This window comes from Mycobacterium sp. SM3041 (genome assembly GCF_039668335.1).
Taxonomy (GTDB): domain Bacteria; phylum Actinomycetota; class Actinomycetes; order Mycobacteriales; family Mycobacteriaceae; genus Mycobacterium.
In genome coordinates this window covers 1-57,671 of the sequence record NZ_JAYXBQ010000068.1, presented here as the reverse complement: position 1 = coordinate 57,671, position 57,671 = coordinate 1, and the positions used below count along the sequence as shown (strand labels likewise).

At 67.7% G+C, this 57,671-nt stretch carries 50 protein-coding genes and 1 pseudogene (1 of these 51 running past the window's edge); 17 read left to right on the top strand and 34 right to left on the bottom strand.

Going from position 1 to position 57,671, the window contains the following annotated elements:
- Window positions 1-963: the 5' portion of a helix-turn-helix domain-containing protein gene (locus tag VXD91_RS21695; protein WP_346416371.1), read on the bottom strand. Its footprint begins 306 nt before the window's first position; the window shows 963 of its 1,269 coding nt (coding positions 1-963); its start codon is at window positions 961-963; the stop codon falls past the left edge of the window.
- 166 nt (window positions 964-1,129) lie between these two features.
- Between VXD91_RS21695 and VXD91_RS21690 the strand changes: the two genes are divergently transcribed.
- From VXD91_RS21690 to VXD91_RS21675, 4 genes are read left to right on the top strand one after another with little or no spacing between them, the layout of a single operon-like run.
- Complete coding sequence (locus VXD91_RS21690) at window positions 1,130-2,407, top strand: cytochrome P450 (protein WP_346416370.1); 1,278 nt, start codon at window positions 1,130-1,132, stop codon at window positions 2,405-2,407.
- Window positions 2,404-3,378, top strand: coding sequence for a PDR/VanB family oxidoreductase (locus tag VXD91_RS21685; RefSeq protein WP_346416369.1), 975 nt, complete (start codon window positions 2,404-2,406; stop codon window positions 3,376-3,378). Before VXD91_RS21690 ends, VXD91_RS21685 begins: the two co-directional genes overlap by 4 nt.
- Entirely contained in the window at window positions 3,375-4,400 is a 1,026-nt protein-coding gene (locus VXD91_RS21680; protein ID WP_346416368.1) for a Rieske 2Fe-2S domain-containing protein, read from the top strand. The genes VXD91_RS21685 and VXD91_RS21680 overlap by 4 nt, the downstream gene beginning before the upstream one ends.
- Before the next feature lie 10 nt (window positions 4,401-4,410).
- Window positions 4,411-6,126, top strand: a complete 1,716-nt coding sequence (locus VXD91_RS21675; RefSeq protein WP_346416367.1) for a GMC family oxidoreductase — start codon at window positions 4,411-4,413, stop codon at window positions 6,124-6,126.
- Window positions 6,127-6,129: 3 nt separating this feature from the next.
- Here VXD91_RS21675 and VXD91_RS21670 read toward each other — a convergent pair whose 3' ends face one another.
- From VXD91_RS21670 to VXD91_RS21630, 9 genes are all read right to left on the bottom strand, one after another.
- Window positions 6,130-6,564, bottom strand: a complete 435-nt coding sequence (locus VXD91_RS21670; RefSeq protein WP_346416366.1) for a nuclear transport factor 2 family protein — start codon at window positions 6,562-6,564, stop codon at window positions 6,130-6,132.
- Entirely contained in the window at window positions 6,561-7,586 is a 1,026-nt protein-coding gene (gene tsaD, locus VXD91_RS21665; RefSeq protein ID WP_346416365.1) for a tRNA (adenosine(37)-N6)-threonylcarbamoyltransferase complex transferase subunit TsaD, read from the bottom strand. Before tsaD ends, VXD91_RS21670 begins: the two co-directional genes overlap by 4 nt.
- A complete protein-coding gene (gene rimI / locus VXD91_RS21660) occupies window positions 7,583-8,083 on the bottom strand; it encodes a ribosomal protein S18-alanine N-acetyltransferase (RefSeq protein WP_212806845.1) in 501 nt (166 codons plus the stop codon). The genes tsaD and rimI overlap by 4 nt, the downstream gene beginning before the upstream one ends.
- Window positions 8,080-8,703, bottom strand: coding sequence for a tRNA (adenosine(37)-N6)-threonylcarbamoyltransferase complex dimerization subunit type 1 TsaB (tsaB, locus tag VXD91_RS21655; RefSeq protein ID WP_346416364.1), 624 nt, complete (start codon window positions 8,701-8,703; stop codon window positions 8,080-8,082). The genes rimI and tsaB overlap by 4 nt, the downstream gene beginning before the upstream one ends.
- The gene (tsaE, locus tag VXD91_RS21650) at window positions 8,700-9,161 is read right to left on the bottom strand and encodes a tRNA (adenosine(37)-N6)-threonylcarbamoyltransferase complex ATPase subunit type 1 TsaE (protein ID WP_020102514.1); all 462 of its coding nucleotides are present in this window, start codon (window positions 9,159-9,161) and stop codon (window positions 8,700-8,702) included. Before tsaE ends, tsaB begins: the two co-directional genes overlap by 4 nt.
- On the bottom strand, window positions 9,154-10,245 hold the full coding sequence (locus VXD91_RS21645; RefSeq protein ID WP_064859886.1) for an alpha/beta hydrolase: 1,092 nt from the start codon (window positions 10,243-10,245) through the stop codon (window positions 9,154-9,156). Before VXD91_RS21645 ends, tsaE begins: the two co-directional genes overlap by 8 nt.
- Before the next feature lie 5 nt (window positions 10,246-10,250).
- The gene (gene alr / locus VXD91_RS21640; protein WP_346416363.1) at window positions 10,251-11,396 is read right to left on the bottom strand and encodes an alanine racemase; all 1,146 of its coding nucleotides are present in this window, start codon (window positions 11,394-11,396) and stop codon (window positions 10,251-10,253) included.
- A gap of 99 nt (window positions 11,397-11,495) precedes the next feature.
- Window positions 11,496-12,875 (bottom strand): glutamate decarboxylase, encoded by a 1,380-nt coding sequence (locus VXD91_RS21635; RefSeq protein WP_212806849.1) that lies wholly within the window; start codon window positions 12,873-12,875, stop codon window positions 11,496-11,498.
- Window positions 12,876-12,891: 16 nt separating this feature from the next.
- A complete protein-coding gene (locus tag VXD91_RS21630) occupies window positions 12,892-14,304 on the bottom strand; it encodes an NAD(P)H-hydrate dehydratase (protein ID WP_346416362.1) in 1,413 nt (470 codons plus the stop codon).
- Between the two features lie 136 nt (window positions 14,305-14,440).
- Here VXD91_RS21630 and VXD91_RS21625 point away from each other — a divergent pair, with 136 nt between their 5' ends.
- Window positions 14,441-14,806 carry a hypothetical protein gene (locus VXD91_RS21625; RefSeq protein ID WP_346416361.1) on the top strand — a complete coding sequence of 122 codons (366 nt, stop codon included), beginning with the start codon at window positions 14,441-14,443 and terminating at the stop codon, window positions 14,804-14,806.
- A gap of 3 nt (window positions 14,807-14,809) precedes the next feature.
- On the opposite strand, the gene VXD91_RS21620 is transcribed toward VXD91_RS21625, so the two are convergent.
- A complete protein-coding gene (locus tag VXD91_RS21620) occupies window positions 14,810-15,883 on the bottom strand; it encodes a zinc-dependent dehydrogenase (RefSeq protein ID WP_346416360.1) in 1,074 nt (357 codons plus the stop codon).
- 213 nt (window positions 15,884-16,096) lie between these two features.
- Between VXD91_RS21620 and VXD91_RS21615 the strand changes: the two genes are divergently transcribed.
- From VXD91_RS21615 to VXD91_RS21605, 3 genes are all read left to right on the top strand, one after another.
- Window positions 16,097-18,070 (top strand): PTS mannitol transporter subunit IICBA, encoded by a 1,974-nt coding sequence (locus tag VXD91_RS21615; RefSeq protein WP_346416359.1) that lies wholly within the window; start codon window positions 16,097-16,099, stop codon window positions 18,068-18,070.
- A 24-nt stretch (window positions 18,071-18,094) separates the two neighbouring features.
- Window positions 18,095-18,853 carry a DeoR/GlpR family DNA-binding transcription regulator gene (locus tag VXD91_RS21610; RefSeq protein WP_346416358.1) on the top strand — a complete coding sequence of 253 codons (759 nt, stop codon included), beginning with the start codon at window positions 18,095-18,097 and terminating at the stop codon, window positions 18,851-18,853.
- A 283-nt stretch (window positions 18,854-19,136) separates the two neighbouring features.
- On the top strand, window positions 19,137-20,375 hold the full coding sequence (locus VXD91_RS21605; RefSeq protein WP_346416357.1) for a DUF222 domain-containing protein: 1,239 nt from the start codon (window positions 19,137-19,139) through the stop codon (window positions 20,373-20,375).
- Window positions 20,376-20,491: 116 nt separating this feature from the next.
- On the opposite strand, the gene VXD91_RS21600 is transcribed toward VXD91_RS21605, so the two are convergent.
- Together VXD91_RS21600 and glmS are read right to left on the bottom strand one after the other, a co-directional pair.
- Window positions 20,492-21,637 (bottom strand): GGDEF domain-containing protein, encoded by a 1,146-nt coding sequence (locus VXD91_RS21600; RefSeq protein ID WP_346416356.1) that lies wholly within the window; start codon window positions 21,635-21,637, stop codon window positions 20,492-20,494.
- A gap of 162 nt (window positions 21,638-21,799) precedes the next feature.
- Window positions 21,800-23,668: a glutamine--fructose-6-phosphate transaminase (isomerizing) gene (glmS, locus tag VXD91_RS21595; RefSeq protein ID WP_212806857.1), complete on the bottom strand. Its 1,869-nt coding sequence runs from the start codon at window positions 23,666-23,668 to the stop codon at window positions 21,800-21,802.
- An 85-nt stretch (window positions 23,669-23,753) separates the two neighbouring features.
- Here glmS and VXD91_RS21590 point away from each other — a divergent pair, with 85 nt between their 5' ends.
- Window positions 23,754-24,605, top strand: a complete 852-nt coding sequence (locus tag VXD91_RS21590) for a hypothetical protein (RefSeq protein WP_346416355.1) — start codon at window positions 23,754-23,756, stop codon at window positions 24,603-24,605.
- Here VXD91_RS21590 and VXD91_RS21585 read toward each other — a convergent pair.
- The 3 genes from VXD91_RS21585 to VXD91_RS21575 all read right to left on the bottom strand — a co-directional run bounded on the left by VXD91_RS21585 (window position 24,602) and on the right by VXD91_RS21575 (window position 26,660).
- Window positions 24,602-24,859, bottom strand: a complete 258-nt coding sequence (locus VXD91_RS21585; protein ID WP_346416354.1) for a Rho termination factor N-terminal domain-containing protein — start codon at window positions 24,857-24,859, stop codon at window positions 24,602-24,604. The genes VXD91_RS21590 and VXD91_RS21585 overlap by 4 nt on opposite strands.
- 74 nt (window positions 24,860-24,933) lie before the next feature.
- On the bottom strand, window positions 24,934-26,355 hold the full coding sequence (locus VXD91_RS21580; RefSeq protein ID WP_346416353.1) for a hypothetical protein: 1,422 nt from the start codon (window positions 26,353-26,355) through the stop codon (window positions 24,934-24,936).
- Between the two features lie 2 nt (window positions 26,356-26,357).
- A complete protein-coding gene (locus tag VXD91_RS21575; protein WP_346416352.1) occupies window positions 26,358-26,660 on the bottom strand; it encodes a type VII secretion target in 303 nt (100 codons plus the stop codon).
- Window positions 26,661-26,771: 111 nt separating this feature from the next.
- Between VXD91_RS21575 and VXD91_RS21570 the strand changes: the two genes are divergently transcribed.
- Window positions 26,772-27,347, top strand: coding sequence for a hypothetical protein (locus tag VXD91_RS21570; RefSeq protein ID WP_346416351.1), 576 nt, complete (start codon window positions 26,772-26,774; stop codon window positions 27,345-27,347).
- Between the two features lie 11 nt (window positions 27,348-27,358).
- Here the strand turns inward: VXD91_RS21570 and VXD91_RS21565 are convergent, their stop codons facing one another.
- The 13 genes from VXD91_RS21565 to VXD91_RS21505 form a co-directional block, all read right to left on the bottom strand.
- Window positions 27,359-29,188, bottom strand: a complete 1,830-nt coding sequence (locus VXD91_RS21565; RefSeq protein WP_346416350.1) for a DUF294 nucleotidyltransferase-like domain-containing protein — start codon at window positions 29,186-29,188, stop codon at window positions 27,359-27,361.
- Between the two features lie 19 nt (window positions 29,189-29,207).
- A complete protein-coding gene (locus VXD91_RS21560; RefSeq protein ID WP_346416349.1) occupies window positions 29,208-30,794 on the bottom strand; it encodes a GMC oxidoreductase in 1,587 nt (528 codons plus the stop codon).
- 51 nt (window positions 30,795-30,845) lie between these two features.
- Window positions 30,846-32,366 (bottom strand): amino acid permease, encoded by a 1,521-nt coding sequence (locus VXD91_RS21555; RefSeq protein WP_346416348.1) that lies wholly within the window; start codon window positions 32,364-32,366, stop codon window positions 30,846-30,848.
- Window positions 32,367-32,378: 12 nt separating this feature from the next.
- A complete protein-coding gene (locus VXD91_RS21550; protein WP_346416347.1) occupies window positions 32,379-33,881 on the bottom strand; it encodes an aldehyde dehydrogenase family protein in 1,503 nt (500 codons plus the stop codon).
- 300 nt (window positions 33,882-34,181) lie between these two features.
- Window positions 34,182-36,089, bottom strand: a complete 1,908-nt coding sequence (locus VXD91_RS21545; protein WP_318986463.1) for a putative nucleotidyltransferase substrate binding domain-containing protein — start codon at window positions 36,087-36,089, stop codon at window positions 34,182-34,184.
- A 23-nt stretch (window positions 36,090-36,112) separates the two neighbouring features.
- Complete coding sequence (locus tag VXD91_RS21540) at window positions 36,113-36,907, bottom strand: metallophosphoesterase (protein WP_318986462.1); 795 nt, start codon at window positions 36,905-36,907, stop codon at window positions 36,113-36,115.
- An 83-nt stretch (window positions 36,908-36,990) separates the two neighbouring features.
- Window positions 36,991-38,355, bottom strand: a complete 1,365-nt coding sequence (locus VXD91_RS21535; RefSeq protein WP_318986461.1) for an MFS transporter — start codon at window positions 38,353-38,355, stop codon at window positions 36,991-36,993.
- A gap of 231 nt (window positions 38,356-38,586) precedes the next feature.
- Window positions 38,587-39,714, bottom strand: coding sequence for an aromatic ring-hydroxylating dioxygenase subunit alpha (locus VXD91_RS21530; protein WP_318986460.1), 1,128 nt, complete (start codon window positions 39,712-39,714; stop codon window positions 38,587-38,589).
- A 55-nt stretch (window positions 39,715-39,769) separates the two neighbouring features.
- Window positions 39,770-40,969: an FAD-dependent oxidoreductase gene (locus VXD91_RS21525; RefSeq protein ID WP_318986459.1), complete on the bottom strand. Its 1,200-nt coding sequence runs from the start codon at window positions 40,967-40,969 to the stop codon at window positions 39,770-39,772.
- Window positions 40,969-41,325, bottom strand: coding sequence for a bifunctional 3-phenylpropionate/cinnamic acid dioxygenase ferredoxin subunit (locus VXD91_RS21520; RefSeq protein WP_318986458.1), 357 nt, complete (start codon window positions 41,323-41,325; stop codon window positions 40,969-40,971). Before VXD91_RS21520 ends, VXD91_RS21525 begins: the two co-directional genes overlap by 1 nt.
- A gap of 356 nt (window positions 41,326-41,681) precedes the next feature.
- Window positions 41,682-42,464 carry an IclR family transcriptional regulator gene (locus VXD91_RS21515; RefSeq protein WP_318986457.1) on the bottom strand — a complete coding sequence of 261 codons (783 nt, stop codon included), beginning with the start codon at window positions 42,462-42,464 and terminating at the stop codon, window positions 41,682-41,684.
- Between the two features lie 51 nt (window positions 42,465-42,515).
- Window positions 42,516-43,145, bottom strand: coding sequence for a GntR family transcriptional regulator (locus VXD91_RS21510; protein ID WP_318986519.1), 630 nt, complete (start codon window positions 43,143-43,145; stop codon window positions 42,516-42,518).
- 184 nt (window positions 43,146-43,329) lie between these two features.
- Window positions 43,330-44,025: a GntR family transcriptional regulator gene (locus tag VXD91_RS21505; protein WP_318986456.1), complete on the bottom strand. Its 696-nt coding sequence runs from the start codon at window positions 44,023-44,025 to the stop codon at window positions 43,330-43,332.
- Window positions 44,026-44,142: 117 nt separating this feature from the next.
- On the opposite strand from VXD91_RS21505, the gene glyA reads away from it, so the two are divergent.
- Genes glyA through VXD91_RS21480 form a run of 5 tightly spaced genes read left to right on the top strand, consistent with a single transcriptional unit; the run spans window position 44,143 to window position 50,411 of the window.
- Complete coding sequence (gene glyA, locus VXD91_RS21500) at window positions 44,143-45,459, top strand: serine hydroxymethyltransferase (RefSeq protein ID WP_318986455.1); 1,317 nt, start codon at window positions 44,143-44,145, stop codon at window positions 45,457-45,459.
- On the top strand, window positions 45,456-46,694 hold the full coding sequence (locus VXD91_RS21495) for a sarcosine oxidase subunit beta family protein (RefSeq protein ID WP_020101505.1): 1,239 nt from the start codon (window positions 45,456-45,458) through the stop codon (window positions 46,692-46,694). The genes glyA and VXD91_RS21495 overlap by 4 nt, the downstream gene beginning before the upstream one ends.
- 15 nt (window positions 46,695-46,709) lie before the next feature.
- A complete protein-coding gene (locus tag VXD91_RS21490; RefSeq protein WP_212806877.1) occupies window positions 46,710-46,985 on the top strand; it encodes a sarcosine oxidase subunit delta in 276 nt (91 codons plus the stop codon).
- Window positions 46,985-49,834 carry a 2Fe-2S iron-sulfur cluster-binding protein gene (locus tag VXD91_RS21485; RefSeq protein ID WP_318986454.1) on the top strand — a complete coding sequence of 950 codons (2,850 nt, stop codon included), beginning with the start codon at window positions 46,985-46,987 and terminating at the stop codon, window positions 49,832-49,834. Before VXD91_RS21490 ends, VXD91_RS21485 begins: the two co-directional genes overlap by 1 nt.
- Entirely contained in the window at window positions 49,827-50,411 is a 585-nt protein-coding gene (locus VXD91_RS21480; protein ID WP_318986453.1) for a sarcosine oxidase subunit gamma family protein, read from the top strand. Before VXD91_RS21485 ends, VXD91_RS21480 begins: the two co-directional genes overlap by 8 nt.
- A 79-nt stretch (window positions 50,412-50,490) precedes the next feature.
- On the opposite strand, the gene VXD91_RS21475 is transcribed toward VXD91_RS21480, so the two are convergent.
- Genes VXD91_RS21475 through VXD91_RS21465 form a run of 3 tightly spaced genes read right to left on the bottom strand, consistent with a single transcriptional unit; the run spans window position 50,491 to window position 54,300 of the window.
- Complete coding sequence (locus tag VXD91_RS21475; RefSeq protein WP_318986452.1) at window positions 50,491-51,123, bottom strand: MBL fold metallo-hydrolase; 633 nt, start codon at window positions 51,121-51,123, stop codon at window positions 50,491-50,493.
- Entirely contained in the window at window positions 51,120-52,205 is a 1,086-nt protein-coding gene (locus tag VXD91_RS21470; protein WP_346416346.1) for an S-(hydroxymethyl)mycothiol dehydrogenase, read from the bottom strand. Before VXD91_RS21470 ends, VXD91_RS21475 begins: the two co-directional genes overlap by 4 nt.
- Before the next feature lie 46 nt (window positions 52,206-52,251).
- Window positions 52,252-54,300, bottom strand: a complete 2,049-nt coding sequence (locus tag VXD91_RS21465) for an NADH:flavin oxidoreductase (protein WP_346416345.1) — start codon at window positions 54,298-54,300, stop codon at window positions 52,252-52,254.
- Between the two features lie 164 nt (window positions 54,301-54,464).
- On the opposite strand from VXD91_RS21465, the gene VXD91_RS21460 reads away from it, so the two are divergent.
- On the top strand, window positions 54,465-55,862 hold the full coding sequence (locus tag VXD91_RS21460) for an L-serine ammonia-lyase (RefSeq protein ID WP_226519430.1): 1,398 nt from the start codon (window positions 54,465-54,467) through the stop codon (window positions 55,860-55,862).
- A 27-nt stretch (window positions 55,863-55,889) separates the two neighbouring features.
- Window positions 55,890-56,129 (top strand): hypothetical protein, encoded by a 240-nt coding sequence (locus VXD91_RS21455; protein WP_226519431.1) that lies wholly within the window; start codon window positions 55,890-55,892, stop codon window positions 56,127-56,129.
- Between the two features lie 3 nt (window positions 56,130-56,132).
- Here VXD91_RS21455 and VXD91_RS21450 read toward each other — a convergent pair.
- Window positions 56,133-56,318 (bottom strand): annotated as a pseudogene (locus VXD91_RS21450) (integrase core domain-containing protein); the annotation flags it as partial.
- Window positions 56,319-56,331: 13 nt separating this feature from the next.
- Window positions 56,332-57,441: an IS110 family transposase gene (locus VXD91_RS21445; RefSeq protein ID WP_095795396.1), complete on the bottom strand. Its 1,110-nt coding sequence runs from the start codon at window positions 57,439-57,441 to the stop codon at window positions 56,332-56,334.
- Between the last annotated feature and the right edge of the window lie 230 nt (window positions 57,442-57,671).

Sequence of the window (57,671 nt, the reverse complement as noted above, 5' to 3'; positions counted from 1 at the left end):
CCCTGGGTCGCTCGCCGCGGTGATACGCCGTTCGACCGAACCGGACACGACCGCCACCGCGCGGGCGGCCACCGCCTGTTCATGCGAACGCCGGAACCCTTCGATGCCGGGCAACGGATTACCGAGCGCGATCCACGGCGAATCTTGTTGTGTCGCGGCGAATTCCCGGATCCGATCCGACGCACCCTCGGCGCTGTGCGCGGACAGCGGCAGCCAGACCCACGCGGTGAGATGGTCGACCGACAAGAACAGCGGCGGCTCGTGGGTGCCCAGCGACGAGGCGAGATGGTTGGCGAAACGCTCCATGCGGACGAGCTCGTCGCCGCCGTTGTCATCGGGGTACCACAGCGCCAGCGCGAGGTGCACGCGCTGCAGCGGGTAGCGGATTTCCTCGGTGAGCTCGTCGACGTCACCGCCGGCCGTGGTCAGAATGGCGCGAACCCGCTGCGCCCGCATACTGTTTCGGTTCTCCACCCAGCGGTCGTACTCCTGCTGGTAGGTGGTGAGGACCTGCTGCGAAATCCAGTCGATGTAGCCGAACGCGACGGTCTGGAAGTACTTGAAAACTTCGAGGCCCCACCGCGGATCCATGTCCGAGTCCGCGATCTCGTCGAGCACGAAGTTCATCACTTCCTGGTGGCCCAGCCGGTAGGCGCGTACCACCGCATTTGCGGGAACGCCGCGCTGCGCCATCCGCCTGGCGTGTTCGAGCGACTCCGTCGGCGGGACGACGTCCTCGATCGGGATCCGGTGGCGGATCGAGGCGAAGACGGTCTCGACGTTGGCCGCGACCGTGTGCGCCTGCAGTTCCATCAGTTGCGCATCCTCGCTGAGCTCGGCGATCTCGGTGAGGAGGATCTTCTGGATCGACTGCGTGATGTCACCCAACTTGCCGTCGAGCCCGCCGATCACCTCGGCTGCGCGCGCGACGACGGCACTCTCGTCGACGCGTCGTTCCGGCATGAAACGACCGTAGATCACGCGGCGCCGAAGTTGCTGCAAATCGGGCTTTGTCGCCACACGACAACGACGCTCCGTAAACGCTCCGAGAGTTGGTCGTCCCGAGACGTCGATCGCGGCGGCCGCGGTGAATAGCTTTCGTAAACATCAGACCAACCAGGAGGGCACCGTGACCACTGCCGCCGCAACCGAAGTGGACCTCGCCGCCGTCGACCTTGCCGACCCCGCGGTGTGGGACGACGGTCCGCCGTACGAACTGTTCGCCCGAATGCAACGCGAGGACCCGGTGCACTACAGCCCGCAGCGCAACGTCCCCGGCGAAGGTGGCTTCTGGTCCATCACCCGCTTCGACGACGTGCGCACCGTCAGCCGCGACCACCGCACGTTCTCGTCCGAGAAGCGCGGCATCTTCAACGTCGACGACATCGGTGTGCAGCTGGATGTCCAGCGGCTGCAGCTGATTTCGATGGACCCGCCCCGGCACGACCGGCTCAAGGCCCTCGTCATCAAGGCGTTCACGCCCGAACGCGTCGCGGCCCACGAAGAGGCCATCAAGCAGATCATCAACGACGTCCTCGACAGCGTGGCCGACCGCGAGAGCTTCGACCTGGTCCGCGACGTCGCGCGGCCGGTGCCGGCCCGCGTGATCGGCTCGATGCTCGGCACGCCCGCGGAGGACGACGAGCGCCTCGTCTACTGGACCAACGTGTTCAGCGCGTTCGAGGATCCGGAGATCCGTACGCAGTGGGACGACGCCGGCGCCATCGTCGGCGAGATCATCACGTATCTGGGCGAGCAGATGGCCCAGCGCCGGGACAACCCGCGCGACGACCTGATCACCGCGGTGATGAACGCCGAAATCGACGGCGAGAAGCTCACCGAACTCGAGATGGCCACGTTCTTCACTCTGCTCATGACGGCCGGCAACGACTCGACGCGCGCCACCTACAGCGCGACGATGCTGGCCCTGATGCAGAACCCGGATCAGCTGATCCTGCTGCAGGAGAACCCGGAGCTGCTCGAACCCACCGTCGAGGAGGGCCTGCGCTACGCGCCCGCCTTCGCCTTCATGGGCCGGGCCGCGACCACCGACTTCGAACTGCACGGCAAGCAGATCAAGGAAGGCGACCGGCTGCTCCTGTGGTACCTGGCGTCCAACCGGGACGAGACCGTCTTCGAGAACCCGCACGAGTTCGACATCACCCGCGAGGGGCTGGCGGACACGCACCAGGCCTTCGGCGGCCGCGGCAAGCACTTCTGCCTCGGCGCCAACCTGGCGCGCCTCGAACTGAAGCTGTGGATTCAGGAGACCGTCCGCCGGTTCCCCGACCTCACGCTGGACGGTGACCCGACCCGCGTACGGGCGCTGTTCCTCAACCAGTACAAGTCGATCCCCGTCCGTCGCACGGCGATGAGCCGCTCGGGCGAAGAACAGAGGGCACTGTGAGTAACGCTGCATACCGGGAAGTCGAGGTCGACCTCGAGGTCCGCCGGCGCGAACAATCAGCGGACGGTGTCGTCACGCTGACCCTCGCCGACCCCTCCGGCGCGGACCTGCCCGAGTGGGCCCCCGGCGCTCACATCGACCTGGTCATGTCGCCGTCGCTGACGCGGCAGTACTCCTTGTGCGGCAGCACCGCCAGCCGCACCGAGTGGCAGGTGGGCATCCTGCTCGATCCGAACAGCCGTGGTGGCTCGCAGTACGTCCACGACAAGCTCCACGAGGGCACCACGGTCCGGGTGCGCGGGCCGCGCAACCACTTCGCGCTCGTGAACTCGCCGCGCTACCAGTTCGTCGCCGGCGGTATCGGCATCACGCCGATGCTCCCGATGATCGAGGCCGCCGAGGCCACCGGCGCCGACTGGCAGCTGATCTACGGTGGCAGCGCCCGCTCGTCGATGGCGTACCTGGACGCGCTGGAACGCTTCGGCGACCGCGTGACCATCTGCGCGCGCGACGAGCACGGCGACGCGTTCCGGACCAAGCTGGCGGCGGTGCTGGCGGCGCCGCAAGACAAGACGTTGGTCTACTGCTGTGGGCCCGAGGGCCTGCTCGACGCGGTCGAGAAGGGCTGCCAGGCCTGGCCCGACGGCAGCCTGCACCTCGAGCGCTTCTCGGCGAAGACCATCGAGGAACCGGCCGACGCCCTCGACACGTTCGAGATCGAATGCCAGCGTTCCGGCATCACCCTGACCGTGCCGTCGGACAAGACGATCTACGACGTCGCCGAAGAAGCGGGCCTGGACGTACTGGGGTCGTGCATGGAAGGCGTGTGCGGCACCTGTGAATGCGAAATCATCGCCGGCATCGGCGATCACCGCGACTCCGTGCTCAACGACTCGGAGAAGGCGGAGAACAAAAGCATCATGATCTGCGTCTCGCGCTCCCGGTCCGAAAGGCTGGTGCTCGACCTATGAGAACCAACTACCCGTTGAACTGCTGGTACGTGGCAGCGCTCAGCGCTGAGGTCGGCGCGGGACTGCTGGCCCGGCGTCTGCTGGACAAGCACGTGGTCCTGTACCGCCGCGCGTCCGGTGAAGTGGTCGCCCTGGAGGACCGCTGCGTGCACCGCGCCTATCCCCTGTCGGAGGGCCGGCGGGACGGCGACCGTGTGGTCTGCGGCTATCACGGCTTCAGCTACGAGCCCGACGGCTGTCTGGCCGACGTGCCGTCGCAGGAGAACGTGCCGCCCGGTGCCCGGGTGGCGGCGTACCCGGTCGTCGAGACCGCGCCGTTCGTCTGGATCTGGCTCGGCGAACCGCGCGCCGCCGCCCTGCGCCCACCGCCACGCGTGCCGTGGTACCTGGACGGTACCGGCTGGACCAGCACCACCGAGGTGCTGCGCGTCGAGGCGAATTACCTTCTGCTGCATGAGCATTACCTCGACCTGACCGATGTGTTCGTCACGCATCCCGAGGTCGTGCCGCCGGATATTCAGCAGCTGCCGCCGCTCAACGAGGTCGAGATCTCCGAACGCTCGGTGGCCTACACCCGGTCCACTCCCCCGAGTCGGCTGGCGCCGTGGGAGTCGGCGATCACCGGGTTGCCCGAAGAGTCGGTGGCCACCCGGCGCGAAGAGGGGACCTTCGTGTCCCCCGCGCTGCACACGCAGCACTACGCCATCGAAATCGACGACGGCGAATCCTATGGGCTGTTGCGGATTCACGGGTTCACGCCCGAATCGCCGGGCTCGACGCACGTCTTCCTGCAGATGGCACGCAACTACGCCGGCGCCGAGGACACCGTCACCGAGTACCTGCGGATCATGTTCCACGAGTGGGCCGTTCGCGATGCGGCCATCCTGGAGACGATCCAGCGGCGGCTCGACGAACCCGGTGGCCGCCGGCGCGACATCAACGTCAAGGCCGACCGGGCCGCGATCCGGGCCCGGCGCATCGCCATGGACATGGTCGACGACGAAACCAGCTTTTTCAACTGAGGAGAGCCACATGTCCAACACCGACTATGACGTGATCGTCGTCGGGTCCGGATTCGGCGGCAGCGTCACCGCGCTGCGACTGACCGAGAAGGGCTACCGCGTCGGCGTTCTGGAGGCCGGCCGCCGGTTCACCGACGACCAGTTCCCCAAAACCAGTTGGGACGTCCGGAAATTCGTCTGGGCTCCCAAGCTGGGCTGCTATGGCATTCAGCGCATCCACATGCTGCGCGACGTCGTCATCCTGGCCGGGGCGGGCGTCGGTGGCGGGTCGCTCAACTACGCCAACACGCTCTACAAGCCACCCGCGACGTTCTTCAACGACCCGCAGTGGGCCCACATCACCGACTGGTCCGACGAGCTCTCGCCGTTCTACGACCAGGCCAGGCGCATGCTGGGCGTGGTGATCAACCCGAGCATGACCCCGGCCGACGAGATCATGAAAGCGGTCGCCGAGGACATGGGTGTGGGCGACACGTTCGTCCAGACGCCGGTCGGGGTGTTCTTCGGTGAACCCGGCAAGACCGTGCCCGACCCGTTCTTCGGCGGCGTCGGACCGGACCGCACCGGGTGCATCGAATGCGGCAGCTGCATGACGGGCTGCCGCTACGGCGCCAAGAACACGCTGCTGAAGAACTACCTCGGTCTGGCCGAGAATGCCGGCGCCACAGTGCATCCGCTGACCACGGTCGATTCGGTGCGACAGAGCCCGAGCGGCATCTGGGAGATCGACACCGTGCGCACCGGCCGGACCCTGCGCAAGAACCGTCGGACCTTCACGGCACGGCACGTCGTCCTGGCGGCCGGTACCTGGGGCACGCAGAACCTGCTGCACAAGATGAAGGACAGCGGCACCCTGCCCCAGCTGTCGGACCGCCTCGGCGTGCTCACCCGCACCAACTCCGAATCCATCGTCGGCGCAATGAAATACAAGGTCGATCCGGCGCTGGACCTGACCCGCGGCGTCGCCATCACGTCGTCGTTCCATCCGACCAGCGACACCCACATCGAATCGGTGCGCTACGGCAAGGGCTCCAACGCGATGGGTCTGCTGCAGACGCTGATGACCGACGGCGGCGGCCGGTGGCCGCGCTGGCTGAAGGCGCTCGGCCTGGCCGTAAAGCATCCGCGCGCGCTGCTGCGGGTCCTGACGGTGGGCAATTGGAGTGAGCGCACGGTGATTTCGCTGGTGATGCAGAACCTGGACAACTCGATCACCACGTTCACCAAGCGAGGTCTGCGCGGCCGGCACCTGTCGAGCAAGCAGGGCCACGGCCAGCCCAACCCGACGTGGATCCCGGCCGGCAATGACGCGACCCGCCGGGTTGCACAGAAGATCGACGGTGTGACGGCCGGTACTTGGGGCGAGCTGTTCAACATTCCGATGACCGCGCATTTCCTCGGCGGTTGCGCCATCGGCTCGGATGCCTCGAACGCTGTCATCGATCCGTACCACCGCGTCTACGGCTACCCGACGCTGAGTGTCGTTGACGGGTCGGCGGTTTCGGCGAACCTCGGGGTGAACCCGTCGCTGACCATCACGGCCCAGGCCGAACGTGCGGCGGCGATGTGGCCCAACAAGGGCGAGGAGGACCTGCGTCCCCAGCAGGGCCAGCCCTATCGCCGCGTGGACGCAGTCGCGCCGATCAAACCCGTTGTGCCGGAAGGCGCTCCGGGGGCGCTGCGACTGCCCCTCATCCCGCTCTCCCCGGCCGCGAACGACGCGTAACGGCTACAGCGCGATGTTCAGGTGGTCGGATACGTTGCCGACCATCTGAACATCCGCGACACGTTCGGTGAAGTACCAACCGGCGTCGTCGCGCGCGAACGTATCGGCGTACCGGCCCACCACGATGGGTTGCAGCGGCACCGTTTCGGTCTGCTGCACCACGCAGAACGTCGACCGCGCATGAGCGGTATCGCCGTCGAGTTCGACGATCGGGTTGAGCACCAGATGCCGGGTGCGCGGGGTGTTCCCGTGCTCGGGGAAACGGCGGGTGGTCTCGGCGAACAGCGCCGCGATGGCCTCGGCGCCGGCGACGCCCATGAAGTTGCCGTGCCCCAACAGTTTTCCGACGCCGTCGAAGTCACCGGCGTCGATCAGTTCGGCGTACCGGTACAGCAGCTCGGTGATCTCCAGTTTGTCCGCGGATTCCTGGAGGCTCACGCGATCTGGCCTTTCACCACCGGCAGCCCCGGGTCGCTCGGCACGTCGAGACGCGACGGCTTGGCTCCCGCCGCGATCAGGTGCGCGGCGAACGAGGCGATCATGGCCCCATTGTCGGTGCACAGTCGCGGCCGCGGCACCCGCAGCGTCAAACCGGCCTCGGCGCAACGCTCTTCGGCCAGCTCGCGCAGCCGTGAATTGGCGGCCACACCCCCGGCGATCAGCAGGGTGGACACGCCCAGGTCGGTGGCCGCGCGAACCGCCTTGCGGGTCAACACGTCCGCGACGGCCTCCTGAAAACCGGCGGCGACGTCGGCGTGCGACGCGTCCGGGTGCTTCTCCATGTGGCGGGCGACGGCGGTCTTGAGGCCGGAGAAGCTGAAGGCGTACGGGTCATCTCGCGGGCCGGTCATGCCACGCGGGAACACGATGGCATTCCGGTCGCCCTGGCGGGCCAGCTCGTCGAGCACGCGGCCACCGGGGTAGCCGAGCCCGAGCAGCCGGGCCACCTTGTCGTACGCCTCGCCGGCCGCGTCGTCGACGGTGCTGCCGAGTTCCTCGATCGGCACACCCAGGGATCGCACATGCAGCAGGTGCGTATGACCACCCGACACCAGGAGCCCGACGCTCTCGGGCAGCGGGCCGTGGTCGTAGACGTCGGCGGCCAGATGCCCGCCCAGGTGGTTGACGCCGTAGAACGGCACACCCCACGCGGCCGAATATGCTTTGGCCGCAGCCACACCCACCAACAGTGCACCGGCCAGGCCGGGCCCGATGGTCGCGGCGACAACGTCGGGCCGCTCGATGCCGGCGGCCGCCAGGGCGCGATTCATGGTGGGCCCCAGCGATTCCAGGTGCGCACGCGAGGCGATCTCGGGGACCACGCCGCCGTACCGCGTGTGTTCGTCGACGCTGGAGGCGACCTCGTCGGCCAAGAGCGTCACGGTGCCGTCGTCCCCCAATTCGCAGATGCCGACACCTGTTTCGTCACAAGAACTTTCGATTGCCAAGATGATTGTCATGAGCCTGACTCGCTCCTCACGTCCGCGTCGCCTGACACGCTGCTCACCTGCGCGTCCCGTCGCATGGTGTACGCGTCCGCGCCACTGATCCGGTAATACCGCTTGCGCACACCCATTTTCACGAACCCGACGCTCTCGTACAGGCCGATTGCCGGCTCGTTGTCGGTGCGCACCTCGAGGAACACGGTGCCGCCGTCGGCAATGGCCAACAGCCGGTCCAGCAGTTCGCGGCCGATGCCCTGGCCCTGGTACGCCGGATCGACGCCGATGGTGTGCACCTCGTACTCGAACGGCGGTTTACGGCCCAGCCGGCTGATGCCGGCATACCCCACCAGAAGCCTGCCGTCGCGTGCGGCGACGTAGTGGTTGTGCTCCGAGTCGAGCTCGCGGATGAAGGCGACGGCCGGCCACGGGTCGTCGCCCGGGAACAGGATCGCCTCCAACTCGCCGCACCGGTCGGCGTCACCGACCGTCAGGGGACCGTACTCGATGGTCACGAGAGTCCCCGCTCGGCAAGGGTTTTCGCGTCGGGTCGGCGCAGGTACAGCGGCACCAGCGCGGCGGGCGGCTGGTCCCAGTCGGCGGCGGTCACGAGGCCGGTCACGGTGGGGTACTCGACGTCGAGCGACGGCAACGGGAACAGTGCGGTCTGCGCGGCCGGGCCGGCCACCGAACCCGACCCGGGCTCGACGTCGGCCGCGGCGCTCACCGCCGGTCCGTCGACCCGCACGCCGTCGCGGTACCGCGCCCAGTACACCTCGCGGCGCCGGGCATCGGTGACCACCAACAGTTCTCCGGGAGTCGCCGGGGCGATCGCATCCAGGCTGCACACGCCGTACACCGGGATGCCGAGCGCCTGTCCGTACGCGGCCGCGGTGGCCATGCCGACCCGCAGCCCGGTGAACGGGCCCGGCCCGCAGCCGACGACCACGGCTTCCAGGTCGGCGAACGTGATACCGGCATCGGCAACGGCCGCAATCACATTGGGTGTCAACTGCTCGGCGTGCGCGCGGGCATCGAGGGTGATCCGTTCGGCCAGCACCTCGACGCCGGCCGCGGTACGCCGTGCCACACCGGCGGTGACGGCCGGGGTGGCGGTATCGATGGCGAGAATCATCCACGGCTCCAATGCCAGACAGCGGTACGGGTGTCGTCGTCGGCGCGCTCCAACCGGATGTCCAGATGGCTGGCCGACAATCGCTCGGCCAGACCCTCGCCCCACTCGACGACCACCACGGCGTCGTCGAGGTCGGTGTCGAGGTCGAGCGAGTCGAGTTCTCCGAGCAGGTCGGTGCTGCCCGAATCGAGCAGCCGGTACATGTCGACGTGCACCATCGCGGGGTGTCCGGCACGGCGGGCGGGATGCACCCGCGCCAGCACGTACGACGGCGACGTCACCGCGCCGTCGACATCCATACCCTGCGCAATGCCCTTGGCCAGCATGGTTTTCCCGGCGCCCAGCGGCCCCGTGAGCACCACGACGTCGCCGACCTTGAGTTCGGCGCCGAACCGGGCGCCGAGGGCCATGGTGTCGGCCTCGGTCGGCAGGTGCACGGTGCCGTGCGAATCATCCATTGCGCTTGGCCTTTCCACGCAGATGCCGGGTGAGCGCCACCAACCGTGACGGCGTGGCGTGCTCGACGAAGCGCTCCAGCGCCTCGTTGATCAGTTCGGGTTGCTCCATGTGCACCATGTGCCCCGCCCCTTCGACAATGACGAGCTCGGACTTCGGCAGCTGCCGGGCCATCGCCTCGGACTTGGCCAGTGGGGTGAGCAGATCGTGGTCGCCGCAGGCGATCAGCGTGGGCACGTGCTGCAGGACCGGCAGCGCCCCGGCCTCGTCGTGGGTTTCGAGTGCGTGCAGGAATTCAACGGTCGTGCGGATCGACGTATTGTGCGTCATCTTCTCGACGTACCGCGCCACCGACGGGCTGACCGCGTCGTCACCGAACGACGCGGCCTTGAGCACCGGGCCGATGACGGCCTTCGCCGCGCCACGGCCCGCACTGACCGCGCCGGGCGCGAACCGCACTGCGACTTTCGCCGCCTCCAGCGCCGGGTTCTGCAGCACCTCACCCAATGGCGAACGGGTAACCCCTTGTGCCGCAGAGGCGAGGATGGCGACGCCGCACACGCGCGCCGGGTAGTTGTGCGGAAACTGCCGGGCGTGGGACAGCACCGTCATGCCGCCCATCGAGTGACCGACCAGCACCACGGGCCCGCGCGGCGCCATCACCCGCATCACCGATTCGAGGTCCTGCCCCAGTTGCGGGACGGTGTACGAGTCGGTCGGGCCCGCCGAGGACCTGCCGTGACCGCGCTGGTCGTAGAACACCATGCGGACCTGGTCGCCCCACCGCTCGGCCAGCCGGGCCCGCTGAAAGTGGAAGGAGCCCATGCTGTTACAGAAACCGTGCGCGAAGAGCACCGTCAACCGGGCGTCTTTCGGGCCGACCTCACGCACCGCCAGCGGCACGCCGTCGGTGGCCGTCACCACGTACCCACGGTCGGCGTCGAGCGTGGTGAAATCCTCACCCGCGTAAGGATCTTCACCGCCACGGCGGCGCAGCGAGCGGGCGACGCTGATCCCGGCGACCGAACCCACGGCCGTGAGCCCGGCCATGCCCGCCAGCCACCGGGCATTCCTGTTGTCGCTCATGGACGTCAGCCCGTCGACTCGCGATAGGTCCGGGCGATCCGGCCCCGCGGGCTGGTGACGACCTCGTAGTTGATGGTGCCGAGCAGTTCGGCCCAGTCCTGCGCCGTCGGCTCGCCGGAGGCACCCGATCCGAACAGCACCGCCTCGTCGCCCACCTCGACACCGGCACCGTCGGGTCCGAGGTCAACGACGAACTGGTCCATACAGATTCGGCCGATGTTGCGGTAGCGGGCGCCGTTGATGCTGACGTCGATGCGCCCGCTCAGGCTGCGGAAAACCCCGTCGGCGTAGCCGAGCGGGATCAACCCGACGGTGGTGTCGCGGTCGGCGATCCAGGTGTGCCCGTAGGACACGCCGTCGCCGGCTTTGATCGAACGCACCGCGGTGACAGGGCATTTCAGCGTCATGACGGGCCGCAGGCCGAAATCACCGAGCGCGGGGATCGGCGTCTGCCCGTAGACCGCGATACCCGGCCGCACCACATCGAAATGCAGATCGGGCCGCGTCAGGGTCGCGGGCGAGTTGGCCAGATGCGCCACTTCGAAGTGCACGCCGGCCGCCGCGGCCTGTTTCCGCGCGGCGGTGAGGCGCTCGGCCTGGGTGTCGTTCATCGGGTGCTGCGGGTCGTCGCCGCATGCGAGGTGACTCATGATGCCGCGGGGGTGCACCGCGCCGTCTGCCGCGGCCCGGGCGATGGCGTCGAGCAGGGCCGGGTATTCGGCGGGGCTGACGCCGTTGCGGCTGAGGCCGGTGTCGACCTTGACGGTGAGCGTCGCCGGCACACCGCTGCGGCGCACGCCGTCGAGCACGTCGTCGAACTGCCGTACCGACGCCACCGCCACCTGCACATCGGCGGCCAGCGCGGGAGCGAAGTCGGTACCGGGCAGGTTCAGCCAGGACAGCACGGGCGCGGTGATGCCGGCCTCCCGCAGTGCCAGCGCCTCGGTGATGTTGGTGACGCCCAGCTCGGCGGCCCCGGCCGCCAGGGCGGCACGCGCCACCTGTGGCGCACCGTGCCCGTAACCGTCGGCCTTGACCACCGCCATCACCGCGGCGCTGCCTGCGTGTTCCCGCAGAAGCCGCACGTTATGCGCAATTGCGCCCAGGTCGATGACGGCCTGGGCAGCAGGTTGAGGGTCGGGCGAACTCATATCGCCTCCGATTCTCCCAGACGCCCGCTGGTCCGCGTCGAGCCTGAGCTTGTGCACCACATTTTCCGGAGATCTGGAACACAAGCTCAGGTTCGTCCCCTAGTGGGCGAACGGCTGCACGTCGTCGAACTGGCCCTTCGGTTTGAGTTCGTCGAGGCTGTTCAGCACGGTGGTCAGGTCGTCGCGCAGGGCACGGGCCAGGTCCGCCGAGAAGCCCTCACGCACCACCACACGCAGCACTGCGATGTCCGTCGCACCCTCGGGCATGGTGTACGCCGGCACCTGCCAGCCGTAGGCACGCAGCGCGTGTGACACGTCGAATTCGGTGTAGGGCCGCTTGCCCTTGAGCCGGCAGGCGATCACCGGGATGGCCGAGCCGTCGGTGATGACCTCGAAGTGTTCGCTGCCCCGCAGCTCGTCACCGATCCAGCGGGCGGTGTCCGACAGGCAGCGCATGATCTGCGTGTAGCCGGCCCGTCCGAGGCGCAGGAAGTTGTAGTACTGGCCGACCACCTGATTGCCGGGCCGCGAGAAATTCAGGGTGAAGGTCGGCATGTCGCCGCCCAGGTAGTTGACCCGGAAGACGAGGTCCTCGGGCAGGTGTTCCTTGCTGCGCCAGACCACGAAACCGATGCCCGGGTACGTCAGCCCGTACTTGTGGCCGCTGACGTTGATCGAGACCACGCGCGGCAGCCGGAAATCCCAATGCAGGTCTGGGTGCAGGAACGGCACCACGAAACCACCGCTGGCGGCGTCGACGTGGACTGGGATGTCCAGGCCCTTCTCCTGCGCGAGCTGATCGAGCGCCGCGCAGATCTCGGCGATGGGTTCCAGCTCACCGGTGAAGGTGGTGCCCAGGATGCCCACCACGCCGATGGTGTCCTCGTCGACATTGGCGAGCACCTGCTCCGGGGTGATGACGTAGCGGTCCTCGGCCATCGGCAGGTACCGCGGCTCGACGTCGAAGTAACGGCAGAACTTTTCCCAAACCACCTGGACGTTGGAGCCCATCACCAGGTTGGGGGTGCGCCCCTTCCAGTCGCCCACCTTCTCGCGCCACCGCCACTTGAGCGCCAGGCCGGCCAGCATGACAGCCTCGCTGGAACCGATGGTCGAGACCCCGCAGGCCGACGACGGGTCGTCGTCGCGCAGGTCTTCGGCGTGGAAGAGGTCGGCGACCATGGACACGCAGCGGGACTCGATGGCCGCGGTCGCCGGGTATTCGTCCTTGTCGATCATGTTCTTGTCGAACGTCTCGGCCATCAGCTTCTCGGCCTCGGGGTCCATCCACGTGGTGACGAACGTCGCGAGGTTCAGTCGGGAACTGCCGTCGAGCATCAGCTCGTCGTGGATGAAGCGGTACGCGGCCTGCGGGTCCAGCGGGTCGTCGGGCAGACGCAACGATGGGACCGGCGCGGTGGACAACCGACCGGTGTACGCAGGACTCATGATCGGTCCATGAACATGCTTGCGCGACATACTGATTCCCCCTTGGTTAGAGCGATGCGACGGCGGCCCGGACATGGGCCAGGATGCGGTGCGCCGATGTGGGCGCGGGGTTGGGACCGGGGTCGGCTGCGGACAGGCCCGCCGCACGGGCATGCACGAAGGCCGCCATCGCGGCGGCCTCACCCGGTGCGATGCCCGACGCCAGCAGCGCACCGATGATGCCGGACAGGACGTCGCCGGATCCGGCTGTGGCAGCCCAGGATTGGCCGGCGGGATTGAGATAGGTGGCGCCGTCCGATTCGGCGATGATGGTGACGTTGCCCTTCAACAGGACGGTGGCGCCCAGACGTTCGGCCAGTTCGCGGGTAGCGGTCACCCGGTCGGGTCCGGGCGGATGTCCTGCGAGCCGGGCGAATTCACCGGCATGGGGCGTCAGCACCGTCGGCGCCGCCCGGTCCGCCACGAGGTCGAGGTCGGCGGCCAACAAGGTCAGCGCATCGGCGTCGACGATCACGGGCAGGTCGGTGTCCAGCGCGAACCGCAGCGCGTCGTCGCCGGCGGTGTCGGTACCGAGCCCGGGGCCGACCACCCACGCCTGGACCCGTCCCGCAGCCGTCATATCCGCCGCCGCAACGACTTCCGGCCAGTGCGACACCACTTCGGCGTGCGCGGAGCCGGCGTAACGGACCATGCCCGAGGTCGCGGCGACGGCGGCGCCGCTGCTCAGGATCGCTGCGCCCGGATACGTCGCCGACCCGGCAAGCACACCCGTGACGCCTTGGCTGTACTTGTCGTCCGACGGGTGCGGCACCGGCCAGCGGGCGCGGACGTCGTGCGCTTCGAATCCGAGGAATGCCGGTTCGGGCAGGTCGAGTCCGATGTCGATCAGTTCGACGCGGCCGCAGTCCGCCAGTCCGTGCACGGGTTTGAGCCCGCCGAAGGTGACGGTCAGCGCGGCGTGCACATGGGCGCCGTCGGTGGCGCCGGTCTGGACGTCGATGCCGCTGGGGAGGTCGACGGCGACGACGGGCGCGGTGTTGGCCGCGAAGACCGTCGCGGCATTGGGCCGTAGCGGCCCGGTGGCGCCGATGCCGACAACGCCGTCGATCACCAAATCGGTTGACGGCGGAATGCTTTCAACTACTCTGCCGCCGGCTTTTCGGAATGCGGCCAGCGCCTTCGGGTGGGTGCGGTCCGGGTTCAGGAGCACCGCTGTTGCGGCCGCACCGCGGCGGCGCAGGAACGTCGCCGCCCAGAGCGCGTCGCCGCCGTTGTCGCCGGAGCCCGCCACCGCACAGACGCTGCGCCCGCTCACGCCGCCGGTGCGGGCCTTGAGTTCGGTGGCGATCGCCGTCGCCAACCCGTATGCCGCCCGGCGCATGAGCACGCCATCGGGCAGCGAAGCCAACAGCGGCGCCTCGGCCGCGCGGATCTGCTCGGCGGTGTAGTAGTGCCGCATAGCTCGAAGGTTACGCACATCCGCCCCGCGGGGGTTGGCATGTGCGTCAAATTCGGGTGCCGAGCATGAGCGGGTGTGCGAACTTCTGTGGATTTTTCGCACACCCGCTCATGTTCGGCGCGGATAACATCCCGCCATGACCTACGGCTATTCGCCGCTGCCACCGGCCAAGCCCCCGCTCTCGAGCGGCGACCTCGCCGCCTCGATCAGCGCGCTGGTGCTCACCTACGTCGGCGGCGGCGTGGCCGCGTTCTTCGCGGTGTTCGCGTTGGCGTTCACCGACTACTGTCCGCCGGCGACCTGTCACATCGACGCCGGGATCAACGTCATGGCAGCGGGTTTCATCGCCGCCATGGTGGTGGCATTGGCCGGCACGGTCGTCACAGTCATCCGACTGGTGAAGCGCCTGCGCGCCTGGCCTTTTGCCGTCGGCACGCTGGGGTTGTGTGCCGTCCTGTGTGTGCTGGCGATCGGCGGCTACATCGCCGCCGTCGGCGGCTGAGACTCAGACGAGAACCGCGCTGGGCTCCACCGTCACCTTGATGGCCTCGCCGTTCTGGACGATCGAGAACGCATCGAGAACCTCGTCGAGGGCGATGTGCCGGGTGATCAAGTCCTTCACCGGAACCTGACCGGTTGAGATGTAGTGCAGCGCCCGCTTATTGTGCTCGGGCGCAGATCCGTTGGCGCCGTGGATGTGCAGCTGGCGGTAGTGCACCACGTTGGAATCGCAGGTGATCGTCGGATTGGTCTTGGGCAGGCCGCCGAAGAACGAGATGCGGCCGTTGCGCGCGGCCATCGCGATGGCCTGCTCCTGCGTGATGTTGGCGGCGGTCGCGGTGATCACCACATCGGCGCCGCGGCCTCCGGTCAGTTCCATGACCTTCTCGACGACGTCGACCTCCGCCGCGTTGATCACCGCATCGGGGTGGACGGCATCGGCGGACATCGCCAGGCGGGCGTCGTTGACGTCCACGAGGTACACCGGCCCGCAGTCGTGCACACCACGGGCGATGCGGATGTGCATGCACCCGATGGGACCGGCACCGAACACGACGACGGTGTCACCCGGCTCGATGCCGAGCAGATCCTGGGCATTGATGGCGCACGCGAAGGGTTCCGCGGCCGACGCCTCGTCGTAGCCGACGTTGTCCGGAATCCGGTTCAGCCCATCGACTTTGAGTACCCGGCGCGGCACGATCATGTACTCGGCGAATCCGCCGTCGTACTGGTAGCCCATCGAAGTCTGGTTCTGGCATACCGCCATCCAGCCCTTGCGGCACTCGTGGCACTCCCCGCACGGGACCGCGGCGATCACCTGAACCCGGTCGCCCTCGGCCCACTCGGTGCCGTAGGTGGCGTTCACGTCGGCGCCCACCTCGACGATGTCGCCGGCGATCTCGTGCCCGATGGTCCGCGGCGGGGTCAGGTTCTGGTGCCCGTTGTGCAGGATCTTGACGTCCGTGCCGCAGGTCGAACAGTTGCGTACCCGGATCTTGATCTCGTCGGGTCCGCATACCGGCTCGGGCACATCTTCGAGCCGGACGTCCTCGGGTGCGTAGTAGCGCAGCGCTTTCATGGCGTTCCTTCCGGTTCTCCGGCCTCGCCGGCAAGTGTGTCGTGGTTCACTCTGCGCCCACTCTAACGGCAATTCGGGCATAAATCCAAACTTTTCTCTGCCCATTTTTGCCCATTTGCTTGCCATCCTGCCCATTTGTGGGCTTTACTCATAACCACACGGTGATGTGACGGGCATCACCTTCGCGGCCGGTCAAGGTGGAGGTCCAGCACAGTGAACGCAACTACGGAAACACCGCAGCGCGCCAGTCTGCGCGTGCGGGTTCAGCAGCTCGGCACCGCACTGTCGAACATGGTCATGCCGAACATCGGCGCCTTCATCGCCTGGGGCCTGATCACCGCACTGTTCATCAAGACCGGCTGGCTACCCGGCCTCTTTCACTCGCTGCAGAACCCGGACGGCTGGGTGGCCCACATCGGCGGCTGGGGCGCCTACGAAAAGGGCGGCATCGTCGGGCCGATGATCACCTACCTGCTGCCGATCCTCATCGGATCCACCGGCGGGCGAATGGTGTACGGAACCCGCGGAGCCGTCGTCGGTGCCATCACCACCATGGGCGTGGTTGCCGGGTCCGATGTTCCGATGTTCATGGGCGCAATGATCATGGGGCCCTTGGGCGGCTGGGTCATCAAGAAGCTGGATGCCTTGTGGGACGGCAAGATCCGCCCCGGCTTCGAGATGCTGGTGAACAACTTCTCGGCCGGCATCGCCGGCCTGGTGCTGGCCGTCATCGGATTCTTCGGTGTCGGCCCGGTGGTATCGGCGTTCACCCGCGGCGCCGGCCACGGCGTCGACTTCCTCGTCGGCCACGACCTGCTGCCGCTGACCTCGATCTTCATCGAGCCCGCCAAGGTGCTCTTCCTCAACAACGCCATCAACCATGGCGTGCTCACTCCCCTGGGTACCACGCAGGCGCTCGCCACCGGCAAATCCGTGCTGTTCCTATTGGAAGCCAATCCGGGCCCCGGTCTGGGAATCCTGTTGGCGTTCATGGTGTTCGGCCGCGGCGCCGCCAAGGCATCCGCACCGGGCGCCGCCATCATCCAGTTCCTCGGCGGCATCCACGAGATCTACTTCCCGTACGTGCTGATGAAGCCGAAGCTGATCGCCGCCACCATCCTGGGCGGGATGACGGGCGTCTTCATCAACGTGCTGTTCGGCTCCGGCCTGCGCGCGCCCGCCGCGCCCGGGTCGATCATCGCCGTCTACGCCCAGACCGCGTCCGGCAGCTACCTCGGCGTCACGCTGTCGGTGCTGGGGGCGGCCGCAGTCTCGTTCGCGGTTGCCTCCGTGCTACTCAAGACCGACCGCGCCACCGACGAGCCCGACCTGGCTGCCGCCACCGCCGAGATGGAGGCACTGAAGGGCAAGCGCTCCAGCGTGGCCTCGGCACTGGTCGGCAGCTCCGCGTCGGCTCCCATCACCAATATCGTGTTCGCGTGTGATGCCGGCATGGGATCGTCCGCGATGGGAGCCTCGGTGCTGCGCAAGAAGATTCGCGACGCCGGCTTCACCGGCGTGACGGTCGTCAACCAGGCCATCTCCAACCTGACCGACACCTACGGGTTGGCCGTCACCCACCGTGATCTCACCGAGCGCGCCCGACAGAAGACCCCGTCGGCCATCCATGTCTCGGTCGACGACTTCATGAACTCGCCGCGCTACGACGAAATCCTGGAACTACTGGGACGTACCAACGGCGCCCCTGGGTCCTCGGCCGAATCTGCCACGGCGCCAACCGAACCCACGACCGGTTCCGACGTTGTGCTGTCGCTCGACTCGATCGTGCTGGCCGGCTCGGCCACCACCGCCGAGGCCGCCATCACCGAGGCCGGCAACCTGCTGGTCTCCGCGCAGGCCGTCGACGTCTCGTATGTCGACGCCATGCACGAGCGGGAGAAGTCCGTGTCGACGTACATGGGCAACGGCCTGGCGATCCCGCACGGCACCAACGATGCCAAGAGCGCGATCCGGCATTCCGGGATCTCGTTCGTCCGCTATCCCGAACCCATCGACTGGAACGGCAAGCCCGCCGAGTTCGTGGTGGGCATCGCCGGCGCCGGCAAGGACCACATGGCGCTTCTCACCCGGATCGCCCAGGTGTTCCTCAACAAGGACGAGGTGGAGCGGCTGCGCCGTGCCAGCACGCCCGAGGAGGTCCGGGCGGTGCTGAGCGAAGCGCGGTAGACGACGGGCGCCAGAATGTCATCCGTGGATTCAGACAGCCGCCAGCGCCAGATCGTCGAGTTCGCCCGTACCCGTGGGCGGGTCGAGGTGCTGGCGCTGGCCGAAGAACTGAACGTGGCGTCGGAGACCATCCGCCGCGACCTGAAGGTGCTGGCCGGGCGGCGCATGCTCAAGCGGGTCCACGGCGGAGCCATCCCGCTGGAGACGGCGGCATTCGAATCGACGGTCGAGTACCGCAGTCAGGTCGACCTGGCCCAGAAGCACCGGATCGCGGCCGCAGCCGCGGATCTGCTGCATGGAGCCGAAACCGTTTATCTGGATGAGGGTTTCACTCCGCGACTGATCGCCGAACAACTGGCGGATCAGCAGCTGACGGTGGTGACGTCGTCGTTGCTGGCAGCCGAAGCGCTGGCCCACAGCGAGACCGTGACGGTGTTACTGCTCGGTGGACGCATGCGCGGGAGAACCCTGGCCACGGTGGACAACTGGGCCGTCGAGCGCTTACGCAGCCTCGTCATCGACGTCGCGTACCTCGGCACCAACGGCATCACGCCCGAGCACGGACTGACCACCCCGGACCCCGCCGTGGCCGCGGTCAAACAGACCGCGGTGTCGGTCGCGATGCGGCGGATCCTGGTGGCCGCCGATTCCAAATTCGGCGAGACGAGCTTCTGCCGGTTCGCCGACGTGTCCGACTTCGAAGCAATCGTCACCGGTACGGAACTGCCGGCCGCCGAGGCGGCCCGTTATGAAGCGCTAGGGCCTTCGGTGGTGCGCGCGTAAGCGTTGCGATCGAGTCGATCCCGCAGGGCCGACGGGCCGCCGGGTCGGGGTGTCGACGTGTATCGCTGCATCGGTTCGCGGGCGTGCCCGGCTGAGCACATGCGCTACCCGGCCGAGTTGGCGCCCAACCTTTCCGGGCGGTTCGCGCGATGCGCTAGGCAGTTGCAAGGCTCGAGCTTGAGGGCCCAACTGCCTTCACCACGAACAGCCGAACCGTCACCGATCTCCTGATGTAGGCCGAAAAACTCCTTGTTGTTCGAACGTATGTTCGATACAATTGGGCATGGGAATCACACCGGATCTCAACGCTCTTCTCGAGCGCCTGCGTGACGTGGACGTCCCCGACGACGTGTCCAGGGACGACGCGGTGGCGGCGCTGGCGTGCGTGATGAAACTGCGCAATGTGGCCGATCATCTGGCGGCGATGCTGACCGGGGTGCTGGACCGCTGTGGTGCCGCGGCGGCGCAGGGCCGGACGCCACGGGAGTTGTTGATGGCGTTGGGGTGTGCGCCGTCGGTGGCGCAGCGGCTGGTCCGGGTATCGGGAGCCTTGCCGGCGTTGCCCACGCTCGCGGCCCATGCCGCGGATGGGGCGATCTCCGGTGAGCATGTGGATGCGATCGTCAAGGGCATCAACCACATCCGCGCCCGCGCACCCGGTGAGGTCGACGAGGAAGCCCGGTACCAGCAGGTGACCGATCTGCTGGGACAGTTCTTCTCCGGGGCCACCCCCGCCGACATCGACAAACGCGCCCGCCGGCTGGGCAACCGCCATGCCGCAGCGGAAGGTGGCCTGCCGGCTGCCGAGGACCGGTCGATCAATACCGCCGACCACCGCGTCACCAGCGACGGCCGGGTCCAGATCCGGGCGGACCTGGACGCCGAAGTCGGGGCCAAATACATCGCGGCGATCGAACAAGGATCAGCGCCGCGGCCCGAACCCGACGGCACCCCCGACACCCGCACGGCGGGCAGGCGGCGGGCCGACGCGCTGGAAGCGGTGCTGGACATCGCCGCCCGCGGCGGCGACACCGCGTCCGCGCCGCGCACGCAGCTACTGGTGACGGTGCCCGCCGACGCCCCAGACCTGGCGGCGTTGGAATTCATCGGGTCGATCAGCACCATGACCCTGGAACGAATCTGCTGCGACACCACCGTCACCACGATCATCGTCGACGGCGAACACGTACCCCTCGATATGGGGCGCGAGAAACGTTTGTTCCCGGCGCACCTGCGCAAAGCGCTGTATTTGCGGGATCAGTGCTGCATCAAATGCGGCGCCCCACCCGGACGCACCCACGCCCACCACATCATCCACTGGACCCACCACGGTGAGACATCACTAGCCAACGGGTGCCTGCTGTGCCCGGCCTGCCACGCCAACGTCCACCACGACGGCTGGGATGTGGTCATGGGACTGGACAAACACCCCTGGCTCATCCCACCCGCGGCCGTCGACCCACACCGAAAACCGATACCCGCCTACAACCGCCGCACCATGCGCCTCGACACAGCCGCATAACACGCAAAGCGTTGCGTACCTTGACAACTCAACAGTGACAACGGCAATCACGGGCCTGCTGCTTTTCAACGGCAGGAGGAAAGCAGCAGGCCCGCACCCGGAGGATCACGAACAGTTCACCGCGATGTCCGCACCGCGTCAGGCATCGGCGGCAGGTAGCTGACGGCATTGCCGCCGCCGCGCTTGGCCACGAACATCGCCTCGTCGGCACGGGCGACCAGATCGCCGAGCAGTTCCGCGTGGTCACACCCGGATTCGGCGAAGTGCGTGATCGCCGCGGCGGTGATCCCGATACTCGCCGTGATCGGCGCGTGGTCGTCGCGGCCGCACAACGCGACCCGGATCCGGTCGGCCACGGCCACCCAGTCCCCCGGCTGCAGGACGTCGACGACGACGAACTCCTCGCCCCCGACACGCGCTACCAGCGCGCCGCCGTGCACGGAGGACTCCAGTCGCCAGGCGCAGCGGACCAGCACCTCGTCGCCGACGCTGTGGCCGAACCGGTCGTTGACGATCTTGAACCGGTCGAGGTCGATCACGATCACCACGACGTCGGCCGCGCGCTTGCGGTGGCCGCGCAGCAGGTCGTCGATGTGGAGATTGAGACCGCGGCGGTTCAGCAATCCGGTCAGTGGGTCGTTCGAGGCCTCGTTGGCCTCGTTGCGCAGGGCCCAGATACCGAAGTGGGCGGCGATCGGCGCCACCGCGAGCGCCCCGCCGGACAGCAGCTTCACGAACGCCAGGACTGGATCGCCGCCGCCGATGATCGCGATCTCGACAGACATCGCTGCGATCGACGACACCGCCCAACAACTATGTACGGCAAGCGCTTTGGGGCCGTCGAAGAAGATGATGTAGAACGACACCAGCAGCAGCGCACTCAGCCCGAACATGCCGGACAGCACCTTCTGGTTGAGCAGGGTGACCACGGTGACGCCGATGTCGACGTTGATGAGGAACGCGTGCGACACCCGGTACGACGGCCACGGCCGCAGCCACCACACCCAGCTCCACACGTACATCGCCGTGATGAAGACGATGGACACGGCCCGCACGACCGCGCCCGCGGGTTCATCGCCGGACCACTGGGCGATCATGACGATGAGGCCGACCATGCCGACGCCGAGCCCGACGAGGAACTGGATCAGCCCGGTCAGCGACCGCTTGGCGAAGTACTCGACCTGCGCCTCGTAATCGGTCGGCGTATGCCACCATTCGCGGACCATCCGGACCGTGGCGTGACGCGCAGCAGCATCCAGCAACAATCCACGGCCCTCACAATGGACACCTTCGACTGACCCTCAACCCGCATCCAACCATTTCCACAGCTAATATTTCAGCAGAATGTGCGGATATGGTTGACCTGCGTTTTCCCATGCTAGAGCACAGGCATGGTTGATGCCAGCGAACGAGCCAACGCGAAGCTATTCGACAGTGACCGACTTCGCCAGGTTCCGCGGCTTGTCCACGTCGTATCCACGCTCACGGGCCACCGACGCGGCGAACACCTGCAGCGGGATGGTCGACAGCAGGGGCTGGAACAACGTCGAGGTCGTCGGCAACTCGAAGATGTAGTCCGCGTACGGCCGCACCGTCTCGTCGCCTTCCTCGGCGATGACGATGGTGACCGCGCCACGGGCCTGAATCTCCCGGATGTTGCTCAGCAGCTTGGCGTGCAGCATCGAGGAGCCCTTGGGCGACGGCATCACCACGATCACCGGCAGATCGTCGTCGATCAGCGCGATGGGACCGTGCTTGAGCTCGCCGGCGGCAAAGCCCTCGGCGTGCATGTACGCCAGCTCCTTGAGCTTGAGCGCACCCTCGAGCGCCACCGGGTAGCCAACATGCCGCCCCAGGAACAGCACCGTCGGCGACTTCGCGAACTGCCGGCCCAGATCGGCGATCGGGTCCAGCCGCTCGAGCACCTGCTCGACCAACGCCGGCATGGCCTCCAGCTCGCGGTACTCGCGGGCGACCTCGTCCGGGTACTTGGTGCCGCGCGCCTGCGCCAGCGCCAGGCCCACCAGGTAGTTGGCGGCCACCTGGGCCAGGAACGTCTTGGTCGCGGCGACGCCGATCTCCGGCCCGGCCCGGGTGTAGAGCACGGCGTCGGCCTCGCGCGGAATCTGCGAGCCGTTGGTGTTGCAGATGGCCAGCACCTTGGCCTTCTGGCCCTTGGCGTGCCGGACGGCCTCCAGGGTGTCGGCGGTCTCGCCGGACTGCGAGATGGCGATCACCAGCGTGCTGCGGTCCAGGACCGGGTCGCGGTAGCGGAACTCGCTGGCCAACTCGACCTCGACCGGCAGCCGCGTCCAGTGCTCGATGGCGTACTTGGCGAGCAGGCCGGAGTGGTACGCGGTACCGCAGGCGACGATGAAGACCTTGTCGACGTCGCGCAGCTCCTGGTCGGACAACCGCTGCTCGTCGAGCACGATCTTGCCGTCGACGAAGTGACCGAGCAGCGTGTCGGAGACGGCCGCGGGCTGCTCGGCGATCTCCTTGTACATGAAGTAGTCGTAGCCACCCTTTTCGGCAGCCGACAGGTCCCAGTCGATGTGGAACGGGCGCGCGCGGTCGGATGCGTCGTTGCCGTCGAAGTCCAGCACCTGGTAACCGTCCGCAGTGATCACCACGGCCTGGTCCTGTCCGAGTTCGACGGCGTCGCGGGTGTACTCGATGAAGGCCGCGACATCGGAGCCGACGAACATCTCGCCGTCGCCGACCCCGACCACCAGCGGGGTGGACCGGCGGGCCGCGATGATGGTGCCGGGATCGTCGGCGTTGCTGAACACCAGCGTGAAGTGACCCTCCAGCCGGCGCAGCACCGCCAGCACCGACGCGACGAAGTCACCGGCCGTCGGGCCGTTCCGGTAGGCCTGCGCCACCAGGTGGACGGCGACCTCGGAGTCGGTGTCGCTCTGGAACTCGACGCCGGCGGCCTCCAGCTCGGCGCGCAGCCCGGCGAAGTTCTCGATGATGCCGTTGTGGACCACCGCGAGCTTGCCGCTGGCATCGCTGTGCGGATGCGCATTGCGGTCGGTGGGACGCCCGTGGGTCGCCCAGCGGGTGTGCCCCATGCCGGTGGTGCCCTCGAGCTCGGCGGCATCGGTCTCGGCCAGCGCCTCTTCCAGATTGGCCAGTCGGCCGGCGCGCCGCCGGATGGTCAGACCCCCGTGGCCATCGGCCAGGGCGACACCGGACGAGTCGTAGCCGCGGTATTCCATCCGTCGCAGCGCGTCGACCACGATGTCGCGGGCCGGCCGTTGCCCGACATAGCCGACGATTCCACACATGGTTATCCAGGGTAGTGCAGCCGCCCGGGTGCCGGACCGTGCATGCGTGACGCGCAAACCAGGGCCACTGCGCTAACGTCATCGCGTGGCCAAGACGAAGAAGCTCTTCGGCGCTCTGACGCGCCGCGGCCCGCACCGCGTTCTGCGTGGTGACCTGGGTTTTGCCGGCCTGCCGGGCACCGTCTACACCCCCGAGGCGGGGCTGAATCTGCCCGGCGTGGCATTCGGCCACGACTGGTTGCAGGGTGTCGGACGTTACAACGGCACGCTGGAGCATCTGGCGTCGTGGGGCATCGTCGCGGCCGCGCCCAACACCGAGACCGGCATCGCGCCGTCGGTGCTGAACCTGGCTTACGACCTGGGCACCACCCTCGACATCATCACCGGAGTCCGGCTGGGCCCCGGCAAGATCAGCGTGCACCCGACCAAGTTGGGCCTGGTCGGGCACGGTTTCGGGGCCTCGGCCGCGGTCTTCACCGCCGCCGGCCTGGGCTCGTCGGCCAACCCGCTGAAGGCGGTGGCGGCGGTGTTCCCGACCGCCAGCAAGCCCGACGCTGACCAACCCGCAGCCGGTCTGCGGGTTCCCGGCCTGATCCTCAACGCACCGGGCGCCGAGCTGACCATCCAGTCCAACGCCACCGAGCTGGCCGCCGCATGGCGGACGGCGACGGTCCGGACCGTCGCCAAGGCCGTCCCGGGCGGTCTGGCCGAGGGCTTCCGGCTGTCCAAACTGGTCGGGATGCCCGGCGCGGATCGCCGCACCCAGAAGACAGTGCGCGCGCTGCTGACCGGCTACCTGCTGTTCCAGCTGACCGGCGACAAGACCTACAAGGATTTCGCCGACGCCGACGTGGTGCTGCCGAAGACCGTCGCCGCTGATCCGGACGCCGAGAACCCGGCGCTGGAGGACAAGGTCGCCGCGCTGCTCAAGGGCTAGTGGTTGCGCAGCGCGCTGATCAGGTCGTCCTTCTTCAGTGACGAGTACCCGGTCAGACCCAGCTCTTTGGCGCGCTTCTTCAGGTCCTGCACCGTCCAGTCGTCATAAGACCCGGACTTGCCGCCCTTGCGGCCGACAGAAGAACGTCCGCGGGCGGCCGCGGCATTCGAAATTCGGGCTGCCTTTTCTTTCGAATCACCCTGCTTGCGCAGTTCTTCGTACATCTTTTCGTTCTTGATCGAGGAATTGGGCACGGCCATGGCTCCTTCGCTGTGAAATGCACAGGCAGAATTCCCTGACCGCACGCCATTGAAACGCGGTAACGGATTCACTCGCCCACTTGCGGCAACTCATCGGCCGCGATCTCACACGGCGTCTTGGTCGTCGGGTTCTCCTGTCCGGCAACGGGTTCCGTGGGCAGCGAGACCGGTGCCGGCGGCGGGGCGGGCGCCGGCGGCGACTGCTCTGTATCGGGGCCGGGCGGCGCGACTTCCGGTTCGCCCGCGTCCGTGGCGATCTCGTCGGTGCCTTTCTCTGTGTCGGCTTTGTCGTCGGGATTGTCGCCGGTGTCTTCGTCGTCGGCTTTGTCGTCGTTTTCGTCCTCGTCGGAGGTCTCGTCGTCGTCCTTATCGTCCAGCTCCAGGTCTTCGGCGAGGCCGTCGTCGACGTCGCTGAGCCCGTCCAGTCCCGATGCCGCGGGCGCCAGACCCGCCATGGAACCGAGCGCTCCCCCGATGGCATCGGTCAGCTGCCGGCCCAAACCGCTGATACCCGAACCGAATCCGAGATCTCCGGACGGCCCGGCCGTCGGCGGGGTTGCCGCGGCAGTGCCGAGCGCCGGTTCGAGAGCTCCGGGCGCAGCGGTCGACGGCGCCGGGGCGGATTCGGCAGAAACGGGCGGGGCCGACGGCGCTGCAACAGGTTCGGCCGGCACCGGCGGAGCCGCAGGTGCGGACGGCGCCGTCGGCGTCCACCCCGCCGCGGTGCCCAACGTCGCGAAGGGCGCAGCCGCCGCGGCCTGATATGCCGGCGCGGCCGGCCACGCCGGTGCGGGCGCAGCCTGAGGCGTCCAATCGGGCGTCAGCACGACGGGCACCGCGAACGACACCCCTGCCGGGGTGACCGCCGCGATGGCCGAATCGTACGCCGCCGCAACGGCATCGGAGGCGTCCTGCAGCGCAGGCAGCAGGTCCCCCGACACCGCACGAAGGACGAAGGGCTTGACCTGCTGATCGACGATCTCGCTGGCGGCCGACAGGTCGCCGGCCCCGGCGAGGACCGCGCGGACTGCCGCGCTCCACTGGTCTCGGTGCCCGGCAGTCTGCGCGTCGGCCCGCAACACCGCGTCGACCTTGGCGTCGACGGCGCGCCACAACGCGTCCCGCAGCGTCGTCAGTGCCTGTGCGCTCCGCTGCAGATGCGCGACCACATCCTCGGCCGCCACCGTCAGGGTGCGCAGAAACCCGCCGGCGGCGTCCCCGCCGGTGCCCGCCCACTGTGCCGTCAGATCCCGATATCCGTTGCCCTGCAACCGCACTGCACCCTGCGCGACCACCACCGCAGCGTCAAGCGAGCGGGCGTCCGCGGCCAGCGCGTCGAGGTTCAGCCCACTCTCGGCGTAATACAACTCCGCCAACGGCCCTGGGGACGGCACGCCCAACACCTGGCATGCCGCCACGTACTCGTCGAGGACCGTCACCGCGCCGTCGCCTTCGGAAAGCCGCCCGGCCACATCGAACGCAGCCGCCATCATCAGACCAACCGGCCGGCGAGGTCGGTATCCGCGTCCTCGTAGCGCGCCGACGAAACCCGTAGTGCCGCTGCGGCTTCCGTCGACGCCGAGGCCCATGCCCGAAGCTGTCCGGCCGACTGGTCCAGCGCGGCGCGTAAGGCGGCCGCGCGCGAGGCATGATCGCGCCCGCCGCAGAACCCGTCGAAGTACCAGCGCAACAACGGCGCGACCGCGGTGCCGAGCATGTCGGCGACCGATTCGCACCGCTGCGCGACATCCCGCACTGCCGAGAGGTCTATCCGAGCGACGTCACGTTCTCCCATGCCTTGCTATGACGCGCGGCGCGGCCGTTCGGTTCCATCGAAGCTGAAAATATCCTGTGGCCGCCCGCCAAAACGACCTTCGTGGACGGCTGTCGGCACTAGCCTGCAACGATGCAACCGCTGGTCTTCCTCGATACGGAGACCACCGGCCTGCACGCCGACCGGCAGCCCTGGGAAATCGCCATGCTGCGGCGCGACGATGCCGGTGAGTCGCGCATCGTGATGTACATCGATCTGGCCGACCTCGATCTCGACGCGGCCGAGCCCGCGGGCCTGCGGATCAGCCGCTTCGCCAGTCGCCATCCGCAGGTGGTCTACGGGCCCATCGACCTCCCGTCGGTGCACCGTGAACAGGAAGCCGCGGAAATCGTTCGCGAGTGGACCATGGACGCCACCATCGTCGGTGTGGTGCCCAGCTTCGATACGCAGTGTCTGTGCGCCATGCTGGCGCGTCATCAGCTGACACCGGGCTGGAGCCCCAAGCTCATCGACGTCATCTCCCTGGCCGCCCGGTACGTCCTGGACTACGGGCGCACCCCGGGACGGGACTCGACACAGTTGTCCCGGCAGTGCGGAGTCCGGCCGCCCGGCGCCGGCCTCCGGCACACCGCGCTCGGCGATGCGCGATGGGCGATGCGGTGGTACGACCAGCTGTCCACCCGCCTGATGTCCCGACTGGCCCAGTAGGACAGGCGAACTCAGCGCAAGCCCGGGTGCGTGCCCGACTGCCGGGCCCGCCGCTGGACGGCGGCGATCTCACGCAGCCCGTCACCGAGCAGGCTCCGGTTGAGCGGCGAGAGGTCGCCGACGGTGACCACGTCGTTCGGGGTGCGACCGTCGGCGATCAACTCCACCTGATGCGCCAACCGCATCCGTTGCAGCATGACGAAAACCTCTGTGAGGGTGCGGGAGTCGCGCTCGGTCAGCGCTCCGGTGCCCACCGCTGCCGCGAGCCGCGCCGGCGTCGATGCCGACGTCATGTCGGCGGTCAGGCCGCCCCACCGGGCCAGGTTGACGATCGGCGTCACCGCATGCGTCTTCAGATCGAACGTGCCGCCGCGCCGCGACAGCACATCGCGCAGCGACCACGTGCGCACCTTGCCCGACAGCGCATCGAGCAGCTGCAGGCGCAGGGCGTTCGGATGTTCGTCACGCATCCGGTGGAACACCGTGGGCACGGTGTGCAGCGCCCGGTTGCCCCACACCACGCGACCGTCGATCAGCAGGGAGGACAGGATCAAACCCTTGCCGCGCAAGGGATCATCGAGCCAGCCCTCGGCCGCCTGTGCCCAGTCGGAGGCCGACCGCGCGAACGCCTTGTGCGACGCGACGGCGCCGTTGCTGTCGGCAGGCAGGCCGCAACCGTCGAGGATGGCGTGCGTGCGGGCCGCGATGGCACGCAACTGCGCGCACTCGGCATCGCAGCTGTCGGCCCAACTGAGCGCGCTGTCCACATCGGAGGACGGCATGGCCTCCCGACGGGCGATGCTGCCGAGGGTGAGCCACGCGAACTGGTCCTGCGTCGGGCCCGGGCCGGCTTCGGCCAGGGCCAGCTCCAATGCCTTGCGCACCAACGCATCCAGCACGATCGAGGCGATGCTGCTGGCGGCCGACGCCTTCGTCCCGGTGCGAAACAGCTCGACCGCGATCCGGGTCACGTCGCGACCATGGCGCTGGAGCGCGGCGGCATCGGGCGCCTGCGCGATCGCCCGGCGCAACACGAAGCTCTGCCGCGCCGAGGCGGCCAGCAGATCGACGTCCTCCAGCACGCCCAGCACCGCACCGCGTGGCGACAGCACCGGCATATGGCGCATGCCCCGCTCCAGCATGTCCAACAGGACGGTCTCGGCGGTGCGATCGGCGGTCACCGTCTGGGCGGGCGCGCTCATCACCTCGGAGATCGGGACGTCGACGGGCAACCCGGCCGCGACCACGCGCGACCGAAGGTCGCGGTCGGTGAAGATGCCGACGCCGCCCTCGCGCAGCCGGATCAGCGCGTAGGACACCCGCTGCTCGCTCATCTGCACGACGGCGTCGCGAACCGAGACGCCCGGCTCCACGATCAGCACGGTGCCGTGCACCAGATCGCCGACCGGCCGGGAGTCGCCGGCGGTGATCAGCTGCGACTGCGACGACGGTGTGGCGGACAGCGCCAGGAAGCGCAGCCCCGCCGGTTTGGCGAACTGCGCCCGCACGAGCTCGCCGGGCAGGCGGATGACGGTGGCGGGTTCCGTTGTGCGGGCCAGGAATTCGATACCACCACCGGTCAGCATCGGCACGTAGCCGAAGATTTCGCCGGGCTCGATGGTGTCGAACACCTGCCCGTCGCCCACCTCCTGAAGGTTCACCGAGCCGGTCAGGACCATCCAGATATCATCGGGGACCTGCCGGGAGAAGTCCGCGATCACGGTGCCGGCGCGGTACTGCTCCACCGACGACGCGGCGACGAGGTCGTTCAGTTCGGTGTCACTCGCCGTCTGAAACGGCGGGCGCGAACCGAGGAAGTTCACCAGCTCCGGAGAGGTCACTTCGCCATCGTGCCCTACGTCACCCGTTGCGAATGAGGTCCGCACATTTCTCGGCCATCGTCATCACCGTGATGTTGGGGTTGACCACCGGCAATTTCGGCATCGCCGAGGCATCGACCACCCGCAGGTTGTGCACCCCCTTGACGCGCAGCTGCGGGTCGAGCACGGCCATCGGATCGTCGACCGCACCCATCCGGGCGGTACCGGCCGGGTGGTACACGGTGTTGTGCGTCTTGTAGATGTAGGCGAGCAGTTCCTCGTCGGTCTGCGCATCCGGGCCGGGCGCCAGTTCACGGCCGATCCACTCCTGCAGGGGCTCCTGCTCGGCGATCTTGCGAGCCAGCTTGATTCCGGCCAGCATCACCTTCTCGTCGTGCCCTTCCGGGTCGGTGAAATAGCGCGGGTCGACCTTCGCCCGATCCCGGAAGTCGCGTGAGGCCAGTCGCACGGTGCCGCGTGAACGGCCTTGTGTCACATTGGGAGTCAGGCAGAAGCCGTTATCGGTGGTGGGGTACCCGTGCCGCAGCGTGTTCATGTCGAACGGGACGCTGCCGTAGTGCATCATCAGGTCGGAGTGATCGGGGTTGTCGCCGGCGACCTCGGTGGTCGCGAACAGCCCGATCTCCCACCACTGCGTGGATTCGGTGACCATCGGCTTCGCCGCTTCCCAGAACACGAGGCCCTCGACGTGGTCGTCGAGGTTCTCACCGACACCGGGCGAGTCGACCCGCACCGGCACCCCGACCTCGTTCAGGTGGGCTGCGGGCCCGATTCCGGACAGCATCAGCAGTTTCGGGGTGTCGATCGCGCCGGCCGTGACGACCACCTCGCGCCTGGCGGTGACGACGTCGTAGCCGGTGAGGTCCGGGCGCTGGTACCGGACACCGGTGGCCACCGGCTCGTCGCCGGAGTCGTCGAACAGAATCTCGGCCACCCAGCAGTTGGTCAGCACTGTGAGGTTGGGCCGCGAATCGAGGATCGGGTGCAGGTACGCGTGCGAACTCGACATCCGCTCGCCCGCCTCGTTGGCGTTGATCTGCAGCCAGCCGGCCGCGTTGAGGGTCCAGTCGTCGCGGTTGAACTGCACGGTCTCCAGGCCGACCTTGGCCGCGGAGTCGATCACCGCCTGGCCGCACGGGTCGTTCGGCGGCACGTCGCGCAGCCGGACCGGGCCCGAATCACCGTGCGGCACACCCTGGTACGTGCCGGTGGCGGTGTTGTTCTCCACCTTCGCAGTGAACGGCAGTACGTTCTCGGGACCCCACCCGGTGGCGCCCATGGCCTCCCAGTCCCGCAGGCCCTGGGCCAGCGGCCAGAACGCGATGCAGGAATTGTGCGATGAGCACCCACCGAGAACCTTCGCCCGGGCATGCCGCATGAAGCTGTTGCCCTTCTCCTGCGGCTCCACCGGGTAGTCCCAGTCGTAGCCGGAGTCGAGGAGGTGCATCCACTCCGACAACTCGAGGATGTTGCGGTCACCCACATCCGACGGCCCGGCCTCCACCAGGCACACGGTGACATCGGGGTCCTCGGACAGCCGCGCCGCGAGGACACAACCGGCGGTACCGCCACCCGCGATCACGTAGTCGTAGATTTGCTCTGGCATGTTACGAACTCCTCGAAAACTGTTCGGGCAGAAGGGAATCGGTTCGGCTGGTCAGTCGCGATTGAGCGCCGAATGGGAGGCAAGCGTGCCAATGTGGTTGCGGCCCTTGACGAAATACCAGAGCAGGCCCAGTCCGAGGATGACGCCGATGTAGACGAACGCGCCCCAGGTGTTGTACCACGGGTCGCCGTAGATCGCGACGCGCGGCCAGGCCAGGTTGATCGCCATCCCGATGCCCCACAACACCGCGAAGATGTTGACCGGCAGGCCCCACTTACCCATGGTGAAGTAGCCACCCTCGGCGAGGTCCTTCGGCGGCCACTCGCCCCGCAGGCGCTTCTTGAGCAGTGGACCGGTGACCATCAGATACGCCAGGTAGATCATGATGATCGCGATCGAGGTCAGCACCGTGAACACCTTGGGCTGGCCGAGGTTGATCACGAGAATCAGCGCCGCGATGATGCCGATGACGACGGCCGGCACGACGGGCGCCTGCGTCTTGGGGTGCACCTTGGCCAGCTTCTCGCCGAACGGCAGCGCGTTGTCGCGGGCCATGGCGAACGTCAACCGGATGGCCGCGGTGTGCACGGCCAGCGAGCACACCGTCACCGCAACCACGATGCAGATCAGGAAGATGGTGCCGAGCGGTCCCCACATCACCTTCTCGACGATGGACTGCAGGCTGCCGTCGGGACTGCCGAGCGCCGGGTCGTTGAGGTCGGGCGTGGCCATGATGGCGCCCGCCAGGATGGCCCCGCCGATCACGAACGAGGCCAGGATCGCGCGCAGGATGGCCTTGGGCGCGGTGCGGCGCGGTTCGACCGTTTCCTCGCCGAGCGAGCTCGCGGTGTCGAACCCGTACATCACGTACAGCGACGCCACCGAGGCAACCAGGAACGCGCCGAAGTATCCGCCGGGTAGGCCTGCGCCGTGGCCCTGGGTGTCGAAGAACACGCTGGGGCCGCGCTTGATGTTGAACAGCAGGATGACCGCAATGAGCACGGCCGCAATGAGTTCGATGAAAACGCCGGCGCTGTTGATCATCGCCATCAGCCGCACGCCGAAGGCATTGATGACGGTGGTGAACGCGATGAGGACGGTGCCCAGCAGGATCGCGTTACCGGCGAAGTCATAGGGTCCGGTGCCATCGCCGATGATCTGGAATCCGTGCCAGAGCCGCGGCAGGTTCAACTGCAGGGCCAACACCACCGCCGACAGCGTGACGATGGAGGCCGTCAGCATGAGCCATCCCGAACTCCAGCCCACGATGCGGCTGCCCAGCTTCTTCGACCAGTTGTAGACCGAACCCGCGACGGGATACTTGGCGGCGAGTTCCATGAAACACAACGCAACTGCCATCTGCCCGATGAAGACCATGGGCCACGACCAGAGATACGCCGGGCCGCCGTTGCCGTAGCCGACATAGAACAGCTGGAAGGTACCGGTCAGGATCGAGATGTAGCTGACCCCGGCCGCGAAGCTCGCGAATTTTCCGATGCTGCGGTCCAGTGATTCCTTGTAGCCGAAATCCTCGAGGCCGCCGCTGTCGGTGTCAGTGAGGTTCTGAGTCATGAAGTTGTGTCCCTAGCCTTCGCTGGCAGCGTCGAACCAGCCGGCCGGCGTTGGCGCGGTGTTGTGCCAGATATGTTTGAGCTCTTGATATTCCGCGAGGCCCGAGGGACCGAGCTCGCGGCCGTTGCCCGACTTCCCGAAACCGCCCCACTCCGCTGCCGCGGTGTAGTAGCCGAAGTCGTTCAACCACACCGTCCCGTGCCGCAGTGCGCGCACCACACGTTCGCCCCGCGCGGGATCAGAGGTTCGCACCCCTGCCGCGAGACCATACTGCGTGTCGTTGCCGAGCATGATCGCCTCGGCCTCGTCGGTGAACCGCTCCACCGTCATGATCGGCCCGAAGGTCTCCTCCGCGACGATCCGCATCGAGCGGTCGCAGCGGTCGAAGATCGTCGGCAGGAAGAAGTAGCCGTCCGCCAGCGCCGGATCGCTGGGCCGGGTCCCGCCGGTGATCAATTTCGCACCCTCGGAGATGCCCAGGGCCACAAAGGATTCGATCTTGTCCAGCTGTTGCTTGGACACCAGCGGGCCGGTCTCGCTGCGCGGGTCGGTACCGTCGCCCATCCGGATCTTCTCGGCACGCTCGGCGAGTTGGGCGACGAAGTCGTCGGCGATCGACTCCTCGATGATCACCCGGGTACCCGACGAACAGACCTGACCCGAGTGCAGGAATACGCCGGTGAGGACCTGGTCGACGGCAGCGTCCCAGGCCGCGCCGGTTCCGATGTCGGCGAAGACGATGTGCGGGTTCTTCCCGCCGAGTTCCAGCGCCACCTTGGTCACGTGCGCGGCGGCGGTCCTGGCGATGTGCTGACCGGTGCTCAGCCCACCGGTGAACGAGATGAGGTCGACATCGGGATTGTCGGTGAGTGCCGCACCGACGGCGGCCCCACTGCCCTGGATCAGGTTGAGCACGCCCGGGGGCACCCCCGCTTCCTGGGCCAGCCGGACGAAGGCGATGGTCGAAAGCGGTGTCACCTCACTGGGTTTGGCCACCATGGTGCAACCGGCCGCCAGGGCCGGCGCGATCTTCCAGGAGATCTGCAGGAGCGGATAGTTCCACGGGGCGATCAGCACGCACACCCCGATGGGCTCGTGCACCACCCGGCTGATGACGGCCGGGTTGCCCACGTCGACCAGGCGGTCCGACTGCGTCGCGACCAGGCGCGCGTAGTAGCGGAACACCGAGATCACGTCGTCGATGTCGATCCGGCTCTCCGCCAGGGTTTTTCCGGTGTCGGCGGTCTCCAGTGCCGCCAGCGACTCCTTGTCGCGGGCCAGCAGGTCGGCGATGCGCTCGAGCAGCGCGGCCCGCTCGGCGACCGGCGTGGCCGGCCAGTCCCCGGCATCGAAGGCCGCGCGGGCCGCGGCGACAGCCGCCAGCGCGTCGTCGTGGGTGGCCTCGTCAACCGTGGCGAAGACCTTGCCCGTCGCGGGGTTGATGAGTTCCCGGGTACCGCCATCGGCGGCATGCCGCCACTGCGATCCGATGAGCAGATCAGGTGCACCGTCCACGTTGCCTCCTCGATTACCGGTGATCACCCAGGCGACAGGCGATCCGGCGGCGACCATACTCGGAACCCACTGTGCCCATGCGATTTTCGGACGCGACGGTCCTGCGATTCACTCTGGGCATCGCGGCTCGCTTTCCCTATGGGCGTCGGAGGCAGTCGGGCCGCCACGACGAGACCATCGACTACGGCCGCCCCGGCCCTGTCGCCAACTAATATATCACTAGCTGATCAGTAATGATGGGTTTCGAGATTCTCATCCGACTCATTTTTTTGCGGCCCGCTGCGCGGCATGCGGGAGACGTCATCTGGCCTTCCTCGGCGTCGATCCCGGCTGCCCGCGTCTGACGAGTTCGGCACCGGAATTCATGTGCGCGACGCGTCCCATGCGGCGCTGGACGTCGGCGATCTCTTTGACGGTCTGCTCGATCGTGCTGCGGTCGATGGGTGAGATCTCGTCGAGGTCGATGATGTCGTCGGGACGCTGCCCCGCCTCGATCTGGCGCAACTGGTGTTCCAGCCGGAGCAGCTGGAGCGCGTCGAACGCTTCGATCAGCCGGCTCGCGGAGCGGTCGGTGAGCACCTCCGACCCGGCAGCAACGCGGAGCCGGTCGACGGTGTGCAACTCCGGGGATCCGACGCTGAGCGAGGCCCACCTCGCGACGTTGACGATCGGCAGCAAGCCGCGGCCTTTGATGTCGAACTTCTCGTCACGCCCGATGATCCGGTCCCGCACCGAGAGCAGGCGCGCTCGGCGCGAGAGCGAATCCTGCAGCAGCAGTTCGACGGTCGCGGGATGGCGATTGAAATCGCGGAAGACGCGCGCGGGCTCGGGCAACGCCGGGTCGCCGAAGATCGGCCGGGCATCCACCAGGAGCGAAGCCATGATGGTGCCCTGATTCTGCTGAGGGTTGGTGAGCCAGCCCTGCGCCGCCTCTCGCCACTGCGAATCGGTACGCGAGAACCCCGGGTGCGACGGGAACGCATGATGAGCGTCGACGCCGATGCCACAGAGCTGCAGCACCTCCCCCACGACGCTGAATGCTTCGCGGTAGCGCGGGATTTGGTCCTCGTACGAATCCGCGAACGTCACGGCAGCATCGACGTCGGACGAGGGCACCGCTTCGCGCCGGCCGATGCTGCCGAGTGAGAGCCAGGTGAAGGCATCGATCGACAGATCGTTGAATTCCTCGTGGTCGAAGACCAGGAAGATCGCGCGACGGGTGACCGAGGCGATCAGCGCCGAATGGACGGCGATCACCCGGTCGGCCGTCAGCCCGCGCGCCAGGATGTCGGCAAGCATCGCCGGAACCCGGCGCGCATGTGTGATCAGCCCGTCGATGCTGCAGGCCTGCCGGATCTGTGCGTTCAGGCTGACACCGGCGGTCGTGGGCGCGAGCATGAAATCACGTTCCCCGACCGCGCCTTTCAGGCGGCCGTCGTCTCCGGTGACGAGCAGGAACGAGACGCCGTGATCGAGCAGCATGATCAGGGCGTCAGCAGACGACATACTCGCCGGTGCCGTGATCGCGGGATAGTCCATCACCGCATTCGCGGGCGACTCCCGCGGCAGACCTTCCCCGATCACCTTGCGGCGCAAGGCTTCATCTGTCACCAGGCCGAAGTGGCCGGTACCGGTGTCGACGGCGGCGTACGGCAGGCCCAGCTCGGTCATGCGCGCTGCGAGTGCCGTCACCGATTCGTCGGCCCGCACGACGAGCGGTTCGCGGTAGACCAGATCCGACAGCAGTGTGTACCGCGGCTGAGCGGCCGTGAGCCCGCGCACGTGCGCGATCTCGTCGGCCAGGAAACGCGCGCCGCTGCGGGACGCGAACGCGGGAAGGACGATCCCGGACGGCAGGTTCGCGACGATGACCTTGGTCTTCGCCTCGATCCGCGGGCCGACCGGCCGCCCCGCGAGTGCGGAGGTGTATCCGATTGGCGCGCCACGCGTGAACTTGTCGGCAGGCCCCTCACCGATGCGTTCCGGATCGAACCAGAGATCGATCTCTCCCGACATCACCAGTCCGATGCTCGTCGGCATCGTGGCGAAGGCATCCAGAATCAGGTCGCCCGGCTGGTACTCCGCGATCTGCGCAGCAGCCACCGCGCCGGCGCGCTCGGCCGGACTCAGTGCATCGAACGGTGGGCAGTGCGCCAGCAGTTCGGCGAGTTCGGCCAGTTCCGCCTCGGTCCCGGTCTCGGTCGACATGCCGCAGTCCTCTCCGGAGTCGCTCACCCGACGGTGGGCCGGGAGCCGGTCGTGACGACGAAGGCGCCCCACTCCGGGGTCGCCTCGACGAGGTGGCCGGGATCGATACCGATGAGACGACCGCCCGGGAAGCGGGTCACCTCATGGTGCAGTCGCGCATCATAGGTGGTTGCCGGATGGTCGGACGCACCGTGCGAGCCACTGTGGCCGTGCACCTGACTGAACGGGAGCATCGTGCCTTCCCACCCGGGCACGACCTCCTCGGTGCGGCTGGCCCATAACGGACCCGCCATCGGATTCGGTGGGCCGAGCATGGCGCCGCCGCCGTACAGCGTCGGGCACCCCGTGCGGGCCAGGCTGTTGATCCGGCGCGCCGCCTGCCGCGCGGTATCGGGGGCGAGGAGGTGCTCGCGCCAGAACTGCTCGGTGACCCCGGCATGCGTCACCAGGAAATCCTCTTCGTCGGTCTCGACGGCGACCGCGGCGTGCAGCTTGCCGTCGGCCCACCACTTCTTCAGGATGCGCTGTTCCAGGTAACCGATCCGGTCCTCCCACAGGAAACTGTTCGGCCGCAGATACAGAGCCTCATGATTGCCCACAAGTTGAACCCACTGCCCGGGATACGTGTTCAGGTAGTAGTCGACCAGACGAACGACACCCTCGGAGTCCGGGCCCCGGTGCACCAGATCCCCCACCTGAATCACGACGAGATCGTCGGGCAACACCCCGGTTTCGGAGACACCGAGGGACCGCAGCTCGCGCCGCAGCTCCTCGATGTGCCCACCGACATCGCCGATCACGGCCACCCGCATCGTCATGGACCGGATTTTCCTCCCGCCTCGCGCCGCACCTGGCCGAGTCCGCAGCGGCGTGACCCAGGCCCGGCCTGTGTGGCGTGCGCTCAGTGGCTCATGTCCAATTCGCTCAGCGACTTGCCGCTGGTCTCCGGAGCCAGGATCTGTGACACGATCGCGCCGGCGAAGGCGATGATTCCCGCGAAGACCATGGTCCAGGTGAAACCGAGGTGCTTCATCGAGAGCGGGATCAGGAACAGACCCGCAGCAGCACCGAGGCGGCTGATCGCCGCCGCGAATCCGGTACCGATCGCCCGGACCTCGGTCGGGAAGACCTCCGCGGGATAGATTTGAGTGAACGCGGTGTACATCGCGTTGACGAACGAATACGCCAGGAACAGCGCCAACATCACCATCGACATCACACCGACCTGCTCCACCGGAAGCACGAAGCTGCCGAGGACGGCGATGGCGACCAGCAGACCGCCGGCGATCCACTGGGTCGGAACGGTCATCTTGCGCCGCCCCCAACGGTCGATCATGAACATCGTGAAGATCACGCCCAACCAGGCGACGACCGAGAGAACCACTCCGCGCATGAGGCCCTTCATGCCGATATCGCCCAGCAGGCCGTCGGCGAAGGTCGCGATGGCGAAGTACGGCGTCACCGCGCAGGTCCAGAACACGGCCATGAAGACCGTCGAGCGCCACACCGCCGGCGAGAACAGCATCTTGAAACTGCCCGTCGCGCCGCCCGCAGTGGCTTTCATCATGTCGGTCTGGTAGGCGGTGTCCAGATACCCGACGACCAGTCCGTGCGCCTCCTCGGTCCTGCCCTTTGCCCACAACCAGCGCGGCGACTCGGGCAACCCGATCCGGCCGATCAGCAGCGCGGCTGCGATGAGCGTTGTAGTGCCCAGCGTGACCCGCCAATCCACACCGGCCCGGTCCATGAAGTAGCCGATGACGAACGCGATCATGAAACCGCCGTACCAGGCGACCAGGGTCAGGGCCAACAGTTTGCCGCGGAGATGGGTCGGCGCGAACTCCGCCAGCATCGGCAAGCCGACCGCGTACTCGATGCCGACGGCCAGGCCCATCAACAGACGAACGGCGAAAAGCTGTTCTGGTCCGTCGACGAAGAACTGCAGAGCCGAAAAGGCCGTGAACAGCGCCAGATCCCAGAACAGAATCGGCTTACGGCCGAACTTGTCTGCCAGCCACCCACCCAAAGGTGAGCCGATGAGAATGCCGAGCATCGCCGAGGCGGCCTCCAGCCCGATCCAGACGGTGGTGAACCGGGGGTCCAGCTCGATGGTGTGCGTGACCGGACCGATGCTGCCCAGGATGTAGCCATCGAGGAACATGCCGCCGACCAACACGACGATCATCCGCGCCATGAACCGGCGCTTGCGCGCCAGCACGGCCGGGTCGTCCGAGAATGTCGCTGCCGCACCTTCGCTCACGGACATGGCACGTGCTCTTCAGGAATCGGTGTACAGGACATCACTGCTCCTTTGATCGCGGGTTCCGAAATAGCGGACGTCGTTGGCCTGGATGGCACTGCGCTGCACAGCCTTTGGGTGGTGTGGTGTCCCGGTCCGCCGAGGCCGCCTCTCCAGCCGGCCCGGCGGACCGGGACACCGCGCCGACTCCGCGAGTATTCGGCGCCCGGCCGGTTGCCGGGAGCCGAATGCCCGCATCTAGTCGGCGAGCTTGTTGCGCAGCCAGTCATGGAAGTCGCCGAGGTGGTGTTCGCTGGGCACCAGCACACCGCCGTCGCGATAGACGCGGGAACTCATGGCGGGCTGACAGCGCTCGCAGGCGTCGAAGTCCTGCTGGTTGACGCGGTGGAACAGCTCTACCGACTTGCTCACGTCGCGCCCGGATTCGACCACGCCGGGCAGGTACAGCCAGTCGCATTCGACAATGGTGTGGTCCGCCGCCATCGGGAACATCCGATGGATGATGACGTGATCGGGCACCAGGTTGACGAACACCTGCGGACGTACCGTGATCGCGTAGTAGCGCCGGTCCTGATCCGCGGTGACGCCGGGGATGTGCTCGAAACCCTCTGAGCCATCGATGGTGAAGCCGGCGACGTCTTCGCCGAACTCCGCGCCGTGGCCGACGTAGTACTGGGCGGCGTAGCCGTCCGCGAACTCCGGCAGCACCTCGGTCAGTTCCGGGTGGATGGTGGCGCAGTGGTAGCACTCCATGAAGTTCTCGATGATGAGCTTCCAGTTCGCCTTGACGTCATAGACGATGCGGCGACCGAGGCTCAGATCGCCCACCGTGTAATGGTCGATCGACTCGACATCGCCCAACCGATCCACGATCTCCTGCATGACGGTGTCCTCGAACGACGGTGGCTCGTCGGCCAGGCACACCCAGACATAGCCGAGCCACTCCCGGACCGAGATCTTGTGCAGGCCGTATTCGACGCGGTCGATGTCGGGCATCTTCGTCAGGTTCGGCGCCGCGACGAGCTTGCCGTCGAGATCGTAAGTCCATGCGTGATAAGGACATTGGAACGCGCGCTTGACCTCGCCGCTGTCCTCGGTGCACAGCCGGGCGCCGCGATGCCGGCACAGGTTGAAGAACGCGTTGATGTCACCCTTGCGCGACCTGGTCACCAGAACGCTTTCGCGACCGACCTGGACGGTCTTGAACGCACCCGGCTTGTCCAGATCCGCGGCGCGCACAACGCAGAACCACATGGTCTCGAAAATCTTCTCCTGCTCGAGGGCGAAGACCTCCGGATCGGTGTAGTAATGCCCTGCCAGAGTGGAAATGAGGCTTTCCGGCAGGCTCGGCACGGTGGCGGTCATCGAACTCCTTTGCGATGTCATGTCGTGAGTTTGGTTGGGGTGCAAGAACTTCGGCTCAGACCGTGGTGGGCGTCGGCACCAACTGGCGGCGCCACCGGGTGAACAGCCGGGGCTGGTCGATACCGAGGACCGCCACCAGGCGGCCGTCGCGCCGGTACGTGGCCAGCAGGCAGCGCTCCTCGCAGCTGCCCTCCTCGATGGTGATCTCGTCATCGGGACGGGCCAGGCCGGCGAACTGAATGCGGGAGCCGTACTGATCCGACCAGAAGTACGGCGGCTTCACCGTCGACTCCTGCGCCAGACCACCCGCCAGCAGCGCGGCGACCGCCATGGCAGGACGCTCCAGCGCACCGGTCCAGTGTTCGACCCGGTGGTGGGTGTCGGTGGCGGCGTCGAGCCATGCCGCGCAGTCCCCGACGGCGACGACGTTCGGCAGGGCCGTCTGCCCGTGTGTGCCGCACAGCACGCCGTTGCCGAGCGCCAGTCCGCTGCCCTGCAGCCAGTCGATGTTGGGCACGCCGCCGATACCCACCACGACGATGTCGGCCGGCAGATGGCGGCCGTCGGCCAGATCGACGCCGGCCACCCGCCGCACACCGCCCGGGGTGCGCAGTGCGCGCTCCTGCCCGACCAGTCCGGCCACACCGACACCGCAGATCAGCGTCGTTCCGTTGGCGGCATGGGCACCGGCGACCACACCGCCGAGCCACCCGCCGAGCTGCATCTGCAACGGCGTGCGGGCGGCTTCGACGACGGTGACGTCCAGGCCCAGCTTGCGGGCCGTCGACGCGACTTCGGCCCCGATGAAACCGGCGCCGATGACAACCAGCCGAGCGCCCGGCACCAGTTCGGCCCGCAACGCCACGGCGTCGTCGATGGTGCGGATGACGTGCACGCCGGCCATACCCTCGCAGCCGGGCCAGCGGCGGGCGCGGGAGCCGGTCGCGAGCACCACGCCGTCGGCGTCGATGCGCGTCCCGTCGGCGAGTTCGATTGCGCCACTGCGACTGTCGAGCTTGGCGGCGGCGACACCCAGTCGCCAGTCCGCCTGCAGATCGTCGTCGTCGGATTCCAGCGCGAGGTCGGCTTCGGAGACGGTGCCGGCGAGGAACTCCTTCGACAGCGGCGGGCGGTCGTACGGCCGCTGCGCCTCGTCGCCGATGACCGTCAGCCGCCCGTCGAAGCCCTGCGCCCGCAGCGCCCGCGCCGCCGACAGGCCCGCGAGCGACGCTCCCACGATCGCGACGTGCTTCATTACTGCCCCGCGCCCAGTCGAGCCCGGATGTCGGGCGGCAGGTTGGGTTTCTCGGTGCTCAGTTCGACGTGGATGACGCCGTCGGAGATCACGACCGTGTGCGTGCGCACCGGCAGCTTGGCCGGCGGCGCGTCGACCGCTCCGGTGCGGAGGTTGAACCGCGAGGCGTGCAGCGGGCACTCGACGTCGCACCCCTCCAGCCAGCCGTCGGCCAGGGAGGCGTCCTGGTGCGAACAGGTGTCGTCGATGGCGAACACCTCGCCGTCCTCGGCGTGGAAGACCGCGATGGGCGGGTCGGTTGCCACGCGCCGAGCCTCGCCGGGCGGGAGTTCGGAGAGCCGACAAATCTCAAGCATCGGGTGTGCCCTCTCGGTGAGTTCGACGCGTATTACGCAACGTGATTCGAATTATGCAACAGTGTGTGCGCAGTCACATATCCGTGTCAAGGGGTGGACGGGATGGTTTACACAGCCGGAACAACTGCCCAAGCGGGCTTGAAAGCCCAGGTCAGTCGGATGTGCGGCGAGTCGACGCCAGGTTGTGCGGCAGCTCCGCCGCGCCGATGCCGCTCGCACCACCGGCGCTGCGGGGGCATCGACTTGAGGTTCGCCACCGGGCACGGGAATCACCGATGGCGAACAGTTGATATATTAGATCGCGTTGATCTGATATGCAGCGTGAATCGACGAATTGGCCGATAGGGCGTGCGCAGTCAGCGCCGATAGCCCATGCGGCGGCTGACATCATCGGCCGCCGCGACCACGGTCGGCGCGATCTCCCGGGCGCGCTCCTCGGTGAGCCGATACGCCGGACCAGAGACGCTCAGCGCGGCGATCACCACACCGAGGTGATCCCGGATCGGCGCGGCGACGGCGTTGAGCCCGGGCTCGAGCTCCTCCAACGACACCACGTAGCCATTGCGGGGCACGTCCTGCAACTGCGCTTCCAGTCGCTCGATCGACGTGATGGTGCCTTCGGTGAATCGCTGCAGCCCAGCCGCCGCCAACAGGTCCCGCCGGGCATCGGCAGCCATGAAGGCCAGCAGCACCTTGCCGCTCGACGTCGCGTGCAACGGCGTGAGCTCCCCCACCCAGTTGTGCGTGCTGACCGCCGCGGGTCCCCGCGCCTGGTCCACGTTCACCGCGTACTCCGATCGCAGCACCGCGATGTTGACGGTCTCGCCGACCTCGGCCGCCAGTCGCTCGCAGATCTCCCGGCCCTGCCGCGTGACGTCGAGCCGGCCCGACACTGCGTTGGCCAGCCGCAGGATGCCGAAGCCGAGCCGGTACTTGCCGCGCTCGAAAGCCTGCTCGACGAGTTCCCGATCCTCGAGCGCCGCGAGCAGGCGCGAGACCGTCGACTTGTGCACCCCGATGTCCGACGCCAGCTCGGTGACTCCGGCTTCACCCCGGCGCGCGAGGAGATCCAGGACAGCGAGCGCGCGGTCGACGGACTGCACGCCCCCATTGCCGGAATCAACGCCGTTGTTGCTCATTACGCAACGATAACCACATCGTGATGCGTGTGGTCGCGTTCGTCGGCCACGTTAGACGATTGCGCGGATCGCCTTCTCGAACCCGGTGACGTGGTCGAGCGCCATCTGCGCAGCGGCGTCGCCGTCGCCACCGGCGATGGTCCGCAACAGCTCGGCGTGCTCGCCCACGTGGCGGGCCACCGTCGGCAGGCGGTCGAGGAACAGGCAGAAGATCCGGGTCGCGAGATTGTCGTAGCGGACCAGCACATCCTCGAGATGGGGATTTCCGGCTGCTCGGTAGATCGCGCGGTGCGCGCGCAGGTCCCACCGCATGAGCTCGTCGCGATCGATGTTCTGCACATCGAGCGCTTCGGTGCGGTCGGCGAGCGCGAGCAGGCCGGCACGCACGTCGGCCGAGGCGTTCTCGGCAGCCGCGCGTGCGGCGACGGGCTCGAGATTGACCCGAATCTGAGAGATGTGCCGAAGGTCGGCGACATCGACACCGGTGGCGAAAGTGCCGCGGCGCGGGAACGAGACCACCAACCGATCCGCTTCGAGGCGCTTGAGAGCCTCGCGGACGGGGGTCCGGCCCAGCTCGAGTTCGGCCGCGAGGTCGTTTTCCACGATGGCTTCGTTGGGCCGGATATCCAGCATGATGAGCTTGTCGCGGATCACCAGGTATGCCCGGTCGGCGAACGACATCTCCTCGGAGACAACGTCATCGAGCTGTTCCACACCGGCAACGCTCACGCCCGCCCCGCCTTCCCGACGTTGCCGACTTCAGCGTCCGGCAACTGATCTGATCTGGTCAGGTCAATGATATATCAGGACCTGCGCCGTCCGGCCCGCCCGATCGCGGCCGGTCGGTGGCGCGCCGCGGAGGGCGTCACAGCAACGCGCGAATCGCCGCCTCGAAGCTGCAGACATGGGCCAGCGTCAGGGCGGAAGCCGTGGCCTCGTCGCCCGCGACGATGGCCTCCAGCAGCTCGATGTGCTCACGGACGTGGCCGGCGACGCCCGGCAGCCGGTCCAGGAACAAGCACCAGATCCGGGTGGCATGCGCGTCGAGACTGACGAGGATGTGTTCCAGGTGCGGATTGCCCGAGGCCCGGTAGATCTCGCGGTGCACATGGACGTCGTGCCGCAGCACCTCACGGGGATCGTCGGTGTCGTCGATCCCGGAGATCGCCCGCGCGAGTGCCGTCAGCCGGGCGCGGGTCTCCGGTGTCGCGACGCGGGCGGCCCGGGCGGCCGCCGTCGGCTCGAGCAGCTTGCGAATCTCCGAGATGTCGGCCAGGTCCGTCATGTCGACGGCCGTGGCGAACGTGCCCCGCCGCGGGTAGGCGACGACGAGGCGGTCACGCTCGAGACGTTTGAGGGCCTCCCGCACGGGAGTGCGGCCAAAGCCGAGGTCAGCCGCGAGGTGGTCGTCGTTGATGGGCTCCCCCGGCCGAATGTCCAGCATCACCAGGCGTTCGCGGACGATGTCGTAGGCGCGGTCCGCGTTGGTCTCGGTGGCGGCCGCCCTGGTGTCGGGTTGAGTGCTGTCGAGATCGCCGAACGACAACTCTGTCAGGGTCATCGCCAATCCTCCAAAAGTGTCTGCGGCCCAGCTCTTGACGCGGCCACCAGCTGATCTTAATCTAACCGACAGCTGATATATTAGTCCAGCACACACTGCAATGTCAGAAAGGTGTACATGACCCTCGACACCGCCCCGACAGCCACCAACCCCACGCTGAGCGCGAGCCTCGCCGAGCTGGATCCGGATGTGCACCAGGCGATCTCGGCCGAGTTGCACCGGCAACAGAGCACGCTGGAGATGATCGCCAGCGAGAACTTCGCGCCCGTCGCCGTGATGCAGGCGCAGGGCTCGGTGCTGACCAACAAGTACGCCGAGGGCTACCCGGGACGCCGGTACTACGGCGGCTGCGAATTCGTCGACGTCACCGAACAACTCGCCATCGACCGCGTCAAGAGCCTCTTCGGCGCCGAATACGCCAACGTGCAACCACATTCGGGCGCGCAGGCCAACGCCGCCGCCATGTCGGCGCTGCTCTCCCCCGGCGACACCATCCTCGGTCTCGACCTGGCGCACGGCGGGCACCTCACGCACGGCATGAAGCTCAACTTCTCGGGCAAGCTCTACGACGTCGCGGCCTACCACGTCGGGGAAAGCGACCACCGGGTCGACATGGCCGAGGTCGAGCGCATCGCCCGTGAGCGCCGGCCGAAGCTGATCCTGGCCGGCTGGTCGGCCTATCCCCGCCAGCTCGATTTCGCCGAATTCCGGCGCATCGCAGACGAAGTCGGCGCCTACCTGATGGTCGACATGGCCCATTTCGCCGGCCTGGTCGCCGCCGGCCTGCACCCGTCGCCGGTGCCACACGCCCACGTCGTCACCTCGACCACGCACAAGACACTGGGCGGCCCCCGCGGCGGCATCATCCTCACGAACGACCAAGCCCTGGCCAAGAAGTTCAACTCGTCGGTGTTCCCCGGTCAGCAGGGTGGACCGCTCGAGCACGTCATCGCCGCCAAGGCCGTGTCGTTCAAACTCGCGGCCACGCCCGAATTCCGCGAGCGGCAGCAGCGCACGCTGGACGGCGCAGCGATCCTGGCCGAGCGCCTGCTGCAAGACGATTCCCGCGCGGCCGGCATCAACGTCGTCTCCGGCGGCACCGACGTCCACCTGGTGCTGGTCGACCTGCGCGAGTCCGAACTGGACGGCAAACAGGCCGAGGACCGGCTGCACCGCGTGGGAATCACCGTGAACCGCAACGCCGTTCCGTTCGACCCGCGACCGCCGATGGTCAGTTCGGGCGTGCGCATCGGCACCGCGGCGCTGGCGACCCGCGGCTTCGATCTGGACAGCTTCCGCGAAGTCGCCGACGTCATCAGCCACGCGCTGCGACCCGATGCCGACGACGCGGCCCTGGACGCGCTGCGCACCCGAGTGGACGCGCTGGCCGACCGATTCCCGCTCTACCCCGACCTCACGGAGGCCCCGCTGTGACCGCACCGACGACCCCACCGGGCGCGCACCTGCCCGACCATCCGGAATTCCTCTGGCGCACACCGGAACCCAAGAAGTCCTACGACGTCGTCATCGTCGGCGGCGGCGGACACGGCCTGGCGACCGCGCACTACCTCGCCAAGAACCACGGCATCACGAACGTCGCGGTGCTGGAACGCGGCTGGCTCGCCGGCGGCAACATGGCCCGCAACACCACGCTGATCCGGTCCAACTACCTGTGGGACGAGAGTGCCCGGATCTACGAGCACGCCCTGAAACTGTGGGAGGGCCTGGAAGAGGACCTGGACTACCCGATCCTGTTCAGCCAGCGCGGTGTGCTCAACCTGGCACACAGCCTGCAGGACGTCCGCGACAGCGTGCGGCGCGTCGAGGCCAACAAACTCAACGGCATCGATGCCGAGTGGGTGGAACCCAAAGAGGTCAAGGACCTGTGCCCGATCGTCAACATTTCCAGTGACATTCGCTATCCGGTGCTGGGTGCCACCTATCAGCCCCGGGCCGGCATCGCCAAGCACGACTACGTCGCCTGGGGCTTCGCGCGCCGGGCCGACGAGGCCGGCATCGACATCATCCAGAACTGCGAGGTCACCGGATTCGTCACCGACGGCGACCGCGTCACCGGGGTGCGCACCACGCGCGGCGACATCGGCGCCGGACAGGTGGCGCTGTGCGCGGCCGGGCACACCTCGACGTTGACCGACATGCTCGGCATCCGCACGCCGCTGCAGAGCCACCCGCTGCAGGCGCTGGTATCCGAACTGCTCGAGCCGGTGCATCCCACCATCGTGATGTCGAATGCCGTGCACGTGTACGTATCTCAGGCCCACAAGGGCGAACTCGTGATGGGTGCCGGCGTCGACTCCTACAACGGCTACGGCCAGCGCGGCGCGTTCCACATCATCGAACGCCAGATGGCCGCCGCGGTGGAGCTGTTCCCGGTCTTCGCCCGCGCGCACCTGCTGCGTACCTGGGCGGGCATCGTCGACGTCTGCCCCGACGCGTCACCGATCGTCGGCCGCGTCGGCTACGACAACCTGTACCTCAACGCCGGTTGGGGCACAGGCGGTTTCAAGGTGACGCCCGGCATCGGCTGGTGTCTGGCCGACACCATCGCCACCGGCCGCGAACACGAGTACGTCGCCCCCTTCAGCCTCGACCGGTTCGTCACCGGAGCCCTGGTCGACGAACACGGCGCCGCCGGCGTGGCGCACTAGAAACCAGGAGCCGCAATGCAACTCATCGACTGCCCGTGGTGCGGGCCACGTGAGGAAACCGAATTTCATTACGGCGGTCAGGCGCACGTCGCCTACCCCGAGGACCCGCAGGCACTGACCGACGAACAGTGGGCGCACTACGTGTTCTTCCGCGCCAATCCCAAGGGGCTGTTCGCCGAACGCTGGACCCACAGCGCCGGCTGCCGCCGCTGGTTCAACGCCATCCGCGACACCGCAACCTACCGATTCGACCGTGTCTACCGACTCGACGAGCAGAGGCCGACAATCTGATGAGCACCGCACTGCGCACCGAAACCGGCGGCCGTATCGACCGGGATACGGTGCACACCTTCACTTTCAACGGCCAGGAATACACCGGCCACGCCGGTGACACCCTCGCGTCGGCGCTGCTGGCGAACGGCGTGCATCACGTCACCTCGAGCATCAAGATGGGCCGGCCCCGCGGCTTCACCTCGGCGTGGGCCGAGGACACCGGCGGCCTGGTCCAGATCGAATATCCCTTCCCCGAACCCATGCTGCTCGCCACCACCGTCGAGCTGTACGACGGGCTCGTCGCGCGCGGCCTCCCAGGACAGGGCCGGCTCGCCGACGTCGCCGACCCCGCGCGCTACGACTCGACCCACGTGCACGCCGACGTCCTGGTGGCCGGGGCCGGCCCGGCCGGTCTGGCGGCCGCGCTGACGGCCGCCCGCGCAGGTGCCCGTGTCGTGCTGATCGACGAACAGAGCGAGGCCGGTGGCGCCCTGTTGGGCAGCACCGACACCATCGCCGGCCGCCCGGCACTGCAGTGGGTTGCCGACGCGGTCGCCGAACTCGCGACCTACCCCGACGTGCTGCACCTGCAGCGCACCACGGCATTCGGCCACTACGACGACGGTTTCGTCCTTGCGCTGCAACGGCGTACCGATCACCTCGGGGCCGCCGCTCCGGCAGCGGTGAGCCGGCAGCGGGTCTGGCGGATCCGGGCCAGGCACGTCATCGTCGCCGCCGGCGCGCACGAACGGCCGGTGGTGTTCACCGACAACGACCGGCCCGGCATCATGCTGGCCGCCGGCGCCCGCACCTTCCTGCACCGCTACGGCGTCAAGGTCGGCGAGCGGGCCGTCGTGTTCACCACCAACGACAGCGCCTACCAGGCCGCGCTGGACCTGCACGACGCCGGAGTGGCGATCACCGCGATCGTCGATGCCCGGGACGCGGTGGCCACAGATCTGCGCGCGGCGTGTGATTCCCGTGGCATCGAGCTGCGCACCGGATCGGTCGTCAGTGGCAGCCGCGGTGAGAACCGGGTCAGCGCCGCCATCGTCACCGGTACGGACGGCACATCCGACGAACTGGCGTGTGACGTGCTGCTGGTGAGCGGCGGCTGGAATCCCGCAGTCCACCTGTTCAGTCAGGTGCGCGGGCCCCTCCGGTACGACGCCGCCCTCGGCGCGTTCGTTCCGGGTGCCGAGCTCGATGAGGTGAGCGTCGCCGGCTCGGCCGCAGGCACGTTCAGCCTGCCCGGTTGCCTGCGCGACGGTCGCGCCGCCGCCACCCGCGCCCTCGCCGGCCTCGGGTTCACAGCAGCCTCCGAACCACTTGCCGGAGAATCGGATTCGATCCGGGCCGCGGGCGCACCCGCTGTACTGTGGCGCGTTCCCGACGCCGACGGCACAACGCAGTTCGTCGACGTCCAGCGCGACGCGACGGTGGCGGACCTGGTCCGCGCGGTCGGCGCGGGCATGCGCTCGATGGAACACATCAAGCGCTACACCACCATCGGCACCGCGCACGACCAGGGCAAGACCTCTGGCGTCGTCGCCTCGGGCATCACCGCCGAACTGCTCGGTGTCCCCGTCGCGGATCTCGGCGTCACCACCTTCCGGCCGCCGTACACGCCGGTCGCGTTCGCGGCGCTGGCCGGTCGCAACCGTGGCCGGATGTTCGACCCGGAACGTGTTACCGCGGTGCATGATTGGCACGTGGCCCGCGGCGCGGTGTTCGAGGACGTCGGCCAGTGGAAGCGTCCGCGTTACTACCCGCTGCCCGGTGAAGACATGGAGACCGCGGTGCTGCGCGAATGCGCTGCTGCCCGAACGGGTGTCGGCATCCTCGACGGCTCGACGCTGGGCAAGATCGACGTCCAGGGTCCCGATGCCGGCGCCTTCCTCGACCTGCTCTACACGAACCTGGTGAGCACGCTCAAGGTCGGCATGCTGCGGTACGGCGTGATGTGCGGCGTCGACGGCATGGTGATCGACGACGGCACCGTCATGCGCCTGGCCGACGACCGCTTCCAGGTGTTCACGACCACGGGCGGCGCGGCCCGCATCCTGGACTGGATGGAGGAATGGCTGCAAACCGAGTGGCCGCACCTGCGGGTGCGCCTCACCTCCGTCACCGAGCAGTGGCACACGTTCCCGGTGGTCGGCCCGCGCTCGCGGGACGTCATCGGCGCGGTGTTCCCGGGCGTCGACGTCAGCAATGAGGCTTTCCCGTTCATGGCCTGGCGCGACACCCAGCTCGACGGCGTGCACGTCCGGATCGGCCGGGTCAGCTTCTCGGGCGAGCTGGCGTACGAGGTCAACGTCATGGGCTGGTACGCAACGGCGGTGTGGGAGAGGCTGATCGAGGCCGGCGAACCCTTCGGCATCACGCCGTACGGCACCGAGACCATGCACGTGCTGCGCGCCGAGAAGGGCTACCCGATCATCGGGCAGGACACCGACGGCACCGTCACGCCACAGGACCTCGGGATGAACTGGGTGGTCTCGAAGAAGAAGCCCGACTTCGTCGGCAAGCGCTCGTTCACGCGCGCCGAGAACCTCAATCCGCTGCGCAAGCAGTTCGTCGGACTGCTGCCGGTCGATGCGCGGACGGTGTTGCCCGAAGGGGCCCAGATCATCGAGACCCCGGCCGACGGCACGTTGCCGCCGCCACCGGTCCCCATGCTCGGCCATGTCACTTCGAGCTACCGCAGCGCCGAGCTGGGGCGCCCGTTCGCCCTGGCGTTGGTCAAGGGCGGCCACGCCCGCATCGGAGACACCCTCACCGTTCCAGTGGACGGTGCCCTGGTGACCGTCGAGGTCACCGGTTCCGTCCTCGTCGATCCCGAAGGAGCACGCCGCGATGGCTGAAACCCTCACTCGCCGTAGCCCGTTGCAGAGCTGGGCCGCCCAGTTCGCGGCGACCGCACCGGCAGCACTCCTCACCGAGGAGCCGTTCACCACGATGGTCGATCTGTGGGTCGACCCGGAAGGAGCCGGCGGCGCCGAAGCTGCCCGGCTCCTCGGCCTGACCGCGTTGCCGACGGCACCGGGCACGTGTGTCACCGGTCCCGATTCGTCGGTGATCTGGTTCGGTCCGCAGGAGTGGCTGGTGACGTCGACGCAGCGTGGCGGCGAGGCACTCGAGGCCGAGCTGCACGACGCGGTCGCCGCGGCCGGCGGTGCTGCCGTCGATGTGTCCGCGCAGCGCACCATCGTGCGGCTGCGTGGGGCGCACGCCCGCGATGTGCTGGCCAAGGGCTGCTCACTGGACCTGCACCCGCGGGTCTTCGGCCCGGGCGCCGCGGCTCAGACGATGCTGGCGCTGGCCGCCGTCGTGCTGATTCCGTTGGACGACAAGGGCACCGACTACCGGATCATCGTCCGCTCGTCGTTCGCCGGCTACCTCGCCGACTGGTTGATCGATGCGGTGGCGGAATTCGAGTAAGGGGCAGAACGCCGAAAATGAGCTTGTGTTCGAAGATTCTGGAATTCTTCGAACACAAGCTCATTTTCGGCGCCAAAAGTCAGTGGCCGCGGGCGATCCACTCCGCCAGGTGTGGGGCCTCGGCACCGACCGTGGTGTGGTCGCCGTGGCCGGTGTGTACCCGGGTCTCCTCCGGCAGTGTCAGGATCGAATCCCGGATGGAGTCGATGATCGTCGGGAAGTCGCTGTAGGACCGCCCCGTCGCCCCGGGCCCGCCGTTGAACAGGGTGTCCCCGGAGAACAGCGCACCGGCCTCCGGCAGGTACAGGCACACCGACCCCGGCGAGTGCCCGGGCGTGTGGATGACCTCGATCTCGGTGCCCGCGACACCGATGCGCTGACCGGCGTCGAGACTCCAGTACTTCTCGTCGGGATGGCTTGTCTGCCAAAGCATGTCGTCGCCGGGGTGCAGCAGGATCGGCGCATGCAGCTCGTACGCCAGCTCCGGGGCCACCGTCACGTGGTCGTTGTGCCCGTGGGTGACGACGACCGCCACCACGTTGCGGCCGGCGACGGCGTCGACGATCTGAGGCGCGGTGTGGGCGGCGTCGACGATGACCACCTCCGAGTCATCGCCGATCACCCACACGTTGTTGTCGACGTCCCACGTCCCGCCGTCGAGGCTGAAGGTCCCCGAGGTGACGACGCGGTCGATGCGGAGCTGCCCACTCACAGCACGACCACCGAACGCAGCACGTTGCCGGCGTGCATGGTGTGGAAGGCGTCCTCGACTTCGTCGAGCTTGATCCGCTCGGAGACGAAGCGTTCCAACGGGATTCGACCCTGCTGGTAGAGGTCGACCAGCATCGGGAAGTCGCGCTCAGGCAGGCAGTCGCCGTACCAGGAGGACTTCAGCGATCCGCCGCGGGAGAAGAAGTCGACCAGCGGCATCTCCAGCGTCATGTCCGGGGTGGGCACACCGACGAGGACGACGGTGCCGGCGAGATCACGCGCGTAGAACGCCTGCTTCCAGGTTTCGGGGCGACCTACGGCGTCGATCACGACGTCGGCACCGAACCCGCCGGTGAGCTCCTGCACCGCCTCGACGGTGTCCACTTCGGCGGCGTTGATGGTGTGGGTGGCACCGAGTTCCTTGGCCCACTCCAGCTTTCGCGGGTCCCGGTCGACCGCGATGATCTTGCCCGCGCCGGCGAGGCGGGAGCCCATGATGGCGGCGTCGCCGACGCCACCGCAGCCGATCACGGCCACCGAGTCGCCACGGGACACGTTGCCGGTGTTGACGGCCGCGCCGAGGCCGGCCATCACGCCGCAGCCCAGCAGCCCGACCACCGCCGGGTCGGCATTGGCGTCGACCTTGGTGCACTGACCCGCGTGGACCAGCGTCTTGTCGGCGAACGCCCCGATGCCCAGCGCCGGGGTCAGCTCGGTGCCGTCCTCCAGCGTCATCTTCTGGGTGGCGTTGAACGTGTCGAAGCAGTACTGCGGACGGCCGCGCTTGCACGCCCGGCACTGGCCGCACACCGCACGCCAGTTGAGGATCACGAAGTCGCCGACCGCCACCGATTCGACGCCGGGGCCGACCTCTTCGACGATGCCGGCGGCCTCATGGCCGAGCAGGAACGGGTACTCGTCGTTGATGCCGCCCTCGCGGTAGGTCAGGTCCGTGTGGCAGACGCCGCACGCCTGGATGTTCACCACCACTTCGCGGGGACCGGGGTCCGGGATCACGATCGTGGTGACCTCGACCGGGGCTCCCTTGGCGCGGGCGATGACACCTCGAACTTGTTGCGGCATAGCGATACTCCTTGTTTGTCAGGGACGTTTCAGGGGATGGTGGTGATCAGAGAACGAGGCAGAGCCGGAAGGCGTCGTAGATCGCGGCGTGGATGTTGCGACTGGCGACGGCGTCACCGATGCGGAACAGCTGGTAGCCGCCATCGGCGTTGCGCACGACGTTCTGCGGCTGCAGGTTGAGCAGCGCCTGCTGGTCGACTTCGCCGAGGTTGGTCGAGCCGGGGATCAGGCCGAAGTACAACTCGTCGGACGGCAGCGTGCCGTGTTCGACGACGACGTGGTCGACCATGCGCTGCCGCGTGGCGTGGGCGTATTCGTTGTAGAGGTCCACTTCCAGCCGACCGTCCTTGCGGCGCACCCCGGTCAGGCGCTCGTTGAGCGTGACGCGCACGTCGTGCTCGGCGAACACCTTGAAGTAGCCGGGGTAGTTCACGCCGCCGACGTCGGGCGCCAATGTCCGCTCGGGGGTGACGAACTCGAGGTCGACACCGGTCCGGGCCAGCACCTCGGCGGCGTCCAATCCGGGATGGCCGCCGTTGTCGTCGTACAGCATGACCTCACCGCGCGGATGCACCGCGCCGCACAGCACGTCCCAGCCATCAGTGACGAGATTGGCGCCCTCGGTGAGGAATTCGGTGTTCGGCACGCCACCCGTGGCGACCACGACGATGTCGGGGTTCTCGGCCAGCACCTCGTCGACGTCGACGTAGCGATTGGTGCGGATGTCGACGCCGAGCAGCTTGCATTCGTCCAGCCGCCACTCGATGATGCTGATCAGATCGCGCCGGCGCGGTGACGACGACGCGATCCGCACCTGCCCGCCAGGCAGGTCGGAGGCCTCGAAGACCACGACGCGGTGACCCCTCTCACCGAGCACGCGGGCGGCTTCCAGACCGGCCGGCCCGGCTCCGATGACCACCGCCGTCCGCGCCGGCCCGGACGCCTTGTCGATGCGGTGCGGCAGCCGGTCTTCGCGGCCGGTGGAGGGATTGTGCACGCACTTGGCGTCGCGGTTCTGGTAAATCTCGTCGAGGCAGTAGGTCGCGCCGACACAGGGGCGAATCCGATCCTCCTCGCCGGCTTGGATTTTCGCGACGATGTGCGGGTCGGCGATGTGCGCACGCGTCATGCCGACGAGGTCGAGCAGACCGTCGCGGATCGCGTGCCGGGCGGTGGCGACATCGTTGATGCGGGAGGCATGCATGACCGGGATGCCGAGTTCCTTCTTGACCTGCCCGGCGAACGACAGGTGCGGCGCGACCGGGGTCCCCATCGGCGGGATGACGCGCGACAGCGCCTCGTCACTGGCCATGTAGCCCTTGATCACGCTGATGAAGTCGATGCCCTCGGGTACCAGGCGCTTGGCGATCTCGATGCCGTCCTCGTACCGCAGCCCGCCGGGCAGGTCCTCGTCGAGTGACATCCGGATGCCGACCGCGAAGTCCGGTCCGGCGGCCTCGCGGACCGCGCGAATCACCCTGAGCGGGAAGCGAAGTCGGTCCTCCATGCTGCCCATGCCGTACTCGTCGTCGCGGTGGTTGGTGAGCGGCGACCAGAAGGCGTCGAGCAGATGGGTGTAGGCCTCGAGTTCGATGCCGTCCAGACCGGCCGCGCGGCACCGCGCGGTGGCGTCGGCGTAGGCCTTGACGATGCGGTCCATGTCCCATTCCTCGGCCACCTTGGGGAAGGACCGGTGGGCGGGTTCACGGATGGCCGACGGATACACCACGGGCAGCCAGTCGCCGTCGTAGTTGCTGGTGCGCCGGCCCAGGTGCGTGATCTGGCACATGACGGCGGCGCCGTGTTCGTGGACGCCGTACGCCAGCTCGCTGAGCCAGGGCACGATCTCGTCCTTGTAGACGTGCAGATTGCCGAAGGCAGAGGGGCTGTCGGGCGCGACGACCGCGGAGCCGCCCATCATGGTCAGCGAGATGCCGCCCTTGGCCTTCTCCTCGTGGTACAGCCGGTAGCGGCGCTTGGGCATGCCATCTTCGGTGTACGACGGCTCGTGCGATGTGCTCACCACGCGATTGCGCAGGGTCATGTTCTTCAGCCGGAAGGGCTGCAGGAGCGGATCGATGAGCTGATGCGCCATGGGCGAGTCCGTTTCTTTCCGATGGTTCGGACGTGGTTCACACACCGTTTACGACCCCATAAGTACCGCTTGACCAGGTACTAATGCTGATCTACCGTATGTGGCGTAACTAATATATCACTCGTCTATCAGCCCGTCTACGGACTTCGAAAGGGGAGCTTCAGGTGACCATCAGCGTGTTCGACCTCTTCTCCGTCGGCATCGGTCCGTCGAGCTCACACACCGTCGGACCGATGCGGGCCGCCGCCCGATTCGTCGACGATCTGCACACCCTCGACGCCTTCGGCGGTGCCACCGGGGTCGCGGCAGTCCGCGTCGATCTCTACGGCTCGTTGGCCGCCACCGGTGCCGGCCACGGCACCATGACGGCCATCCTGCTCGGACTCGAGGGCAACCGCCCCGATGAGATCCGGACCGACGTCATGGAACGGCGCGTCGAGGAGATGCGGGCCAGCGGCCACATCATGCTGGGCGGCCTGCGCCCGATCGCGCTCACCGAGGCCGATATGGTCCTGCGCCCGTTGACCGTCCGGCCGTTCCACCCCAACGGCATGACGCTCACCGCGCTCGACGCGCACGGCGCCGAGTTGCACGTGCAGACCTACTTCTCCATCGGCGGCGGGTTCGTCGTCACCGAGGCCGAAAGTCTGGAGCCCGTCACCGAGGCCGCCACGACGCATGCGCTGTCGTTCCACTCCGCCAAGGAACTGCTGGAGCTCTGCCGCCAACGCGATTGCCGCATCAGCGATCTCATGCTCGCCGTCGAATGCGAGATCCGCACCGCCGACGAGGTCCGCTCCCGACTGCTGCACATCCGCGACGTGATGGTCGAGTGCGAAGCGCGTGGCATCGCGCGCGACGGCTACCTCCCCGGGCCCATGCGTGTGCGCCGCCGCGCCCGGGACTGGTTCGAGCGGCTCAATGCCGAGGACTGGAACAAGCAGCCCGAATTCGCCGAGGACTGGGTCAATCTCGTCGCGCTGGCCGTCAACGAGGAGAACGCGTCCGGCGGCCGGGTCGTCACCGCGCCCACCAACGGCGCCGCCGGCATCGTGCCCGCGGTGATGCACTACGCCGTGCACTACACGCGGGCCGGCCGTCACGATCCCGACGGCACCGCAGTGCGTTTCCTCCTCACGGCGGGAGCCATCGGTTCGCTCTACAAGGAGCGCGCGTCCATCTCCGGCGCGGAGGTCGGCTGCCAGGGCGAGGTCGGGTCGGCGGCGTCGATGGCTGCCGGTGCACTGGCCGAAATCCTGGGCGGCACACCGGAACAGGTCGAGAACGCCGCCGAGATCGCGATGGAGCACAGCCTCGGACTCACCTGCGACCCCATCCAGGGGCTCGTGCAGGTCCCGTGCATCGAGCGCAACGCGATCTCGGCAGGCAAGGCCATCAACGCGGCGCGCATGGCACTAAGGGGCGACGGGGCCCACTACGTCTCGCTGGATCAGGTCATCGAGACCATGCGGACCACCGGCGCCGACATGCACTCCAAATACAAGGAGACCTCGATGGGCGGCCTCGCGGTCAACGTGCCGGTGAACTACGTCGAATGCTGAATGTTGCTGCAGGAGAGGGAGACAACGATGCACCTTGATTGGTACGACCGCGGCATCCTCACCTTCGTGCTGCGCTGCGCGCCGGGTGCGGAACCATCCAACGACGCGTCCCTGGCGCAATTCGGGATCACCACACCCCGGGTGATGCGCCGCTTCGACGCCGTCCTCGACGCGGTCCGCGCACACCAGTTCCCGCTCGAGGACGCCGATCTGACGCTCGTCCACCAGGCCGTCGACTATCGCGACCACATGCCGCGCACCGGGTAGTCGCTAGGTGTACTGACCTGAGAGGTTAGGCACGCGACTGGCGGGTGGGTGGCCTCCGAGTGCGGTGTGGCCGCGGTGGTGATTGTAGGTGTGGAGCCAGCGTGGGTATTCGGCGCAGCGCTCGGCGTCGTTGGTATAGAGGCGTGCGTAGGCCCATTCGTCGGCCAGGGTGCGGTGGAATCGTTCGATGCTCCTATGTTTGTCAAGCCGCGGCGGGTTGGCTGTTTGGGGTCAGTGAGTTGTCTTGTGCTCGTGGGAGGTTGGCGTAGATCTCCCGGGCGATGTAGCGCTTGAGGCACCGGATGATCTCTCTTTTGCTGAGTCCTTCGTTGGTACGTCGTTCGACGTAAGCGCGGGTCGGCTCGTGATGGCGTAGTCGCACGATAGTGACGATGTAGAGGGCACTGTTGGCTTGGCGGTCGCCGCTGCGGCAGAGGCGATGGCGGCCGGTGGTTCGTCCGCTGCTGGCGGGCTGTGGGGCCACGCCACAGAGTTTTGCGAAGGCTTTCTCGTTGCGGATCCGTTCGGGGTTGTCCCCAGCGGTGACGAGGAACTGACCGGCCAGCTCGACCCCGACGCCGAAGAGTTTGACCAGGTCAGGTGCGGTGGCGTGGACGACTACCGAGATCTGTTGGTTGAGGGTTTTGATCTCGCTGTCTAACGCTTTCCATCTGCGGGCGAGGTCGCGAAGGGAAGTCTTGATGCTGGCCATCAGGAGTCGTTCGGGGTGCGCGCGAAGTTGGGCGAAGTCGGTGGTCTCGGGCCGCAGTCCGAGGCAGCGGTTGATCAGTGTCCGCTTGGTCAGTGCGACGAGTTCGTCGCGTAGCGGTGATGGGGCGCCAATCATGATCCCAAACAAGGTGTTGAAGGTTTGGGTTCGTGCCTTGACGGCGCTGCTGCGGGTGACGCGCAGGGTGCGGATCACTTCGACCATGCCGGACTTGGACTTTGGTGTGGCGGTGGAGGTTTGGCCGAGCACGGCGCGGGCGATCTGTTCGGCGTCGAGACGGTCGGACTTGCCGTCCATTCGTCGTGCGATGCGGTTGGGGCGATTGACCTCGATGACGTGTTCGCCGGCGGCCGTTAGGGCGCGGGTCAGTGTTGCCCCGAACGATCCGGTGCTTTCCACGCCAATGGCTTCGAGCGGTCCGTGCGTGCGCATCCAGGTCAACAGTGCCTGATATCCGGTGTCGGTCGCCGGGAACTGCTGGTGGCCAAGCAGTCGTCCGCGCTGGTCGATGACCGCTGCGTAATGCGTGTGTTTGTGGGTATCGACGCCACCGATGACAGTCTCGGCATCTGTTGGGATCATGGAATTCGCTCCTCCGTTAGGGCCAATCTGACGGGTGGGCGAACCGGCCGGGCGGAGCGACAGGTCTGTGACGGGGCTTCTAGTCCAAGCTCCTATCAGGTCAGATCCGTCTGGCCGGTGCGCGCCGCGACACTGCACCGGCCCGGTCGACAAATCGAACGCAGGACACCGTGGTCATACCTTGGCCGGGGTCAGACCGAGCCGGTACAGCGCCAAGTCCAAGTCTTCAC

Coding starts and splice junctions, on each gene's coding strand:
- VXD91_RS21680 (WP_346416368.1), top strand. CDS start 3,375: ATGAGAACCAACTACCCGTTGAACTGCTGGTACGTGGCAGCGCTCAGC.
- VXD91_RS21675 (WP_346416367.1), top strand. CDS start 4,411: ATGTCCAACACCGACTATGACGTGATCGTCGTCGGGTCCGGATTCGGC.
- tsaD (WP_346416365.1), bottom strand. CDS start 7,586: ATGACAATCATCTTGGCAATCGAAAGTTCTTGTGACGAAACAGGTGTC.
- tsaB (WP_346416364.1), bottom strand. CDS start 8,703: ATGATTCTCGCCATCGATACCGCCACCCCGGCCGTCACCGCCGGTGTG.
- tsaE (WP_020102514.1), bottom strand. CDS start 9,161: ATGGATGATTCGCACGGCACCGTGCACCTGCCGACCGAGGCCGACACC.
- VXD91_RS21645 (WP_064859886.1), bottom strand. CDS start 10,245: ATGAGCGACAACAGGAATGCCCGGTGGCTGGCGGGCATGGCCGGGCTC.
- alr (WP_346416363.1), bottom strand. CDS start 11,396: ATGAGTTCGCCCGACCCTCAACCTGCTGCCCAGGCCGTCATCGACCTG.
- VXD91_RS21635 (WP_212806849.1), bottom strand. CDS start 12,875: ATGTCGCGCAAGCATGTTCATGGACCGATCATGAGTCCTGCGTACACC.
- VXD91_RS21630 (WP_346416362.1), bottom strand. CDS start 14,304: ATGCGGCACTACTACACCGCCGAGCAGATCCGCGCGGCCGAGGCGCCG.
- VXD91_RS21625 (WP_346416361.1), top strand. CDS start 14,441: ATGACCTACGGCTATTCGCCGCTGCCACCGGCCAAGCCCCCGCTCTCG.
- VXD91_RS21620 (WP_346416360.1), bottom strand. CDS start 15,883: ATGAAAGCGCTGCGCTACTACGCACCCGAGGACGTCCGGCTCGAAGAT.
- VXD91_RS21605 (WP_346416357.1), top strand. CDS start 19,137: ATGGGAATCACACCGGATCTCAACGCTCTTCTCGAGCGCCTGCGTGAC.
- glmS (WP_212806857.1), bottom strand. CDS start 23,668: ATGTGTGGAATCGTCGGCTATGTCGGGCAACGGCCGGCCCGCGACATC.
- VXD91_RS21580 (WP_346416353.1), bottom strand. CDS start 26,355: ATGGCGGCTGCGTTCGATGTGGCCGGGCGGCTTTCCGAAGGCGACGGC.
- VXD91_RS21575 (WP_346416352.1), bottom strand. CDS start 26,660: ATGGGAGAACGTGACGTCGCTCGGATAGACCTCTCGGCAGTGCGGGAT.
- VXD91_RS21570 (WP_346416351.1), top strand. CDS start 26,772: ATGCAACCGCTGGTCTTCCTCGATACGGAGACCACCGGCCTGCACGCC.
- VXD91_RS21560 (WP_346416349.1), bottom strand. CDS start 30,794: ATGCCAGAGCAAATCTACGACTACGTGATCGCGGGTGGCGGTACCGCC.
- VXD91_RS21555 (WP_346416348.1), bottom strand. CDS start 32,366: ATGACTCAGAACCTCACTGACACCGACAGCGGCGGCCTCGAGGATTTC.
- VXD91_RS21545 (WP_318986463.1), bottom strand. CDS start 36,089: ATGTCGACCGAGACCGGGACCGAGGCGGAACTGGCCGAACTCGCCGAA.
- VXD91_RS21540 (WP_318986462.1), bottom strand. CDS start 36,907: ATGACGATGCGGGTGGCCGTGATCGGCGATGTCGGTGGGCACATCGAG.
- VXD91_RS21535 (WP_318986461.1), bottom strand. CDS start 38,355: ATGTCCGTGAGCGAAGGTGCGGCAGCGACATTCTCGGACGACCCGGCC.
- VXD91_RS21530 (WP_318986460.1), bottom strand. CDS start 39,714: ATGACCGCCACCGTGCCGAGCCTGCCGGAAAGCCTCATTTCCACTCTG.
- VXD91_RS21525 (WP_318986459.1), bottom strand. CDS start 40,969: ATGAAGCACGTCGCGATCGTGGGAGCGTCGCTCGCGGGCCTGTCGGCG.
- VXD91_RS21520 (WP_318986458.1), bottom strand. CDS start 41,325: ATGCTTGAGATTTGTCGGCTCTCCGAACTCCCGCCCGGCGAGGCTCGG.
- VXD91_RS21515 (WP_318986457.1), bottom strand. CDS start 42,464: ATGAGCAACAACGGCGTTGATTCCGGCAATGGGGGCGTGCAGTCCGTC.
- VXD91_RS21510 (WP_318986519.1), bottom strand. CDS start 43,145: ATGTCGTTCGCCGACCGGGCATACCTGGTGATCCGCGACAAGCTCATC.
- VXD91_RS21505 (WP_318986456.1), bottom strand. CDS start 44,025: ATGACCCTGACAGAGTTGTCGTTCGGCGATCTCGACAGCACTCAACCC.
- glyA (WP_318986455.1), top strand. CDS start 44,143: ATGACCCTCGACACCGCCCCGACAGCCACCAACCCCACGCTGAGCGCG.
- VXD91_RS21490 (WP_212806877.1), top strand. CDS start 46,710: ATGCAACTCATCGACTGCCCGTGGTGCGGGCCACGTGAGGAAACCGAA.
- VXD91_RS21485 (WP_318986454.1), top strand. CDS start 46,985: ATGAGCACCGCACTGCGCACCGAAACCGGCGGCCGTATCGACCGGGAT.
- VXD91_RS21480 (WP_318986453.1), top strand. CDS start 49,827: ATGGCTGAAACCCTCACTCGCCGTAGCCCGTTGCAGAGCTGGGCCGCC.
- VXD91_RS21470 (WP_346416346.1), bottom strand. CDS start 52,205: ATGCCGCAACAAGTTCGAGGTGTCATCGCCCGCGCCAAGGGAGCCCCG.
- VXD91_RS21465 (WP_346416345.1), bottom strand. CDS start 54,300: ATGGCGCATCAGCTCATCGATCCGCTCCTGCAGCCCTTCCGGCTGAAG.
- VXD91_RS21455 (WP_226519431.1), top strand. CDS start 55,890: ATGCACCTTGATTGGTACGACCGCGGCATCCTCACCTTCGTGCTGCGC.
- VXD91_RS21445 (WP_095795396.1), bottom strand. CDS start 57,441: ATGATCCCAACAGATGCCGAGACTGTCATCGGTGGCGTCGATACCCAC.